At 62.4% G+C, this 56,387-nt stretch carries 50 protein-coding genes (1 of these 50 running past the window's edge); 34 read left to right on the forward strand and 16 right to left on the reverse strand.

Annotated features, from left to right (window positions below):
* Window positions 1-434: 434 nt before the first annotated feature.
* Complete coding sequence (gltA, locus tag M5B99_RS23395) at window positions 435-1,724, reverse strand: citrate synthase (protein WP_191485189.1); 1,290 nt, start codon at window positions 1,722-1,724, stop codon at window positions 435-437.
* A gap of 363 nt (window positions 1,725-2,087) precedes the next feature.
* Here gltA and sdhC point away from each other — a divergent pair, with 363 nt between their 5' ends.
* The 10 genes from sdhC to brnQ all read left to right on the forward strand — a co-directional run bounded on the left by sdhC (window position 2,088) and on the right by brnQ (window position 15,438).
* Entirely contained in the window at window positions 2,088-2,462 is a 375-nt protein-coding gene (gene sdhC, locus M5B99_RS23400; protein ID WP_248806289.1) for a succinate dehydrogenase, cytochrome b556 subunit, read from the forward strand.
* Window positions 2,456-2,824: a succinate dehydrogenase, hydrophobic membrane anchor protein gene (gene sdhD, locus M5B99_RS23405; RefSeq protein WP_248796889.1), complete on the forward strand. Its 369-nt coding sequence runs from the start codon at window positions 2,456-2,458 to the stop codon at window positions 2,822-2,824. Before sdhC ends, sdhD begins: the two co-directional genes overlap by 7 nt.
* Window positions 2,825-2,827: 3 nt before the next feature.
* Entirely contained in the window at window positions 2,828-4,600 is a 1,773-nt protein-coding gene (sdhA, locus tag M5B99_RS23410; protein ID WP_248806290.1) for a succinate dehydrogenase flavoprotein subunit, read from the forward strand.
* A gap of 12 nt (window positions 4,601-4,612) precedes the next feature.
* The gene (locus tag M5B99_RS23415) at window positions 4,613-5,317 is read left to right on the forward strand and encodes a succinate dehydrogenase iron-sulfur subunit (RefSeq protein WP_248806291.1); all 705 of its coding nucleotides are present in this window, start codon (window positions 4,613-4,615) and stop codon (window positions 5,315-5,317) included.
* 293 nt (window positions 5,318-5,610) lie between these two features.
* Window positions 5,611-8,442: a 2-oxoglutarate dehydrogenase E1 component gene (locus tag M5B99_RS23420; RefSeq protein WP_248806292.1), complete on the forward strand. Its 2,832-nt coding sequence runs from the start codon at window positions 5,611-5,613 to the stop codon at window positions 8,440-8,442.
* A gap of 42 nt (window positions 8,443-8,484) precedes the next feature.
* Window positions 8,485-9,711, forward strand: coding sequence for a 2-oxoglutarate dehydrogenase complex dihydrolipoyllysine-residue succinyltransferase (gene odhB / locus M5B99_RS23425; RefSeq protein ID WP_248806293.1), 1,227 nt, complete (start codon window positions 8,485-8,487; stop codon window positions 9,709-9,711).
* A 109-nt stretch (window positions 9,712-9,820) separates the two neighbouring features.
* On the forward strand, window positions 9,821-11,260 hold the full coding sequence (lpdA, locus tag M5B99_RS23430) for a dihydrolipoyl dehydrogenase (RefSeq protein WP_248806294.1): 1,440 nt from the start codon (window positions 9,821-9,823) through the stop codon (window positions 11,258-11,260).
* Between the two features lie 336 nt (window positions 11,261-11,596).
* Window positions 11,597-12,763, forward strand: coding sequence for an ADP-forming succinate--CoA ligase subunit beta (sucC, locus tag M5B99_RS23435; RefSeq protein WP_103498765.1), 1,167 nt, complete (start codon window positions 11,597-11,599; stop codon window positions 12,761-12,763).
* Window positions 12,763-13,644, forward strand: a complete 882-nt coding sequence (gene sucD, locus M5B99_RS23440) for a succinate--CoA ligase subunit alpha (protein ID WP_019692317.1) — start codon at window positions 12,763-12,765, stop codon at window positions 13,642-13,644. The genes sucC and sucD overlap by 1 nt, the downstream gene beginning before the upstream one ends.
* Window positions 13,645-14,124: 480 nt before the next feature.
* On the forward strand, window positions 14,125-15,438 hold the full coding sequence (gene brnQ, locus M5B99_RS23445) for a branched-chain amino acid transport system II carrier protein (protein WP_248806295.1): 1,314 nt from the start codon (window positions 14,125-14,127) through the stop codon (window positions 15,436-15,438).
* 194 nt (window positions 15,439-15,632) lie between these two features.
* On the opposite strand, the gene M5B99_RS23450 is transcribed toward brnQ, so the two are convergent.
* Window positions 15,633-15,878, reverse strand: coding sequence for a hypothetical protein (locus tag M5B99_RS23450; protein ID WP_248806296.1), 246 nt, complete (start codon window positions 15,876-15,878; stop codon window positions 15,633-15,635).
* A 167-nt stretch (window positions 15,879-16,045) separates the two neighbouring features.
* On the opposite strand from M5B99_RS23450, the gene M5B99_RS23455 reads away from it, so the two are divergent.
* The 4 genes from M5B99_RS23455 to M5B99_RS23470 all read left to right on the forward strand — a co-directional run bounded on the left by M5B99_RS23455 (window position 16,046) and on the right by M5B99_RS23470 (window position 19,763).
* Entirely contained in the window at window positions 16,046-16,522 is a 477-nt protein-coding gene (locus M5B99_RS23455) for a PaaI family thioesterase (protein WP_248806297.1), read from the forward strand.
* Window positions 16,519-16,974 (forward strand): PaaI family thioesterase, encoded by a 456-nt coding sequence (locus tag M5B99_RS23460; RefSeq protein ID WP_248806298.1) that lies wholly within the window; start codon window positions 16,519-16,521, stop codon window positions 16,972-16,974. The genes M5B99_RS23455 and M5B99_RS23460 overlap by 4 nt, the downstream gene beginning before the upstream one ends.
* A gap of 89 nt (window positions 16,975-17,063) precedes the next feature.
* Window positions 17,064-18,968 (forward strand): molecular chaperone HtpG, encoded by a 1,905-nt coding sequence (gene htpG / locus M5B99_RS23465; RefSeq protein WP_248806299.1) that lies wholly within the window; start codon window positions 17,064-17,066, stop codon window positions 18,966-18,968.
* Between the two features lie 66 nt (window positions 18,969-19,034).
* Window positions 19,035-19,763, forward strand: a complete 729-nt coding sequence (locus M5B99_RS23470; protein ID WP_248806300.1) for a dienelactone hydrolase family protein — start codon at window positions 19,035-19,037, stop codon at window positions 19,761-19,763.
* 182 nt (window positions 19,764-19,945) lie between these two features.
* Here M5B99_RS23470 and M5B99_RS23475 read toward each other — a convergent pair whose 3' ends face one another.
* The 7 genes from M5B99_RS23475 to M5B99_RS23505 all read right to left on the reverse strand — a co-directional run bounded on the left by M5B99_RS23475 (window position 19,946) and on the right by M5B99_RS23505 (window position 28,463).
* Window positions 19,946-20,809 (reverse strand): pirin family protein, encoded by an 864-nt coding sequence (locus M5B99_RS23475; RefSeq protein WP_248806301.1) that lies wholly within the window; start codon window positions 20,807-20,809, stop codon window positions 19,946-19,948.
* Window positions 20,810-20,869: 60 nt separating this feature from the next.
* On the reverse strand, window positions 20,870-21,286 hold the full coding sequence (locus M5B99_RS23480; protein WP_248806302.1) for an OsmC family protein: 417 nt from the start codon (window positions 21,284-21,286) through the stop codon (window positions 20,870-20,872).
* Between the two features lie 206 nt (window positions 21,287-21,492).
* A complete protein-coding gene (gene fabB / locus M5B99_RS23485) occupies window positions 21,493-22,713 on the reverse strand; it encodes a beta-ketoacyl-ACP synthase I (protein WP_248806303.1) in 1,221 nt (406 codons plus the stop codon).
* A gap of 11 nt (window positions 22,714-22,724) precedes the next feature.
* Window positions 22,725-23,240, reverse strand: coding sequence for a 3-hydroxyacyl-[acyl-carrier-protein] dehydratase FabA (gene fabA / locus M5B99_RS23490; protein ID WP_017127984.1), 516 nt, complete (start codon window positions 23,238-23,240; stop codon window positions 22,725-22,727).
* A gap of 236 nt (window positions 23,241-23,476) precedes the next feature.
* Window positions 23,477-25,372: an ATP-binding protein gene (locus M5B99_RS23495; protein WP_248806304.1), complete on the reverse strand. Its 1,896-nt coding sequence runs from the start codon at window positions 25,370-25,372 to the stop codon at window positions 23,477-23,479.
* Entirely contained in the window at window positions 25,369-26,280 is a 912-nt protein-coding gene (locus M5B99_RS23500; RefSeq protein ID WP_248806305.1) for an ABC transporter substrate-binding protein, read from the reverse strand. The genes M5B99_RS23495 and M5B99_RS23500 overlap by 4 nt, the downstream gene beginning before the upstream one ends.
* A 23-nt stretch (window positions 26,281-26,303) precedes the next feature.
* The gene (locus M5B99_RS23505; protein WP_412548758.1) at window positions 26,304-28,463 is read right to left on the reverse strand and encodes a TonB-dependent receptor plug domain-containing protein; all 2,160 of its coding nucleotides are present in this window, start codon (window positions 28,461-28,463) and stop codon (window positions 26,304-26,306) included.
* A gap of 278 nt (window positions 28,464-28,741) precedes the next feature.
* Here M5B99_RS23505 and M5B99_RS23510 point away from each other — a divergent pair, with 278 nt between their 5' ends.
* From M5B99_RS23510 to sixA, 3 genes are read left to right on the forward strand one after another with little or no spacing between them, the layout of a single operon-like run.
* Complete coding sequence (locus M5B99_RS23510) at window positions 28,742-29,767, forward strand: NAD(P)H-dependent glycerol-3-phosphate dehydrogenase (protein ID WP_248806307.1); 1,026 nt, start codon at window positions 28,742-28,744, stop codon at window positions 29,765-29,767.
* Between the two features lie 24 nt (window positions 29,768-29,791).
* Window positions 29,792-30,127, forward strand: a complete 336-nt coding sequence (locus M5B99_RS23515) for a DUF4389 domain-containing protein (RefSeq protein ID WP_100940855.1) — start codon at window positions 29,792-29,794, stop codon at window positions 30,125-30,127.
* Complete coding sequence (gene sixA / locus M5B99_RS23520) at window positions 30,124-30,573, forward strand: phosphohistidine phosphatase SixA (RefSeq protein WP_248806308.1); 450 nt, start codon at window positions 30,124-30,126, stop codon at window positions 30,571-30,573. The genes M5B99_RS23515 and sixA overlap by 4 nt, the downstream gene beginning before the upstream one ends.
* 3 nt (window positions 30,574-30,576) lie before the next feature.
* Here sixA and M5B99_RS23525 read toward each other — a convergent pair whose 3' ends face one another.
* The gene (locus tag M5B99_RS23525) at window positions 30,577-31,392 is read right to left on the reverse strand and encodes a pentapeptide repeat-containing protein (protein ID WP_248806309.1); all 816 of its coding nucleotides are present in this window, start codon (window positions 31,390-31,392) and stop codon (window positions 30,577-30,579) included.
* Between the two features lie 267 nt (window positions 31,393-31,659).
* Here M5B99_RS23525 and M5B99_RS23530 point away from each other — a divergent pair, with 267 nt between their 5' ends.
* The 5 genes from M5B99_RS23530 to M5B99_RS23550 all read left to right on the forward strand — a co-directional run bounded on the left by M5B99_RS23530 (window position 31,660) and on the right by M5B99_RS23550 (window position 36,020).
* Entirely contained in the window at window positions 31,660-32,103 is a 444-nt protein-coding gene (locus M5B99_RS23530; protein ID WP_248806310.1) for a hotdog fold thioesterase, read from the forward strand.
* Window positions 32,104-32,214: 111 nt separating this feature from the next.
* Window positions 32,215-33,024 (forward strand): alpha/beta fold hydrolase, encoded by an 810-nt coding sequence (locus M5B99_RS23535; protein WP_248806311.1) that lies wholly within the window; start codon window positions 32,215-32,217, stop codon window positions 33,022-33,024.
* Entirely contained in the window at window positions 33,021-33,875 is an 855-nt protein-coding gene (locus tag M5B99_RS23540) for an alpha/beta hydrolase (protein ID WP_248806312.1), read from the forward strand. The genes M5B99_RS23535 and M5B99_RS23540 overlap by 4 nt, the downstream gene beginning before the upstream one ends.
* Before the next feature lie 147 nt (window positions 33,876-34,022).
* A complete protein-coding gene (locus M5B99_RS23545; protein WP_248806332.1) occupies window positions 34,023-34,841 on the forward strand; it encodes a DUF4892 domain-containing protein in 819 nt (272 codons plus the stop codon).
* A 126-nt stretch (window positions 34,842-34,967) separates the two neighbouring features.
* The gene (locus M5B99_RS23550; RefSeq protein WP_248806313.1) at window positions 34,968-36,020 is read left to right on the forward strand and encodes an AI-2E family transporter; all 1,053 of its coding nucleotides are present in this window, start codon (window positions 34,968-34,970) and stop codon (window positions 36,018-36,020) included.
* A gap of 143 nt (window positions 36,021-36,163) precedes the next feature.
* Here the strand turns inward: M5B99_RS23550 and xopAW are convergent, their stop codons facing one another.
* From xopAW to M5B99_RS23565, 3 genes are all read right to left on the reverse strand, one after another.
* Window positions 36,164-36,919 carry a XopAW family type III secretion system calcium-binding effector gene (xopAW, locus tag M5B99_RS23555; protein WP_248806314.1) on the reverse strand — a complete coding sequence of 252 codons (756 nt, stop codon included), beginning with the start codon at window positions 36,917-36,919 and terminating at the stop codon, window positions 36,164-36,166.
* 115 nt (window positions 36,920-37,034) lie between these two features.
* Entirely contained in the window at window positions 37,035-38,075 is a 1,041-nt protein-coding gene (locus M5B99_RS23560; protein ID WP_248806315.1) for an ATP-binding protein, read from the reverse strand.
* Window positions 38,075-38,839, reverse strand: a complete 765-nt coding sequence (locus tag M5B99_RS23565; protein ID WP_218225209.1) for a response regulator — start codon at window positions 38,837-38,839, stop codon at window positions 38,075-38,077. Before M5B99_RS23565 ends, M5B99_RS23560 begins: the two co-directional genes overlap by 1 nt.
* A 353-nt stretch (window positions 38,840-39,192) precedes the next feature.
* On the opposite strand from M5B99_RS23565, the gene kdpF reads away from it, so the two are divergent.
* From kdpF to M5B99_RS23595, 6 genes are all read left to right on the forward strand, one after another.
* Window positions 39,193-39,282 (forward strand): K(+)-transporting ATPase subunit F, encoded by a 90-nt coding sequence (kdpF, locus tag M5B99_RS23570; RefSeq protein WP_017128001.1) that lies wholly within the window; start codon window positions 39,193-39,195, stop codon window positions 39,280-39,282.
* Window positions 39,283-39,293: 11 nt separating this feature from the next.
* Entirely contained in the window at window positions 39,294-40,988 is a 1,695-nt protein-coding gene (gene kdpA, locus M5B99_RS23575) for a potassium-transporting ATPase subunit KdpA (RefSeq protein WP_248806316.1), read from the forward strand.
* A gap of 10 nt (window positions 40,989-40,998) precedes the next feature.
* Complete coding sequence (kdpB, locus tag M5B99_RS23580; RefSeq protein ID WP_248806317.1) at window positions 40,999-43,062, forward strand: potassium-transporting ATPase subunit KdpB; 2,064 nt, start codon at window positions 40,999-41,001, stop codon at window positions 43,060-43,062.
* Window positions 43,063-43,222: 160 nt separating this feature from the next.
* A complete protein-coding gene (gene kdpC, locus M5B99_RS23585) occupies window positions 43,223-43,774 on the forward strand; it encodes a potassium-transporting ATPase subunit KdpC (RefSeq protein WP_248806318.1) in 552 nt (183 codons plus the stop codon).
* Between the two features lie 143 nt (window positions 43,775-43,917).
* Window positions 43,918-46,569, forward strand: coding sequence for a sensor histidine kinase (locus M5B99_RS23590; RefSeq protein WP_248806319.1), 2,652 nt, complete (start codon window positions 43,918-43,920; stop codon window positions 46,567-46,569).
* A gap of 36 nt (window positions 46,570-46,605) precedes the next feature.
* Window positions 46,606-47,301 carry a response regulator gene (locus M5B99_RS23595; protein WP_248806320.1) on the forward strand — a complete coding sequence of 232 codons (696 nt, stop codon included), beginning with the start codon at window positions 46,606-46,608 and terminating at the stop codon, window positions 47,299-47,301.
* A gap of 190 nt (window positions 47,302-47,491) precedes the next feature.
* On the opposite strand, the gene M5B99_RS23600 is transcribed toward M5B99_RS23595, so the two are convergent.
* Window positions 47,492-48,532, reverse strand: coding sequence for a patatin-like phospholipase family protein (locus tag M5B99_RS23600; RefSeq protein WP_248806321.1), 1,041 nt, complete (start codon window positions 48,530-48,532; stop codon window positions 47,492-47,494).
* A gap of 208 nt (window positions 48,533-48,740) precedes the next feature.
* Here M5B99_RS23600 and M5B99_RS23605 point away from each other — a divergent pair, with 208 nt between their 5' ends.
* The 6 genes from M5B99_RS23605 to M5B99_RS23630 all read left to right on the forward strand — a co-directional run bounded on the left by M5B99_RS23605 (window position 48,741) and on the right by M5B99_RS23630 (window position 54,757).
* Window positions 48,741-49,019 (forward strand): hypothetical protein, encoded by a 279-nt coding sequence (locus tag M5B99_RS23605; protein WP_248796929.1) that lies wholly within the window; start codon window positions 48,741-48,743, stop codon window positions 49,017-49,019.
* Between the two features lie 228 nt (window positions 49,020-49,247).
* The gene (locus tag M5B99_RS23610) at window positions 49,248-50,165 is read left to right on the forward strand and encodes an AAA family ATPase (RefSeq protein ID WP_248806322.1); all 918 of its coding nucleotides are present in this window, start codon (window positions 49,248-49,250) and stop codon (window positions 50,163-50,165) included.
* The gene (locus M5B99_RS23615) at window positions 50,135-51,118 is read left to right on the forward strand and encodes a DUF58 domain-containing protein (RefSeq protein ID WP_248806323.1); all 984 of its coding nucleotides are present in this window, start codon (window positions 50,135-50,137) and stop codon (window positions 51,116-51,118) included. Before M5B99_RS23610 ends, M5B99_RS23615 begins: the two co-directional genes overlap by 31 nt.
* Window positions 51,115-53,085: a DUF3488 and DUF4129 domain-containing transglutaminase family protein gene (locus M5B99_RS23620; protein ID WP_248806324.1), complete on the forward strand. Its 1,971-nt coding sequence runs from the start codon at window positions 51,115-51,117 to the stop codon at window positions 53,083-53,085. Before M5B99_RS23615 ends, M5B99_RS23620 begins: the two co-directional genes overlap by 4 nt.
* Window positions 53,086-53,092: 7 nt before the next feature.
* On the forward strand, window positions 53,093-53,857 hold the full coding sequence (locus M5B99_RS23625; protein WP_248806325.1) for a CHAD domain-containing protein: 765 nt from the start codon (window positions 53,093-53,095) through the stop codon (window positions 53,855-53,857).
* Between the two features lie 102 nt (window positions 53,858-53,959).
* Window positions 53,960-54,757, forward strand: a complete 798-nt coding sequence (locus tag M5B99_RS23630) for an acyl-CoA thioesterase (protein WP_248806326.1) — start codon at window positions 53,960-53,962, stop codon at window positions 54,755-54,757.
* A 70-nt stretch (window positions 54,758-54,827) separates the two neighbouring features.
* Here the strand turns inward: M5B99_RS23630 and M5B99_RS23635 are convergent, their stop codons facing one another.
* Both M5B99_RS23635 and M5B99_RS23640 read right to left on the reverse strand, forming a co-directional pair.
* Complete coding sequence (locus M5B99_RS23635; RefSeq protein WP_248806327.1) at window positions 54,828-55,067, reverse strand: terminase; 240 nt, start codon at window positions 55,065-55,067, stop codon at window positions 54,828-54,830.
* Between the two features lie 83 nt (window positions 55,068-55,150).
* On the reverse strand, window positions 55,151-56,387 hold the 3' portion of the coding sequence (locus M5B99_RS23640) for a methyl-accepting chemotaxis protein (RefSeq protein WP_248806328.1). 242 nt of this gene lie beyond the right edge of the window; 1,237 of the gene's 1,479 nt are visible here — the last part of the coding sequence; its start codon lies off the right edge, out of view — the gene reads right to left on this strand; it ends in the stop codon at window positions 55,151-55,153.

A 56,387-nucleotide genomic window follows, 5' to 3' on the forward strand; every position in this document is an offset into this window, starting at 1 on the left:
TTTCGGTCGGGCGCGGAGCATTGTGGGAGTGTCTGGCAGGGCCTCTTCGCGGGCAAGCTCCGCTCCCACAGGGAGTGGCGTGCGGGCCGCAGGCTTTCGGGCGGGCGCGGAGCATTGTGGGAGTGTCTGGCAGGGCCTCTTCGCGGGCAAGCTCCGCTCCCACAGGGAGTGGTGTGCGGGCCGTGGGCTTTCGGGCGGGCGCGGAGCATTGTGGGAGTGTCTGGCAGGGCCTCTTCGCGGGCAAGCTCCGCTCCCACAGGGAGTGGTGTGCGGGCCGTGGGCTTTCGGTCGGGCGCGGAACATTGTGGGAGCGGAGCTTGCCCGCGAAGGCGTCCTGACAGATGCCGCAGGGGCCAGCAGTGCGCCACAAACAGAAACGGCCTCTATCAAGAGGCCGTTTCCGGTGTAGCCAAGACGCTAGTGCAAGGCAGGTGTTACTTGCGGTCTTCCAGCTTGGTAATGTCACGCGACTCGTAGCCGGTGTACAGCTGGCGCGGACGGCCAATCTTGTACGGGCTGGAGAGCATTTCCTTCCAGTGGGAGATCCAGCCCACGGTCCGCGCCAGGGCGAAGATCACGGTGAACATGCTGGTCGGAATGCCGATCGCCTTGAGGATGATCCCCGAGTAGAAGTCGACGTTCGGGTACAGTGAACGCTCGATGAAGTACGGATCGGTCAGGGCGATCTCTTCGAGACGCATGGCCAGTTCCAGCTGCGGATCGTTGTTGATGCCCAGCTCGCGAAGGACTTCATCACAGGTCTGCTTCATCACGGTGGCGCGCGGGTCGCGGTTCTTGTAGACCCGGTGACCGAAGCCCATCAGCTTGAACGGATCGTTCTTGTCCTTGGCCTTGGCGATGAACTTGTCGATGTTCGAAACATCGCCGATTTCATCGAGCATGGTCAGGACCGCTTCGTTCGCGCCGCCGTGGGCAGGGCCCCAGAGCGCGGCGATACCGGCGGCGATACAGGCGAACGGGTTGGCGCCCGAAGAACCCGCAAGGCGCACGGTGGAGGTCGAGGCGTTCTGCTCGTGGTCGGCATGGAGGATGAAGATCCGGTCCATGGCCTTGGCGAGCACCGGGCTGATCGGTTTGATCTCGCACGGGGTGTTGAACATCATATGCAGGAAGTTTTCCGCGTACGACAGGTCGTTGCGCGGGTACATCATGGGTTGGCCCATGGAGTACTTGTACACCATCGCGGCCAGGGTCGGCATCTTGGCGACCAGGCGAATGGCGGAAATCTCGCGGTGCTGGGCGTTATTGATGTCCAGCGAGTCATGGTAGAAAGCCGACAGGGCGCCGACCACGCCGCACATCACGGCCATCGGGTGGGCATCGCGACGGAAACCGTTGAAGAAGGTCTTCAACTGTTCGTGCACCATGGTGTGGTTCTTCACGGTGCTGACGAACTGGGCTTTCTGCTCGACCGTCGGCAGTTCGCCGTTGAGCAGCAGGTAGCAGGTTTCCAGGTAGTCCGATTTCTCGGCGAGTTGCTCGATCGGGTAGCCGCGGTGCAGCAGGATGCCGTTATCGCCATCAATATAGGTGATCTTCGACTCGCAGGAAGCGGTCGACATGAAGCCAGGGTCGAATGTGAACCGGCCCGTGGCCGTCAGGCCCCGCACGTCGATTACATCGGGACCAACGGTGCCGGTTAAAATGGGCAGCTCGACGGGGGCTGCGCCCTCGATGATCAACTGCGCTTTTTTGTCAGCCATGTGGCCTCCTATTTATGCTTGAAATCATCAGACAGGCCCCCCACGCAGGGCCCGCACCACTATAGTGAGATAAATTCGAATGTCAATTTGCCAAAAGTCTTGTCGTAGGCGGCTTTGGGCAGGGCTTTTCCTCGAAATTGACGGCTATTTACGCCTTTTATCCGGCTAGCGCAATGCGCTATTAGGGGTAGTCCTTTGCGTTGTCATTAGTAGCCTAACTGTCTATACTCGGCAGCCGACCGCCAGAGGCTTTTGGGCCTGTTTTACTGGGGGTCGTCACTCCCTGGGTGGTGGGTACCTGACCAGTGCACTTGCCCAACAACTTTGCCCTGATCGTTAGGGCTCATCAGTGAAAAAAAAGCCGTGAAAAGCCAACGACCTGTAAACCTAGACCTAAGGACCATCAAACTCCCAGTCACTGCTTACACGTCCATTCTTCACCGTATTTCCGGTGTCATCCTCTTTGTCAGCCTGGCCATCATGCTTTACGCATTGGACACGTCGCTGAGCTCCGAGGAAGGCTTCGGTCAGGTGAAAGCGTGTCTGACCAGTCCGCTAGCCAAGCTAGTGATTTGGGGCATCCTGTCCGCCTTGCTGTATCACATGGTTGCCGGCGTGCGCCATCTGATCATGGACATGGGCATCGGTGAAACGCTGGAAGGCGGCAAGCTGGGCTCGAAAATCGTCATTGCCATTTCCGTGGTGCTGATCGTTCTGGCAGGAGTCTGGATATGGTAACCAACGTCACAAACCTCTCGCGTTCGGGCCTCTATGACTGGATGGCACAGCGCGTGTCGGCGGTCGTTCTCGCGGCTTATTTCATCTTCCTGATCGGATACGTCATTGCGAACCCGGGCCTGGGCTACGCCCAGTGGCACGGCCTGTTCGCCCACAACGGGATGCGCATCTTCAGTCTGTTGGCCCTGGTGGCCCTGGGCGCTCACGCCTGGGTCGGCATGTGGACCATTGCAACCGACTACCTGACGCAAATGGCGTTGGGCAAGTCCGCGACAGCGGTGCGTTTCCTTTTCCAGGTGGTATGCGGCGTTGCGATGTTCGCGTACTTCGTCTGGGGTGTGCAGATTCTCTGGGGTATCTGATCCATGGCTAACATTCCAACGATTTCTTTCGACGCCATCATCATTGGCGGCGGCGGCGCGGGCATGCGTGCCGCACTGCAACTGGCCCAGGGCGGTCACAAGACGGCCGTGATCACCAAGGTGTTCCCGACCCGTTCGCACACCGTATCCGCCCAGGGTGGCATCACCTGCGCCATCGCTTCGGCCGACCCGAACGATGACTGGCGCTGGCACATGTACGATACCGTCAAGGGTTCCGACTATATCGGTGACCAGGACGCTATCGAATACATGTGTCAGGAAGGCCCGGCTGCTGTTTACGAGCTGGACCACATGGGCATGCCGTTCTCGCGTACCGAGCAGGGTCGTATCTATCAGCGTCCATTCGGCGGTCAGTCGAAGGATTACGGTAAGGGCGGCCAGGCCGCACGTACTTGTGCCGCTTCCGACCGTACCGGTCACGCGTTGCTGCACACCCTTTATCAGGGCAACCTGAAAGCCGGGACCGTGTTTCTGAACGAGTACTACGCGGTCGATCTGGTGAAGAACCAGGACGGCGCGTTCGTCGGTGTGATCGCCATCTGCATCGAAACCGGCGAAACCAGCTACATCCGCGCCAAGGCTACCGTGCTGGCCACCGGCGGTGCCGGTCGTATCTACTCGTCCACCACCAATGCCCTGATCAACACCGGTGACGGCGTCGGCATGGCCCTGCGTGCTGGCGTGCCGGTACAAGACATCGAAATGTGGCAGTTCCACCCGACCGGCATCGCCGGTGCCGGTGTACTGGTCACCGAAGGTTGCCGCGGTGAAGGCGGTTACCTGATCAACAAGCACGGCGAGCGTTTCATGGAGCGTTATGCGCCGAACGCGAAAGACCTGGCCGGTCGCGACGTGGTAGCCCGTTCGATGGTCAAGGAAATCATCGCCGGCAACGGCTGTGGCCCGAATGGCGACCACGTGCTGCTCAAGCTCGATCACCTCGGCGAGGAAGTGCTGCACAGCCGCCTGCCAGGTATCTGCGAACTGTCCAAGACCTTCGCCCACGTCGACCCGGTCGTTGCTCCGGTTCCGGTCGTTCCGACCTGCCACTACATGATGGGCGGCGTTGCCACCAACATCCATGGTCAGGCGATCACCCAGGACGCCAACGGCGCCGACACCATCATTCCGGGCCTGTTCGCGGTCGGTGAAGTGGCGTGCGTATCGGTTCACGGTGCCAACCGCCTGGGCGGCAACTCGCTGCTCGACCTGGTGGTTTTCGGCCGTGCGGCCGGCCTGCACCTGGAAAAAGCCCTGACCGACGGTATCGACTACGACGACGCCACCGACGCCAATATCACGGCGGCACTGGCACGTCTGTCCGCCCTGAACGAGCGTACCGACGGCGAAGACGTGGCAACCCTGCGTCGCGAGCTGCAAAGCTGCATGCAGAACTACTTCGGTGTATTCCGTACCGGCGAATACATGCAGAAGGGTATCGCCCAGTTGGCTGACCTGCGCAAGCGTATTGCCAACGTCAAGATCAACGACAAGTCCCAGGCCTTCAACACCGCGCGTATCGAAGCCCTCGAGCTGCAAAACCTGCTGGAAGTAGCCGAAGCCACGGCGATTGCCGCTGAGCATCGCAAAGAGTCCCGCGGCGCTCACGCCCGTGAAGACTTCGAAGAGCGCGACGACGAAAACTGGCTGTGCCATACCCTGTTCTTCCCGGGTGAGAAGCGTGTGACCAAGCGTGCCGTTAACTTCTCGCCGAAGACCGTTCCGACTTTCGAACCAAAAGTCCGGACTTACTAAAGGGTGATCGATATGTTGCAAGTCGAAGTTTATCGTTACAACCCGGACACCGACTCCGCGCCGAAAACCCAGGTTTTCCAGGTCGACACCGGTGGCAAGGACTTGATGGTGCTGGACGTTCTGGCCCTGATCAAGGAGCAGGACGAAGGTTTCTCCTATCGTCGCTCGTGCCGTGAAGGCGTGTGCGGTTCCGATGGCATGAACATCAACGGCAAGAACGGCCTGGCGTGCATCACGCCACTGTCCGCCGTGGTCAAGGGCAACAAGCTGGTGGTGCGTCCACTGCCTGGTTTGCCGGTGATCCGTGACTTGGTCGTCGATATGAGCATCTTCTACAAGCAATACGAGAAGGTGAAGCCATTCCTGCAGAACGACACGCCGGCTCCGGCCATCGAGCGTCTGCAGACTCCGGAAGAGCGCGAGAAGCTGGACGGTCTGTACGAGTGCATCCTGTGCGCTTGCTGCTCGACTTCCTGCCCGTCCTTCTGGTGGAACCCGGACAAGTTCCTCGGCCCGGCCGCCCTGCTGCAAGCGTACCGCTTCCTGGCAGACAGTCGCGACACCAAGACCAGCGAGCGTCTGGCTTCGCTGGATGACCCGTTCAGCGTATTCCGCTGCCGCGGGATCATGAACTGCGTCAACGTATGTCCGAAAGGCCTGAATCCGACCAAGGCCATCGGTCACATCCGTAACATGCTGCTGCAAAGCGGCGTGTGATTCAGCGGCTGTAACCTGGCTGTTGTAAATCGGTTGTTGTAAAGAGTGGCACCGCTGTAACCGTAGAAAGGCCAGGGCGCGGGCTTCAACCCGCGCCCCGGCTATAACCAGAGCAACGGCTCATAAAGCTGTGGCTCTTATTTTTGAAGAAATGAGACCAGCAGGGGCATCCGGGCTGGTACCCGGACTATCAGCGTGATCCCAAGTGGCTTGTTTTGGTCGCTGCATTCGGACTTTTGCAAGCATGCGTGGTGTTTTCGCCGGTGGTGTCCCCTAACCGAGGGTGACCAAGCATGCAAGAAAGCGTGATGCAGCGCATGTGGAACAGCGGCTATCTTTCAGGTGGTAACGCTGCCTATGTGGAAGAGCTCTACGAGCTCTACCTGCACGACCCTAACGCTGTGCCAGAAGAGTGGCGCACCAAATTTCAGACGTTGCCCGCTGACGGCAACGCTGCCACCGATGTTTCGCACTCGACAATCCGCGACCATTTCGTCTTGCTGGCAAAGAACCAGCGCCGCGCCCAACCGGTTTCCGCCGGCAGCGTGAGCAGTGAGCACGAGAAGAAGCAGGTTGAAGTGCTGCGATTGATCCAGGCCTACAGGATGCGTGGCCACCAAGCAGCCCAGCTCGACCCGCTGGGACTGTGGCAGCGTCCTGCACCCGCAGACCTGTCGATCAATCATTACGGCTTGACCAATGCCGATCTTGATACGACCTTCCGTGCCGGCGACCTGTTCATCGGCAAAGAGGAAGCGAGCCTACGCGAAATTCACGAAGCGTTGCAGCAGACATATTGCCGCACCATCGGCGCTGAATTCACGCATATCGTCGATTCCGAACAACGCCACTGGTTCCAGCAGCGTCTGGAAAGCGTGCGCGGCCGTCCGACCTTCTCCGCGGAAATCAAGAGCCACCTGCTCGAGCGCGTCACCGCCGCCGAAGGCCTGGAAAAGTACCTGGGCACCAAGTACCCGGGCACCAAGCGTTTCGGTCTGGAAGGCGGCGAGAGCCTGATTCCGATGCTCGACGAGCTGATCCAGCGTTCCGGTTCCTATGGCACCAAGGAAATCGTGATCGGCATGGCCCACCGTGGCCGCCTGAACGTACTGGTCAACACCTTCGGCAAGAACCCGCGCGAGCTGTTCGACGAGTTCGAAGGCAAGAAGAAGGTCGAGCTGGGTTCCGGTGACGTGAAATACCACCAGGGCTTCTCGTCCAACGTGATGACCACCGGCGGTGAAGTTCACCTGGCCATGGCGTTCAACCCGTCCCACCTGGAAATCGTTTCCCCGGTGGTCGAAGGTTCGGTTCGCGCCCGTCAGGATCGTCGCAACGATGCGACCGGTGACAAGGTTCTGCCGATCTCCCTCCACGGTGACGCTGCGTTCGCCGGGCAAGGCGTGGTCATGGAAACCTTCCAGATGTCGCAGACCCGCGGTTTCAAGACCGGCGGCACCGTGCACATCGTGATCAACAACCAGGTCGGTTTCACCATCAGCAACCCGCTGGACTCGCGTTCCACCGAGTACGCCACCGACGTTGCGAAGATGATCCAGGCGCCGATCCTCCATGTGAATGGCGATGATCCGGAAGCCGTCCTGTTCGTGACCCAACTGGCCATCGACTACCGCATGCAGTACAAGCGCGACGTGGTGATCGATCTGGTCTGCTACCGTCGTCGTGGTCACAACGAAGCGGATGAGCCTAGCGGCACCCAGCCGTTGATGTATCAGCAGATCACCAAGCAGCGCACCACCCGTGAGCTGTATGCCGAGCGCCTGGTCCAGGCCAAGGTGCTGGACGAAGCGCGTGTCCAGGCGAAGATCGACGAATACCGCAACGCCCTGGACAATGGTTTGCACGTGGTAAAAAGCCTGGTCAAGGAACCGAACAAGGAGTTGTTCGTCGACTGGCGCCCATACCTGGGTCACGCGTGGACTGCACGTCACGACACCCGCTTCGATCTGAAGACCCTGCAGGAACTGTCCGCCAAGCTGCTGGAAATCCCGGAAGGCTTCGTGGTCCAGCGCCAGGTCGCGAAGATCTACGAAGACCGTCAGAAGATGCAAGCCGGCGGCCTGCCGATCAACTGGGGTTACGCCGAAACCATGGCGTACGCAACCCTGGCGTTCGAAGGTCACCCGATCCGCATGACTGGCCAGGACATCGGTCGCGGTACGTTCTCGCACCGTCATGCCGTGTTGCACAACCAGAAAGACGCGGGCACCTACATTCCGCTGCAGCACCTTTACGAAGGTCAGCCACGCTTCGACCTGTACGACTCGTTCCTGTCGGAAGAAGCCGTGCTGGCGTTCGAATACGGTTACTCGACCACCACGCCGGAAGCGCTGGTGATCTGGGAAGCCCAGTTCGGCGACTTCGCCAACGGTGCCCAAGTGGTTGTCGACCAGTTCATCACCAGTGGCGAGCACAAGTGGGGCCGTCTGTGCGGTCTGACCATGCTGTTGCCGCATGGTTATGAAGGTCAGGGGCCGGAGCACTCCTCGGCCCGTCTGGAACGCTACCTGCAGCTGTGCGCCGAGCACAACGTCCAGGTCTGCGTGCCGACCACCCCGGCGCAGATCTACCACCTGCTGCGTCGTCAGGTCATCCGTCCGCTGCGCAAGCCGCTGATCGTGCTGACGCCGAAGTCGCTGTTGCGCCACAAGCTGGCCATCTCCACGCTGGAAGATCTGGCCGAAGGTTCGTTCCAGACCGTTATCCCGGAAATCGACGCCCTGGACCCGAAAAAGGTCGGTCGTCTGATTCTGTGCAGCGGCAAGGTCTACTACGACCTGCTGGAAAAACGTCGTGCCGAAGGCCGTGACGACATCGCCGTCGTGCGTATCGAGCAACTGTATCCGTTCCCGGAAGACGACCTGATCGAAATCCTGGCGCCGTACAAGAACCTCAAGCACATCGTCTGGTGTCAGGAAGAACCGATGAACCAGGGCGCCTGGTACAGCAGCCAGCATCACATGCGTCGCATCGTTGGCGGGCACAACAAGTCGTTGGTACTTGAGTACGCCGGCCGTGACGCCTCTGCTGCACCGGCTTGTGGTTATGCATCGATGCACGCTGAGCAGCAGGAAAAACTGCTGCAAGATGCCTTTACTGTTTAACGCCTTCGCGCACCTGAAACCGAATTTAAGGAACCACAGATAATGGCTATCGAGATCAAAGCCCCCACTTTCCCGGAATCGGTTGCCGATGGCACCGTTGCCACCTGGCACAAGAAACCGGGCGAAGCTGTCAAGCGTGACGACCTGATCGTCGACATCGAAACCGACAAAGTGGTCCTGGAAGTACTGGCTACCGCTGACGGCGTGTTGGGCGCTATCGTCAAGAACGAAGGCGACACCGTTCTGTCCGACGAAGTCCTGGGCTCCATCGTTGAAGGCGGCGCTGCCGCTGCCGCCCCTGCCGCCGCCGCTGCTCCAGCTGCTGCTGCCCAGGCGGCTGCTCCGGCCGCTGCCGGCGAAGACGATCCGGTGGCTGCACCGGCGGCACGCAAGCTGGCTGAAGAAAACGGCATCAATATCGCTTCCGTTGCCGGCACCGGCAAAGGCGGTCGCGTGACCAAGGAAGACGTGGTGGCTGCTGTTGCCGCCAAGAAAGCCGCACCTGCCGCCGCACCGGCCAAGGCTGCTGCTCCAGCTGCCGCCGCCCCCGTGTTCGCTGCCGGCGACCGCGTCGAGAAGCGTGTCCCGATGACCCGCGTTCGCGCCACCGTGGCCAAGCGCCTGGTTGAAGCGCAGTCGAACATGGCGATGCTGACCACGTTCAACGAAGTGAACATGAAGCCGATCATGGACCTGCGTTCGAAGTACAAGGACCTGTTCGAGAAGACCCACAACGGCGTGCGTCTGGGCTTCATGTCGTTCTTCGTGAAAGCGGCCACCGAAGCGCTGAAACGCTTCCCGGCCGTCAACGCTTCCATCGACGGCGGCGACATCGTTTACCACGGCTACTCCGACGTCGGTGTCGCGGTGTCCAGCGATCGTGGCCTGGTGGTCCCGGTCCTGCGCAACGCCGAGCTGATGAGCCTGGCCGAAATCGAGAACGGCATCGCCACCTACGGCAAGAAAGCCCGTGACGGCAAGCTGTCCATCGACGAAATGACCGGTGGTACGTTCACCATCACCAACGGTGGTACATTCGGTTCCCTGCTGTCGACGCCGATCGTCAACCCGCCACAAGCCGCCATCCTGGGCATGCACAACATCAATGAGCGCCCGATGGCGGTCAAGGGTGAAGTGGTGATCCTGCCGATGATGTACCTGGCGCTGTCCTACGATCACCGTCTGATCGACGGCAAGGAAGCGGTGTCTTTCCTGGTGACTATCAAGAACCTGCTGGAAGACCCGGCTCGCCTGCTGCTGGATATCTGATTGCACCCAAGGGGCAGGGCGCTTGTGCCTTGCCCGCTTAAACGATCAGCTTCGTCCCACGACGGTCCCCACGAGGGGCCGTCCGGTTTGATTCGATAAGGAATGACACATGACCCAGAAATTCGACGTGGTAGTGATTGGCGCGGGCCCTGGCGGCTATGTAGCCGCCATCAAGGCAGCGCAACTTGGTCTCAAGACTGCCTGCATCGAGAAGTACCAGGATAAAGAGGGCAAGCTGGCCCTCGGCGGTACTTGCCTGAACGTTGGCTGCATTCCGTCCAAGGCGCTGCTGGACAGCTCCTGGAAGTTCCATGAAGCCACCGAAGGGTTCGCCATCCACGGTATCTCCACCGGCGCGGTGAAAATGGACGTGCCGGCGATGGTGGGTCGCAAGGCCAATATCGTCAAGAACCTGACCAGCGGCGTGGCGACGCTGTTCAAGGCCAATGGCGTGACTTCGATCCAGGGCCACGGCAAGCTGCTGGCTGGCAAGAAAGTTGAAGTAACCAAGCCTGACGGCACGGTTGAAGTGATCGAAGCCGAGAACGTGATCCTGGCTCCAGGCTCGCGTCCGATCGACATTCCACCGGCTCCGGTCGACCAGAACGTCATCGTCGATTCGACCGGCGCCCTGGAGTTCCAGGCCGTACCGAAGCGCCTGGGCGTGATCGGTGCCGGCGTGATCGGCCTGGAACTGGGTTCCGTCTGGTCCCGTCTGGGCGCCAAAGTGACTGTACTGGAAGCGCTGGACACCTTCCTGATGGCTGCCGACACCGCCATCTCCAAGGAAGCGCTGAAAACCCTGACCAAACAAGGTCTGGACATCAAGCTGGGCGCTCGCGTGACCGGTTCCAAGGTCAACAAGGGCAAGGAAGTGGTGGTGACCTACACCGACTCCGCCGGCGAACAGACCATCACCTTCGACAAACTGATCGTGGCCGTCGGTCGTCGCCCAGTGACCACCGACCTGCTGTCGGCTGATTGCGGCGTGACCCTCGACGAGCGCGGTTTCGTCCACGTTGACGATCATTGCGCCACCACCGTGCCGGGCGTCTACGCCATCGGTGACGTGGTTCGTGGCATGATGCTGGCACACAAGGCCTCGGAAGAGGGCATCATGGTTGTAGAACGCATCAAGGGCCACAAAGCCCAGATGAACTACGACCTGATCCCGTCGGTTATCTACACCCACCCGGAAATTGCATGGGTCGGTAAAACCGAACAGGCTTTGAAAGCCGAAGGCGTTGAAGTTAACATCGGCACCTTCCCGTTCGCCGCCAGTGGCCGTGCCATGGCAGCCAACGATACCGGCGGTTTCGTCAAGGTCATCGCCGATGCCAAGACCGACCGTGTCCTGGGCGTCCATGTGATTGGCCCAAGCGCTGCCGAGCTGGTACAGCAAGGCGCGATCGGTATGGAATTCGGCACCAGTGCCGAGGACATCGGCATGATGGTTTTCTCCCATCCGACCCTGTCCGAAGCATTGCACGAAGCGGCACTGGCAGTGAATGGCGGCGCCATCCACATTGCCAACAAGAAAAAACGCTAAAGGACTGCGTGAAAACGTAGCGAGCGAAAAAAAGACAAGGCGAAAACAGCTGAGGAAGCACAGTTGACTTTAGTCAATGAGCATTCCGAACCTGTTTTTAACGCAGTATTTTTGAGCGCAGTAGTTTTCACGCTGTCCGTTGGATAATAAGAAACCACGGCGGTTTGCCCGTCGTGAGCCTTGCGCGCAAGACTCACCGCGGAACGTCCGCCGGACGCAGTCTTGCGTCGTCGGGCCGGGCAACCGGAAGACGGCGCGAGCAGCAGTCACAGGTGGTGCGGCACTGCAATCAGTGCAGCACCGAATGCGCAGTACCTAACGAAGACGGTAAAAAGCATGAATCTTCACGAGTATCAGGGTAAGCAGCTGTTCGCTGAGTACGGCCTGCCAGTATCCCAGGGTTTTGCGGTAGATACCCCGGAAGCAGCAGCAGAAGCTTGCGACAAGATCGGTGGTACCGAATGGGTTGTCAAAGCCCAGGTCCACGCTGGTGGTCGCGGTAAAGCGGGCGGCGTTAAGCTGGTTCGCAGCAAAGAAGACGCAAAAGCCTTCGCACAGCAGTGGCTGGGCAAGCGTCTGGTGACCTATCAGACTGATGCCAATGGCCAGCCTGTCACCAAGATCCTGGTTGAGTCGTGCACTGATATCGCTAAAGAGCTGTACCTGGGCGCTGTCGTTGACCGTTCGAGCCGTCGCATCGTGTTCATGGCTTCCACCGAAGGTGGCGTGGACATCGAGAAAATCGCGCACGACACCCCTGAGAAAATCCTCAAGGCCACCATCGATCCACTGGTTGGCGCTCAGCCATTCCAGGGTCGCGAGTTGGCCTTCCAGCTGGGTCTGGAAGGCAAGCAAGTGACTCAGTTCGCCAAGATCTTCGTCGGTCTGGCCAAGCTGTTCAAGGATCACGACCTGGCCCTGCTGGAAGTGAACCCGCTGGTGATCAAGGCCGACGGCGATCTGCATTGCCTCGATGCCAAGATCAACATCGACGCCAACGCCATGTACCGTCAGCCTAAGCTGAAAACCTTCCACGATCCGTCCCAGGACGATCCGCGCGAAGCGCATGCTGCCAAGTTCGAACTGAACTACGTGGCCCTGGAAGGCAACATCGGTTGCATGGTCAACGGTGCCGGCCTGGCCATGGGTACCATGGACATCGTCAACCTGCATGGCGGCAAACCAGCCAACTTCCTCGACGTGGGCGGTGGTGCAACCAAGGAACGCGTAACTGAAGCGTTCAAGATCATCCTGTCCGACACCAACGTCGCGGCCGTACTGGTCAACATCTTCGGCGGCATCGTTCGCTGCGACATGATTGCCGAAGGCATCATCGGCGCGGTGAAAGAAGTCGGCGTGAAAATCCCGGTTGTTGTTCGCCTTGAAGGCAACAACGCTGAACTGGGCGCTAAAGTACTGGCAGAAAGCGGCTTGAACATCATCGCTGCTACCAGCCTGACCGACGCTGCTCAACAAGTTGTCAAAGCTGCGGAGGGCAAATAATGAGCGTCCTGATCAATAAAGACACCAAGGTTATCTGCCAGGGCATCACCGGTTCGCAGGGTAGCTTCCACACCCAGCAAGCGATCGAATACGGCACCAAGATGGTCGGTGGCGTAACTCCGGGCAAAGGCGGCACCGAGCACCTGGGCCTGCCCGTGTTCAACACCGTGAAAGATGCTGTAGCCGCGACTGGCGCCACCGCCAGCGTGATCTACGTTCCAGCTCCTTTCTGCAAGGACTCGATCCTGGAAGCGGCATTCGGCGGCATCAAGCTGATCGTCTGCATCACCGAAGGCATTCCTACCCTGGACATGCTGGACGCCAAGGTCAAGTGCGACGAACTGGGCGTGATCCTGATCGGCCCTAACTGCCCAGGCGTGATCACTCCAGGCGAATGCAAGATCGGCATCATGCCAGGTCACATTCACTTGCCAGGCAAGGTCGGTATCGTTTCCCGTTCCGGCACCCTGACCTACGAAGCTGTGAAGCAGACCACTGACGCCGGTTTCGGTCAGTCGACTTGCGTCGGCATCGGCGGTGACCCGATCCCGGGCTCGAACTTCATCGACATCCTGAAGCTGTTCCAGGAAGACCCGAAGACCGAAGCGATCGTGATGATCGGCGAGATCGGCGGTTCGGCTGAAGAAGAAGCTGCGGCCTACATCAAGGCACACGTGACCAAGCCGGTTGTTTCCTACATCGCTGGTGTGACTGCCCCTGCGGGCAAGCGCATGGGCCATGCGGGCGCAATCATCTCCGGCGGCAAAGGCACTGCGGACGAGAAGTTCGCGGCCCTGCAAGACGCCGGTGTGAAAACCGTGCGTTCGCTGGCAGACATCGGCAAGGCCCTGGCCGAGCTGACCGGTTGGGCTGTCAAGTAAGCCTCGCGCTTAGCTGACGCTTCACCAGCAAAGGCCACCTTCGGGTGGCCTTTGTGCTTTCTGGGTGTCAGAGAGGTCTGTGGGGTCAGTGCCGACGCCTTCGCGGGCAAGCTCCGCTCCCACAGGATCTGTGTCCGACCGAGAATATGCGGTATGACTCGATCTTAATGTGAGAGTCGGCCCCAAGTTCTGTGTACGACACAAAACCTGTGGGAGCGGAGCTTGCCCGCGAAGAGGCCCGCACAGACAACAACGATTTCATATGAAAACGCGACCCGAAAATGTCGCTCACAGGACATGATTGCCCTCAAATAGTGCGCCTGGCACCTGAGTTTGCTAGGATGGCCGCCTCTTTGCGTCCGCTGCCCACAAGGCCGCCGCGCGCTAAACGGGTCAACCCCATACGGGTCGATAGCATTTCCCTCACCCCACGGGAAATCCCTCTCTAAATTCCGATTCAGCAGTGTGGTATTTCCTGAAATGAAAGTGTTGAAAGGCCAGGACATCCTGGCACTTGGCTTTATGACTTTTGCCCTGTTCGTCGGGGCCGGCAACATCATCTTCCCTCCGATCGTCGGTTTGCAGTCCGGGCCCCATGTCTGGATGGCGGCGTTGGGCTTCCTGATCACCGCGGTCGGCCTGCCGGTCATCACCGTGGTCGCGCTGGCCAAGGTCGGCGGCGCCATGGATGCCCTGAGCAGTCCCATCGGTAAAGTCGCCGGCGGTTTATTGGCCGCGGCCTGCTACCTGGCGGTCGGTCCGCTGTTCGCCACCCCGCGCACGGCCACCGTATCCTTCGAAGTCGGCCTGGCACCGTTGACCGGCGAAAGCCCGCTGGCGCTGCTGCTCTACAGCTCGGTGTACTTCCTGCTGGTGTTCTTCATCTCCCTGTACCCCGGGCGTTTGCTGGACACCGTCGGGCGTTTCCTCGCACCGCTGAAGATCATTGCCCTGGCGGCCCTGGGGATTGCGGCCTTTGCCTTGCCGGCCGGCGATATCGGCACGGCCACCCCCGAGTATGTCGCGGCCCCGTTCTCCCAGGGCTTCATCAATGGCTACCTGACCATGGACACCCTCGGTGCCCTGGTGTTCGGTATCGTCATCGTCAATGCCATCCGCTCCCGTGGCGTCGATTCGCCCCGGCTGATCACCCGCTACGCGATCATCGCCGGGCTGATTGCCGGGGTCGGCCTGGCGCTGGTGTACATCAGCCTGTTCCGCCTGGGTTCGGGCAGCCATGAAATAGCGGCCGGTGCCAGCAACGGCGCGGCGGTGCTGCACGCCTATGTGCAACACACCTTCGGCTCCCTCGGCAGCGGTTTCCTCGCGGTGCTGATCTCCCTGGCGTGCCTGGTGACGGCGGTGGGCCTGACCTGCGCTTGTGCCGAGTACTTCAGCCGTGTCCTGCCGCTGTCCTACAAGAGCCTGGTGATCATCCTGGCGGCGTTTTCGCTGCTGGTGTCGAACCTGGGGCTGACCAAGCTGATTGCCTTCTCGATCCCGGTCCTGACCGCGATCTACCCGCCGTGCATCGCCCTGGTGGCCCTGAGTTTCTGCCAGTCGTTCTGGCATGCCCAGGGGCGTATCGTCGGGCCGGTGATGCTGGTGTCGTTGCTGTTCGGCATGATCGACGCCCTCAAGGGCGCCGGGTTGGCGGACTGGATGCCGGCGCAGCTGTCGCACCTGCCGTTGAGCGAGCAGGGCCTGGCCTGGCTGGTGCCGTCGGTGGTGATGCTGGCGATTGCGGTGGTGATTGATCGCCTGCTTGGCAAGCCTGACGAAGTCCTGGCCTGATTCACCTCCCTTAGGGCCTGTATTGCCCAAACTGGCCTCTTCGCGGCGGTGCGGCGTCCGGTTTGGCAGGGGCCAGTCCAGAAGAGGCCCCAGAGTCTTCTACAGATTCCAGGCAAAATAAAACCCGCACAAGGCGGGTTTTATTTTGCCTGAAGGTTTTTGCCGTTGGGGCTTTGCAAGAACCTCCAGGGCAATCAGGAGCCGGTGGCTTCCTTGGATTGCTCTTGTGCTGCCGCTTTGTTGGATTCAGCCTGAGCTTTGGCAGCATCGGCGTTTTCCTTGGCGGCCTCGTTCACCTTATCCTGAGCCTCGCTCATGCTTTTCTGAGCGTCTTGGGCGTGTTGGTTGGCGTCTTGAGCTTTGTCCTCGGATTTTTTATCGCAGGCGGCGAGACCGAGGGAAGCGGTCAACATCAAGGCAATAGCTAAAGTCTTACGCATGGGGGTGTTGCTCCTGTGTGGATATCACTGACTACTGGCCTTTCAGAACACAGCCCCAAGGGTTAAGTTCCTTGATTTTAAAAGATATATAAGTATCGACCGAGCGGAACTTTTTCTCGATGTTTCGTTTTTATGGACGTTTTTCTCCGGATGAGAGCCATTAGTTCATGATCCAGAACGCGATTTTCGAGCGCGCCACACGCTTTCTCGGTGCCATCCGCCACTGCCAGGTCCTCGGGCTGCGTTTGCACAGTGCCGATGCCACGGGGTTGACCGTGATCCTGCCGTACAGCGCCGAGATCGTCGGCGATCCGAACTCCGGGGTGATCCATGGCGGGGCGCTGACGACCTTGATGGACACCGCCTGTGGCATGTCCACCCTGTGTGTCCTGCCCGAGTTCGAGGTCTGTCCGACCCTGGATCTGCGTATCGACTACATGCACCCGGCTGAGCCGCGCAAGGATGTCTACGGTTTCGCCGAATGCTACCGGGTGACCCGCGACATCATCTTCGCCCGTGGTTTTGCCTATCAGGATGATCCCCGGCAGCCCATCGCCCATGTGGTCGGCACGTTCATGCGCATGGGCAAGGGGGTCAAGGGCGCCCGGAGCTTCAGCGGTTCGCTCAATGGCGGTGCGGCATGAGCAACGACTTCAAGGGCCTGCTGCAGCAGGCCCACCAACAAGGCGACTACGGGCAATTGCTGGAGCTTATCCCCTACGCCAAGCTGATCGGTATCCAGTGTTCACGGCAGGGCGACGAACTGTTGTTCTGTCTGCCGGCGAACAAGGACAATATCGGCAACCCGTTGCTGCCGGCGATTCACGGCGGGGTGATCGCCGGATTCATGGAACTGGCCGCGGCCCTTCACCTGCTGGTGTTGACCGGTTCGCCGGGGGTGCCCAAGGTCATCGACTTTTCCGTCGACTACCTGCGCGCCGGGCAATATCGCGATACTTACGCCCAATGCCAGCTCTGTCGCCAGGGCCGACGGGTGGCGAACGTCGCCGTCACGGCCTGGCAAAGCAGCGCGGCCGAGCCGATTGCCACCGCCCGGGCCCACTTCAAGATCGAGGAAACGCTCCCGGGCACTTGAAATCCTCGCCAGAGCCCCCAACTTTGATGACAACCCGCCGCCAACCCTTTCGGGGGCGGCCACTGCCATCCAATTGGAGTTTGATGACCATGAGTGTGGAAACTCAAAAGGAAACCCTGGGCTTCCAGACCGAGGTGAAGCAACTGCTGCACCTCATGATCCATTCGCTGTATTCCAACAAGGAAATTTTCCTTCGCGAATTGATCTCCAACGCCTCCGACGCTGTCGACAAATTACGTTTCGAAGCCCTGTCCAAGCCTGAGTTGCTGGAAGGTGGCGCGGAACTGAAAATCCGCGTGAGCTTCGACAAGGACGCCAACACCGTCACCCTCGAAGACAACGGTATCGGCATGAGCCGTGACGATGTGATCACCCACCTGGGGACCATCGCCAAATCCGGCACCGCCGATTTCATGAAGAATCTCTCCGGCGACCAGAAGAAGGATTCGCACCTGATCGGTCAGTTCGGCGTGGGCTTCTACTCGGCCTTCATCGTCGCCGACCAGGTTGAAGTGTTCAGCCGTCGCGCCGGCCTTTCCGCCAGCGAAGGCGTGCACTGGTCGTCCAAGGGCGAGGGCGAGTTCGAAGTCGCCACCGTCGAGAAGGCCGACCGCGGCACCCGCATCGTCCTGCACCTGAAGTCCGGTGAGAACGAGTTCGCCGATGGCTGGCGCCTGCGCAACATCATCAAGAAGTACTCCGACCATATCGCCCTGCCGATCGAGCTGCCGAAAGAAGTGGCTGCGGTCGAAGGCGAGGAGAAGCCAGCGCAGGAATGGGAAACCGTCAACCGCGCCAGCGCCCTGTGGACCCGTCCGCGCACCGAGGTGAAGGACGAGGAGTACCAGGAGTTCTACAAGCACATCGCCCATGACTACGAGAATCCGCTGAGCTGGAGCCACAACAAGGTCGAAGGCAAGCTGGAATACAGCTCGTTGCTCTACGTACCGGCCCGCGCGCCGTTCGACCTGTACCAGCGTGAAGCGCCGAAAGGCCTGAAGCTGTACGTGCAGCGCGTGTTCGTGATGGATCAGGCAGAATCGTTCCTGCCGCTGTACCTGCGCTTCATCAAAGGCGTGGTCGACTCCAACGACCTGTCCCTGAACGTGTCGCGGGAAATCCTGCAGAAAGACCCGATCATCGACTCGATGAAGTCGGCGCTGACCAAGCGTGTCCTCGACATGCTGGAAAAACTGGCGAAGAACGAGCCAGAGCAATACAAGGGCTTCTGGAAAAACTTCGGCCAGGTCATGAAAGAAGGCCCGGCTGAAGATTTTGCCAACAAGGAAAAAATCGCCGGCCTGCTGCGTTTCGCTTCCACCCTGGGTGAGGACGGCGAGCAAGTGGTGTCCCTGGCCGAGTACCTGGCCCGCGCCAAGGAAGGTCAGGACAAGATCTACTTCCTGACCGGCGAAACCTACGCCCAGGTCAAGAACAGCCCGCACCTGGAAGTCTTCCGCAAGAAAGGCATCGAAGTGCTGCTGCTGACCGATCGTATCGACGAGTGGCTGATGAGCTACCTCAACGAGTTCGACGGCAAGAGTTTTGTCGACGTGGCGCGCGGTGACCTGGACCTGGGTAACCTGGACTCGGAAGAGGACAAGAAGGCTGCCGAGGAAGTCGCCAAGACCAAGGAAGGCCTGGTTGAGCGGATCAAGACCGCCCTGGGCGACGCTGTCAGCGAAGTGCGGGTTTCCCACCGCCTGACCGACTCCCCGGCGATCCTGGCCATCGGTGAGCAGGACCTGGGCCTGCAGATGCGCCAGATCCTCGAGGCGAGCGGGCAGAAGGTGCCGGACTCCAAGCCGATCTTCGAATTCAACCCGGGGCACCCGCTGATCGAGAAGCTCGACGGCGAGCCGGACGAGGACCGCTTCGGCGATCTGTCGCACATCCTCCTCGACCAGGCGGCCCTGGCGGCCGGTGACAGCCTGAAGGATCCGGCGGCTTATGTGCGCCGTCTGAACAAGTTATTGGTTGAGTTGTCGGTTTAAACTCGTCGTACGAAAACCCGCTTCGGCGGGTTTTTTTATCCTTGGATGTTTTTATCGGAGTCCGAAATGAGCCAAGTTACTGTGAGTTCGGTGGTCTATCAGATCGATGGCCAGTCCTATGAGAGTCGTCTGGCCTTTGATGGCGGCCACAAGGGACCACGTCCGGGCCTGCTGATGGCGCCGAACTGGATGGGCGTCAGCGCCGGTGCCGAAAAGATCGCCGAGGCGGTGGCCGCCAAGGGCTATGTGGTGTTGATCGCCGACCTCTACGGCCAGTCGGTTCGCCCGAGCAATAATGATGAAGCCGGCGCGGCAATGATGCCGTTGAAAAATGACCGTGCCCTGTTGCGCAAGCGCATGCAGGCGGCGCTCGAAGCGCTGCAAAGCCAGGAGTTGGCGGCGGTGGACACGGCGAAGCTGGCGACTTTCGGTTTCTGCTTTGGCGGTTGCTGCTCGCTGGAGCTGGCCCGTACCGGCGCGCCGTTGAAAGCCGCGGTGTCGTTCCACGGCACACTGGACACGCCGAATGTGGCGGATGCGAAGAACATCAAGGGCTCGGTGCTGGTGCTGCACGGCGCCTCCGACCCGCTGGTGGCGAAAGAGCAACTGCCGGCATTTGAAGAGGAAATGAATGCCGCGGGTGTCGATTGGCAGTTGTTGAGCTATGGCGGCGCGGTGCATTCCTTCACTGATCCGCACGCCAATGTGCCGGGCATGATGATGTATGACGCGAAAACGGCTGGCCGTGCGTTTGTGTCGATGCATAACCTGCTGGACGAAGTGTTCAAGGGCTGAGTCTTGTAAGGTCCATGGCTTGATCATGGGCCTTCTGGCGCCCTAGAGGGCCTCTTCGCGGGCAAGCTCCGCTCCCACAGGATCGAGTCACACCGAAAGCTCTCGGTCAGACGCGAACATTGTGGGAACGGAACTTGTCGGATCGCCGCATCGCCGCGAAGAACGATAACGCGGTCTACCGTTTATCGTGGCAACTCGATCCGCTCGCTTTCTCCCGGCACCTTCGGCCAATCCCCAGCCGCCCAACGCTGGCGCGCACTGTCGATCAACGCCGGATCGCTGGCGACGAAGTTCCAGTTCATCCGCCGTGGCCCGTCCAGCGGCGCACCGCCAATCACCACCAGATGACTCTCGCCTTCGGCGAACAGTGTCGGGGTTGCTCCCGCCGGCAGCACTACCAGGCTGCACGGTTCCAGAGCTTGGCCTTCCAACTGCACCTCACCCTCCAGCACATACACCGCACGTTCCGCATACTCATCGGCAATCAGCAGGGTGGTCGCGCTTTCCATGTGGATATCGGCATACAGGGTGGGTGACAGCACCGGCACCGGTGAGGTCAGGCAAAAACCGCTGCCAGCGACCAGGCGGATCTTCACTCCCAGATTGTCGCTGTACGGCAGGCTGGCGGCAGGGTGATGGCTGTAATGGCCGGGGCCCTGCTCCAGCGCCTTGGGCGAGGCCAGCCAGATTTGCAGGCCGTGCAGGCTGGAGCCACTGGCGACGAGTTCGGCCGGGGTCCGTTCGACATGGGCAATGGCGCTGCCGGCGGTCATCCAGCTGACATCGCCGGGCTTGACGCGTTGCTCGGAGCCGAGGCTGTCCTTGTGCACGATCTCGCCGTCGAACAGGTAGGTCAGGGTCGACAGGCCGATATGCGGGTGCTGCCGCACATTCATCCCATGCCCCGGTGGATAGCGGGTTTCCAGCATATGGTCGAAAAACACGAAAGGTCCGACGCTGCGGCACTGGGCCGAGGGCAGGGGACGCAGGATCGGTTGGCCTTCGACATCCTCGGCGCGGGGACGGATCACCAGTGGTGTGTTCATGGGGGCTTCCTGGCTCAGCGGGCGATGCGCAGAGCATAACCCGCTTTTTCGCCGCTGCCCTTACTGGCTGAAGGCACCTTCGGCCAACAGCGTTTCGATGCTGACTTCGGTGGTGGTCATCAACTTGTGGATCGGGCAGCGATCCGCGACTTTATGCAACTGCTCGCGCTGGGCATCGCTGAGCACGCCCTTGAGAGTCAGTTTGACCAGCAGGCCGTACTTGCCTTTCTGTTCCTGGCTGTTGTCGCGCTTGACCTCGACGGTGACCCCGGTCAGCGGGATGCCTTTCTTCTGGGCGTAGAGCTTGAGGGTCAGGGCCTTGCAGGTGCCCAGGGCAGCATCGAAATAGTCGTGGGGTTCCGGTGCGGAGTCTTCGCCACCCGCCGTCTTGGGCAGATCGGCAAACAACTGATGATCATCGATCTGTACGCTGTGACGAAAACCTTCGCTGGATTCGGTGTTGATGGTGATGGTCATGACAAGCCTCATGAAGAGTGACGGGAAAAGACCCTGAACTTTATAGATCACTCAGCGAGAGTGGTGTTCAGCTTTTTTCGCGCTCGCCACAAGTCTGCGCCGGGTTTAAATGTTTATGATTGCTCCTGCAGGAACGATCCACGCAAAAGACGCGCGCAAAAAAACGCCCCGAACCAGTCGGGGCGTTTTTTCATATCAAGCCGGGCTTACTTGCCCTGCCAGCGCTTCAGGACCAGGGTGGCGTTGGTGCCGCCGAAGCCGAAGCTGTTGCTCATCACGTTGTTCAGCTCAACGTTTTCGCGGGTCTTGGTCAGTATCGGCATGTCAGAGACTTCCGGGTCCAGCTCTTCGATGTTGGCGGAGCCGGCAATGAACTTGCCTTCCATCATCAGCAGGCAGTAGATCGCTTCGTGAACGCCGGCGGCGCCCAGGGAGTGACCGGACAGGCTCTTGGTCGAACTGATGGCCGGTGCCTTGTCGCCGAAGACTTCACGCACACCTTTCATTTCCGCGACGTCGCCGACCGGGGTCGAGGTGCCGTGGGTGTTCAGGTAGTCGATCGGGCCGTCGACAGTGGCCATGGCCATCCGCATGCAACGGACCGCGCCTTCGCCGCTTGGCGCGACCATGTCGTAGCCGTCGGAGGTTGCACCGTAGCCGACGATTTCCGCGTAGATCTTCGCGCCACGGGCCAGGGCGTGTTCCAGCTCCTCGACCACGACCATGCCGCCACCGCCGGCGATGACGAAACCGTCACGCTTGGCGTCGTAGGCGCGGGAGGCCTTCTCCGGGGTGTCGTTGTACTGGGTGGACAGCGCGCCCATGGCGTCGAACAGGAACGACTGGCTCCAATGTTCTTCTTCACCGCCACCGGCGAAGACGATGTCCTGCTTGCCCATCTGGATCTGCTCCAGGGCGGTGCCGATGCAGTGAGCACTGGTGGCGCAGGCGGAGGAGATCGAGTAGTTCAGGCCCTTGATCTTGAACGGCGTGGCCAGGCAGGCGGAAACGGTGCTGCCCATGGTGCGGGTCACGCGGTATGGACCGACGCGCTTGACGCCTTTTTCGCGCAGGATATCCAGCGCTTCCATCTGGTTCAGGGTCGAGGCGCCGCCCGAGCCGGCGACCAGGCCGGTACGCGGGTTGGACACCTGCTCTTCGGTCAGGCCGGAGTCAGCGATGGCGTCCTTCATGGCCAGGTAGGCGTAAGCCGCCGCGTGGCCGACGAAGCGATAGATCTTGCGATCGATCAACTCTTCGAGGTTGAGGTCAATGGAGCCGGAAACCTGGCTACGCAGACCCATTTCGGCATATTCCGGGTTGAAGCGGATGCCAGGGCGGCTTGCACGCAGGTTAGCGGAGACGGTCTCTTTGTCATTGCCCAGGCACGAAACGATGCCCAGACCAGTGATAACGACGCGGCGCATGCGAATAACCCTTAGAAGTTGTCAGTGGAGGTGAAGACGCCGACCCGCAGGCCTTCGGCGGTGTAGATCTCGCGACCGTCGACCGTGACCGACCCGTCGGCAATGGCCAGGTTCAGCTTGCCTTTGAGGACGCGCTTGATCTGAATGTTATAGGTGACTTTCTTGGCGGTCGGCAGGACCTGGCCGAAGAATTTCACTTCGCCCGAACCCAGCGCACGGCCACGGCCCGGCAGACCTTGCCAGCCGAGGAAGAAACCGACCAACTGCCACATGGCATCGAGACCCAGGCAGCCTGGCATCACCGGATCGCCTTCGAAGTGGCAAGCGAAGAACCACAGGTCAGGGGTGATATCCAGTTCGGCGACCAATTCACCTTTGCCGTACTTGCCGCCTTCTTCGCTGATATGGGTGATGCGATCCACCATCAGCATGTTGGGGGCGGGCAGTTGCGCGTTACCTGGGCCGAACAGCTCGCCGCGACTGCAGCGCAGCAGATCTTCCCGGGTAAAGGCGTTTTGTTTGGTCATGCGAGCTCCTCAATAGTCCCATGCGGCAGGTGGGGCAAATCTTCCCGGCCGATCGAAGCGTTCATGCCTCGAAGCGACAGCCTACTCATAGACTATTGCGTTGTGGTGAAAGTCACAGCACCAAGGACATGAATGTACACTTGTGCACTGAAATTTTTATTCAAGCCGGTTTTCCAGCTCATTCGGGTGCCTAAGACTGCCGCACTTTCGTCTTTCACGCCAGTCGCACATCGAATTCAAGGCAGCCACTGCTGGAGAATTCGCTGCAGATCCATGCGTTTGAAGGGTTTGGACAGGTAGTCGTTCATGCCTGCCCGCAGACAGCTTTCACGGTCGCCCTGCAAGGCGTTGGCGGTCAAGGCGATGATCGGTACCTGAGCGTACTCCGGCAATTGGCGGATTTGCCGGGTGGCTTCGTAGCCGTCGACGATCGGTAGTCGGCAGTCCATCAGGATCGCCGCGAACAGGCTGTTGCGGGCGTAGTCGATCGCCTGGGCCCCGTCGGTGGCCAGACTGACGTCAAAGCCCAGGCCGCGCAACATGGCATCGATAACGGTCTGGTTGACCGGGTTGTCCTCCACCAGCAGCACCTTGCGCCCTTCGCCATGGCCGCTCGACGCGGGGGCCAGGACGGTGGCTTCGGTCGGGTGGTGCAGGGCCAGGGGGATTTCCAGGGTGAAGACCGAGCCACGCCCCTCTTCGCTGCGGGCGTGCAGGGTGCCGCCCATGCGCTCGGCCAGGGTCCGTGCAATCGGCAGGCCCAGGCCGGTGCCACCGTAACGCCGGGAGATCGAGCTGTCGGCCTGCTGGAAGGCGTCGAACATCAGTTCCAGGCGTTCGCTGGAAATGCCGATGCCGCTGTCGCGCACGGCGCAGGTGAACCACAGCACATCGTTGTCCAGGGCCTGCCAGTGCGGCTCGATGCCGACGCTGCCGTGTTCGGTGAATTTCAGCGCGTTGCCGATCAGGTTGACCAGGATCTGGCGGATCCTTGTCGGGTCGCCCTTGACCTGCAAGGCCTGCATGTCCGCGGGGATCTGCAGGTCCAGGCGCAGGCCGCGCTGGCTCGCGTTGTGCTGGAAGGCTTGGGCGCAACTGCCGATGAGTTCGGCGAGGTTGAACGGAATATGTTCCAGCTCCAGGGCCGAACGTTCGATCCGCGAGAAGTCGAGGATATCGTTGATCACCTTGAGCAGGTGTTCGGTGGACTCCGAGGCGAGGGCCGCGTATTCGCTCTGTTCCTCGGTCATTTCAGTGGTTTCGAGCAGTTGCAGCATACCCAGTACACCGTTCATCGGCGTGCGCAGTTCATGGCTCATCATGGCCAGGAAGTCCGACTTGGCATTGTTCGCCCGTTCCGCTTCCTCACGGGTCTGGATCAACTGGGCAATGGCCTGGTGCTGTTCGCGACTGGCCTGTTCCAGGGCTCCGGCGAGGTTGTTGATATGCCGTGACAGGGCGCCTAGCTCGGCGTCGTCGACTACCGGCAGCTGGGTCTTGTAGTCGCCCTGTTGAATCGCCTTGACCGCCAGGCCCATGGCGCTGATCGGTTGCGCCAGGCTGGCCGCCAGTCGCCGCGCCAGGAGAAAGGTGAAGAGCAGGGCGAACAGCGCGAGGATCCCGGCCTTGAGCAGGATTTCCTGCTGCCGCTGGCTGAAGGCGTCGTTGGACATGCCGACAATCACCCGCCCCAGATAGTCCTCGCCCTGTGTCACGCCGGGGGGGTGACCTTCTTGCAGGAAGTCGTTGTCCAGCTGAATCCGTTGCAGGCGTACCGGTGCCTGGAACAGCTTCACCGACTGCGTTCGGGCCTGTTCCTGGGCGGGCTGCTCGACATACACCAGAATATTGTTGCTGCGGTCCTGGACTTCGAGGAAGCGCACATGGGGCGTGGCCAGGGTCGCCCGCATCAGGCTTTCGAGGACTTCGCTGTTGCCGGAAATCACTCCGTATTCGGTGGCCGGCGCCAACTGGTTGGCGATCAGTTGACCGGTGTGGTCGAGTTCCTGGCGCAGATCCTGGATCCGCACGAAGGTGAAGAAACTGATCAGCAGCAACGTCAGCAACAGCGCGGGGCCGAGGCTGATCATCTGGGTCCGGGCGCTGATGCCCCAATACCGTCGCAGGGTCATGGGCGGGTCTCTCTTTCGGCCAGCCGGGTGGCGAGCGAGGCTTCGTCAATCGGTTCGATACCCAGGGAGCGGGCGACTTGTGGGTTGCTCAGGACCTTGAAGCGCGACGGGTACAGGCTGCCCGGCCAACTGGACGGAGCACGGTCGAGCAGCTCGTCGAGGATCGCCAGCCAGTCGCTCTGGTCGCTGTAGGTGCTGGCCAGGCTGCCGGCCTTGACGAAGCCGGCGTTGGGGCCGATCAGCGCCAGTTGCCGGGCATAGCTGCTGAGCAGCAGGTTCTTCGCGGTCCTGGGGTTATACACGCTCGGATCGTCCAGCCCGAGCAACACATCGCTGCTTTTGAGCAGATTTTGCAGGGGCCGGCTGTCGCTGGTGTCGTCCCAGCGCTGGGGAACGATCTCCAGTCCCAGGGGCCGGGCCGCCTGGTTCAGTTCGCGCAGCAGGAATTCGCTGTCGTGGCTATAGAGCACGCCGATCCGTCGCGCCTGGGGCATCACTTCACGGATCAGGCGCAGCTGGCGCGCCAGCGGCGGGTCGCTCCAGAGCAGGCTGAGGTTGGCGCTCGGCCCGCTTCCCAGGCGCTGCGTCGCTTGCAGGCGGCTGATACGCAGGACCAGGGTCGCCGGCCCCTGTTTATCCTTCAGCCGCCAGTCAAGGCTGGCCGGGTCCAGCAGGATCAGGCGGGTAGCAGGGGGCAGGCGACCGGGATCGGGCATCTGCGCCAGCGGCACGAAGCGTATCTGGTCGCTCGGGCGCTGGTGTGCCAGGGCGGCGGTAAAGGCCTGGACCCCGGGGCTGTCCTCGAGGCCGGTCAGCAGCACCTCGGCCGACCGCGCCGGGACGCCCGGCAACAGCACGAGCAGGGCCAGGCCCAGTTGCCTCAGGCGACGGCCCCATGCCGATGTCATCCTTGACCCCTGGCGGCTCATGCTCAGAACTCCAGTTCTGCGCTGAAGTAAACGGCCCGGCGCTGGTTGTAGTTGTTGTCGATCCAGGTGATGGGCTGGTCGTCGAGACGTTGCTGCAGCATCCCGGCCAGTTCCAGGCTGGCCCTGCGAAAGGGAATCCGCTTGGCCAGGCGCAGGTCAACCCGCTCGAAACGATACTGGTTGATGGCATCGTCACCATAGTAGAAGACTGAACTCGACCAGCCGCCGCCCCAGTCGCGCATCCAGCCGGCCGAGCCGCTGTTGCGGGCGGTGAACTGCTCGTCGACCGGGTTGCTGGCCTGGACATCGACATAGGCATAGGTCAGGCGCAGGCGGTCGGCGCTGCCCAGGCGCCAGTCGAACTGGGCCTCGCTGCCGGTGAAGCGCGAGCTGTTGGCATTGCTGGCGATAAACTGGTTATTGCGCAACGGCGTGCTGATCATGTCGCTGATTTCGTCATAGAACAGCTTCACGTCCAGGCTCAGGCCGATCTCGGCGAAGAAGCCGTTATAACCCAGTTCCCGCGAGCGCATGCGTTCCTTGTCCAGGTTTCCCGGGCCACGGGTCTGGACGAAATACTGGCCGCTGTTCTGGCCGTAGGTGGGCGAGCTCAGGTTGGTGACCTTGTAGCTCCAGTTGACGTTGTTCTCGAACATGTCCGGCGAGCGGATCGCTTCGGAATAGACCGCGCGCAAGCCGTGCCGGGGATTGATCAGGTAGTTGAGCGCAAAACGCGGGGTCAGGGAGGCACCGGTCAGTTGCGCGTCTTCGTACATGGCGCCGCCCTGCACCAGCCAGTGCTCGCTGGCGCGCCACTCGAGCTGGCCGAACAGGCGCCAGGTGCTGTCGTCGAGGGTGCCGTTGAAGTAGGTCTCGGAGTCGGCCTTGTCATAACGATAGTTCATGCCGCTGACCAGGCGCAGGCTGTCCGACAGGCTCAGGGTGTCCTGCAGTTCGAGGTCGTAGCGGGTCTCGCGGGTGCTCTGGTCGATATTGCCGCAGACGGTCTGGCTGGCACCCTGATTGAACCATTGGTCCAGAACCTGATTGGCCAGTGTCTGCTCCTGGACGCCACCCGGAGGGGGGCTGCCGACGGTGTAATGGGTCATGTTACGGGCCAGGTTCTCGGCATAGTTGGGATTCAACTGCCACAACCGGGTCAGTTGCGGACTGAACGAGACCTTGGCATCGCAGGCTTGCCAGACCTGCTGGCGATCCCAGTGCTGGGCCGAACCCTGGATATACAGGCTATGCTGGGGATTGATATCGAGGTTCCAGCGCAGAGAACCGGCGTAGTCCTTGGCCAGTACGTCGGAGTTGTCGCCGGCCGCGGTGATCCCGGGAAACACCGCCCGGTAGGTATAGGGCCGCTGGTTGGTGCCGTCCTTGACGTTCAATTGCCAGTCGATGCTCTGTTGTTCATTGAGCATCTGGCTGACCGAGAGACTGGCGCGGGTGACACGCCGGCCGTCACGGTAGTCATTGCCCAGATGGTCGCTCTGGAACCCCTCGTCCTCCTCGCCGGACATCGACAGTCGCAGGTCGCCGGTACCCCAGCCGCTGCCCTGGCTGGCATACCAGTCATTGATGCCGCGCTCGCCGCGAGTGATCTTCAGGGTTGAACCGTGAGTGCTGCCCGGTGATTTGGTGAGGATATTGACCACTGCCATCAGCGCGTTGGCGCCGTAGCTGACGGTGTTGGGGCCGCGAAACACCTCGATGCGCTCGATATCCTCGAGGGCCACCGGGATATCGCTCCAGTCCACGGTTGCCAGGCCCGCGCGATAGACCGAGCGGCCGTCGATCAGTACCTGCATGCGCCGGGCGTTGCTGGCATCGGTGCCGTGGTAGTTGATGCTGGGCTGGTTGCCGTTGGTGTAGCCGACCATCATGCCCGGCACCAGGCGCAACAGTTCGCTGATATCCCGGGCACCGCTGGCCTTGATCAGTTCGTTGTCGATGACCGTCATGCTGCCGGGTACGGCGGCCGGCGATTGTTTCAGACGGGTGGCCGTCAACACCTCGGGCAGGGGCTGGTTTTCCATGAACAGGTCGTCAGCCAGCAACGGGCCGCTGAAGATCAGGGCCAGGACGACGGTGGAACGCGCGGTGGGAGGGCCAAAAGACACGGCACAGCCTTGAAAAAAATAATAGCCGTGCATGTTAACCGAGCTTGGCCGGTTTGCCATGGCGTATGGCCGTCATTGTATAGGTTGAATCGGTCAAGCTGTCGCAGCCGTGACCTCGCCGCAAACCTGTGGGAGCCGGCTTGCCGGCGATGGCGTCCGTAAGGAGGCTGCAAGGCTCAAGGGCCCCATCGCCGGCAAGCCGGCTCCCACAAGGATTGCATCCGTTTAGAGGATTTGTATTGGGGCTGGCTGCCGGTGGCATGCTCCGTATAATGCAGCCATCGCCATTGGTAGGGATAGACGGGTTACATATGACTGAACAGTACCCAATCGCGGTTCTGGGTGGCGGAAGTTTCGGCACTGCCATCGCCAATCTGCTGGCCGAGAACGGTCATCGGGTGCGCCAATGGATGCGTGATCCCGAGCAGGCCGAATCGATTCGCGTCAATCGCGAGAATCCGCGTTACCTCAAGGGTATCAAGGTACATCCGGCGGTCGAGCCGGTCACTGACCTGGTCGCGACCCTCGACGACTGCGAACTGTTTTTTGTCGCCTTGCCCTCCAGCGCGCTGCGCAGCGTGCTGGCGCCCCATGCCGAGCGCCTGGGCGGCAAGCTGCTGGTGAGCCTGACCAAAGGCATCGAGGCGCACACTTTCAAACTGATGAGCGAGATCCTTGAAGATATCGCGCCGCAAGCTCGGATCGGCGTGTTGTCCGGGCCGAACCTGGCTCGCGAAGTGGCCGAGCACGCCCTGACCGCCACGGTGGTCGCCAGCGAGGACGAGGAACTCTGCGGTCGCGTCCAGGCCGCGCTGCACGGGCGGACCTTTCGTGTCTATGCCAGCGCCGACCGCTTTGGCGTCGAACTGGGCGGGGCGTTGAAGAACGTCTACGCGATCATTGCCGGCATGGCGGTGGCGCTGGGCATGGGCGAGAACACCAAGAGCATGCTGATCACCCGGGCCCTGGCGGAAATGACCCGCTTTGCCGTCAGCCAGGGCGCCAACCCCATGACCTTCCTCGGCCTGGCCGGGGTCGGCGACCTGATCGTCACCTGTTCTTCACCCAAGAGCCGCAACTATCAGGTCGGTTTTGCCCTCGGCCAGGGCCTGAGCCTGGAAGAGGCGGTCACCCGCCTGGGCGAGGTCGCCGAAGGGGTCAATACCCTCAAGGTGCTGAAGGTCAAGGCGCAGGAACTTGGGGTCTATATGCCTCTGGTGGCCGGTTTGCATGCCATTCTGTTTGAAGGGCGGACCTTGAACCAGGTCATCGAGCTGCTGATGCGCGGCGAGCCGAAAACCGATGTCGATTTTATTTCCACCAGCGGTTTCAACTGAAAGTCAGCGCCACGGGAGCGAGTCATGAACGAGTCCAAGTACGAATCCATTGTGTTGCGCATTGTCTGGATGCTGGTGTTCCTGCTGGTCTGGCAGGTCGCCCAGTTCATCCTCGGCGGGGTCGTGCTGGTGCAGTTGGGTTACAGGTTGTTCTACGGCGCGCCAAGCGCCAACCTGATGAACTTCGGCGACAGCCTGAGCCAGTTCCTCGCCCAGATCGGTCGCTTCGGCAGTTTCCATACCGAACAGAAGCCTTGGCCGTTCGCCGATTGGCCGACCCCGCGGGCACCAGAGGGCGAAGCCCCGCATGTGGTGCCGCCGGCGCCGCATCCGGCCCGCGACGAGGAACCCAAGCTATGAAAGTCTGGGTTCTGCGTCATGGCGAAGCCGAACCCCAGGCCCGCAGCGACGCCGAACGGGCGTTGACCGCCCATGGCCGCGAGCAGGTCCTGCGCAGCGCCGCCCAGCTGATCGGCCAGCCGTTGCAGGCGATCTACGCCAGTCCCTACCTGAGGGCGCAACAAACCGCGCAGCTTGTGCTTGAGGTGCTGGGCTTCGAAGGCGAGATCATCACCGTGCCCTGGCTGACCCCCGAGAGCAATCCGCGGGATGTCAGCTCGCGGCTCGACACGGGCGAGAACCTGTTGCTGGTCAGTCATCAGCCGCTGGTGGGCAATCTGCTCAGCTTGTTGCAGCACGGTCATGTGCACCAGCCCGAGCCCATGGGCACGGCGAGCCTGGCCGAGCTGGAAGGGGAGTTGCCGCTGGAGGGGGCGATGACGTTGTTGAGCGTCAGGCACCCCTGAGGTTCAGTGGCTCAACACCGCACCGAGCAGATCGGTGCGGGTGTTTTTCAAGGTCGTGGCGTTGACCTTGGCGCCTTTGAACCGACAGGCTTCGAAGTGGCCTGAGAGTATGGTGTTCCTCAGGTCGCAATGACTGAAGTCGTTGCTTTTGAAACCGCTCGAGAGCAGCGCGCCGTTGAGATTGGCCGCCCTGAAGTCGGCCTCCTGGTATTGCCCGAAAAATCTCACCCCACGTAAATCGCCACCGCTCAGGTCAACACCGATCATATTGACGTTGGTCACCTGCAAGGTCCTTAGCGCCTCGCAGATGGTGGCTTTGTTCCAGTACCTGAAGGCGCGGCGGGTTTCGTCGTCCTGGAAGGGCAGGCACGCGACGGCCTGCTGATCCTGGGCGACGATATTCAGGGCACAGCGCTTCAGCGCATTGGTCAGTTGCGGTGACAGCGAGGGCGGCACTCGCAGGTCGAAGAGTTTCTTCTGCACATGCAGGGACACACGGCCGCCACCGTCCAGATGCACGCCGTCCCAACTGTGCAGGATGCCGGTAAAACGGGCGGCAGCGTCGGCCATCAGTTCCAGCAGGTCGGCCAACGGGTACTGGCGCAGGCACGGTGCGCTGCCGAGGAACATCCGTGCCTGGGCCAGCGAGTCCTTCAAGCCCAGCAGGGTCAGGTCCCGTTCGATCTGCGAGAAATCGTCTGGCATCAGCTCGCGGACCGTGTGGTTGTGCGGCTCGCTCGGGCTGGCGGTTGAGCGCGCGGGGACCTGGGCGTTACCCGAGGGCATGAAGCGACGAAGAAGACGGCCTATCGTTGCCATGGAGATCTCTTGCAAGGGCTGGAAGGCGGAAATTCGACGCGATATGCCCCTCGGCGACTATCAGATTCCGCCCGGCTTTCTTGGCGCAGGCTGTTGTCTCCTGCGCTGCATGGGGCCTTTTTCAGCTTGCGGGCTTCTGTTCTTCCGTGAAATAGTCGACCGAGCGTCTGCTCGGTTGGTCGGGCCTTGCCGTGTGACGCCTGGCGCAAACACGGCTCCAGCCTATGGCCGCGGGCATGAAAAATAACCACAATGAGGACATCGACAATGGCTTTGTGGCGCACCGTACCGGATCTCGAACAACTCAATGCCTTGCAGAAAAACACCATCGGCGAAGTCCTGGATATTCGCTTCGAGGCCATCGACGACGAATCGCTGAGCGCCAGCATGGTCATCGATCATCGTACCCATCAACCCTACGGGCTGCTGCACGGCGGCGCTTCGGTGGTACTGGCCGAAACCGTCGGCTCCATGGCCAGCTACCTGTGCATCGACGCGAGCAAGTTCTATTGCGTGGGCCTGGAAATCAACGCCAACCACCTGCGCGGCCTGCGCAGCGGGCGAGTCACCGCCGTGGCCAAGGCCATCCATATCGGCCGTACCACCCATGTCTGGGATATCCGCCTGAGCAGTGACGAGGGCAAGGCCAGCTGTGTGTCGCGCCTGACCATGGCCGTGGTGCCGCTGGGGCAAACACCGCCGGCGCGCTGAGCCCCGTCATAGCCATGGCCGGACTGTCATCATTCCTGGCAGTTACGGTCATTGCTGTCGGACCCGCGCGTGCCGACAATGGACGCCTGTCTTTTTCGAGATGCTCCCGGTATGTCGCAGCCCGTGTTTTTCGCCCACGCCAACGGTTTTCCTTCGGGGACCTACGGCAAGTTGTTTGCCGCACTGGCCCCGGAGTATCAGGTGGCGCATCTGCAGCAGCATGCCCATGATCCGCGTTTTCCGGCGGACGATAACTGGCACAACCTGGTCGACGAACTGATCCACCACCTGGAGCAACAGCCCGAACCGGTCTGGGGCGTCGGTCATTCCCTGGGCGGCGTCCTGCATCTGCACGCGGCCCTGCGTCGTCCGCAGCTCTACAAGGGCGTGGTGATGCTCGATTCGCCGGTGCTGACCCGCACCGACCAGTGGGTGATCCGCGCGGCCAAGCGCCTGGGCTTTATCGATCGGCTGACGCCGGCCGGGCGGACCCTCGGGCGGCGGGAGGAGTTCGCCGATCTCGATGCCGCGCGCAATTACTTTGCGGGTAAGACCCTGTTCCGTGGTTTCGATCCGGAGTGCTTCGATGCGTACCTGCAACACGGTCTGCGCCAGGACGGCGGGCGCCTGCGCCTGAGCTTCGATCCGGCCACGGAAATCAGCATCTATCGTGGCGTCCCGCATACCAGCCCGGGGCTGGCCCGGCATTTGAAGGTGCCGCTGGCGGTGGTTCGCGGGCAGCAGAGCCGGGTGGTCATGCCGCATCACACCCGCAGTGTCGACCGCTTGCCCCATGGCGAATCCCTGAGCATGCCCGGCGGCCACATGTTTCCCCTGGAGCGTCCGCAGGACACCGCGCGCCTGCTCAAGGATATTTTCACCCGTTGGGAACGCCAGGCCGGGCAGGGGCATTGTGCATGAGCCATCCGGTCGAAGAAGTGCGCCTGAGCCTGCCGCATATCGAGTTGGCGGCCCATCTGTTCGGTCCCGAGGATGGCCAGCCGGTGATTGCCCTGCACGGCTGGCTGGACAACGCCAACAGCTTCGCGCGCCTGGCGCCGAAGCTGCACGGCCTGCGTATCGTCGCCCTGGACATGGCCGGGCACGGGCATTCCGGGCATCGACCGGTGGGCGCCGGGTACGCGTTGTGGGACTACGTCTACGATGTCTTGCAGGTGGCCGAGCAGTTGGGCTGGAAGCGCTTCAGCCTGTTGGGGCATTCGTTGGGCGCGATTGTCTCGATCGTGTTGGCCGGAGCCTTGCCGGAACGGGTGACGCGTCTGGCCCTGATCGATGGCGTGATTCCCCCCACCGGCAGTGGTGAAAACGCCGCCGAGCGCCTGGGCATGGCCTTGCAGGCGCAGCTGGAGTTGCGGGACAAGCGCAAATCGGTGCACCCGACCCTGGACCGGGCCATCGAGGCACGAATGAAGGGCCTGGTGGCGGTCAGCCGCGAAGCTGCTGAATTGCTGGCCCAGCGCGGGCTGATGCCGGTACCCGGCGGCTACACCTGGCGTAGCGACAACCGCCTGACCCTGCCGTCGCCGCTGCGCCTGACTGAGGAGCAGGCCATGGCCTTTATCCGCCGTATCGCCTGCCCGACGCAATTGGTGGTGGCCGAGCAAGGCATGCTGGCCCAGCACAAGGACTTGCTTGATCGTCTACCCTTTAGCCTGGAGCGCCTGCCGGGCGGGCACCATCTGCACCTGAACGACGAGGCCGGCGCCATCCTTGTCGCAGACTGTTTCAATCGCTTTTTCTCCACGCCTTGACTTGTCGCCTGCAACTGTCGAGGCTTGGAGGGTTGAAAGGGAGACAACCATGCCAGACCTCGACCTCCACACGACCTTGAGTCGTCCTGTTCCGGCACGTCCTGTTCCGGCTATCGCGTTTACCGTTCAGGCCCTGTCTATCCGATGATGAAGTTATCCACAGCCCTGGCCTGCGCCATTGGGATGGCCTGTTGCAGTTCGGCGCTTGTCGCCGCCGATCTACCGGGCAGCCACGACCTGGCACTGGTGCCGCGTCTGGCCGATGCACAGATTGTCGACTATCGGGCGCCGGCCGAGCTGGAGCGGATTTATCCACAGAGCGCGATCCGCAAGATCAGCAACCGCTTGCGCACGGATGCCCAGGTCAGTGCCCGTGGGCAGATGACCTCGGTGACCTACGAGTTGCCGCCCGAGCACGGTGCCGACGAAGCCTTTACCGCGGCGCGCGAAGCCTTGCAGAAGGAGGGCGCGCAGCTGCTGTTCTGGTGCCAGGCCCGCGACTGCGGGGAAAACAGCCTGTGGGCCAATGAAGTGTTCGGTAACTCCGCGTTGTCCGGTGCCGACGATCAGCAGGCCTACCTGCTGTTGCGCCTGGCGGCCCCGGCGGACAATTCGCTGGTGGCCTTGTACAGCATCACCCGGGGCAACCGCCGTGCCTACCTGCATGTGGAGCAGTTCGCCTCCGCTTCGCCGCTGGGTGAGTTGCTGCCCACTTCCGCGACCTTGCTGCGGGAACTGCGCGACACCGGCAAGCTCGATTTTCCGAAATTGACCGGCGCCCCCCAGGACACCTGGGTCACCCTGATTTCCCGCGGCCTGAACCTGGACTCTACCTCGCGGGTCAGCCTTTCGGGAGCCACCGCCGAGGCCTGGCGCCAAGCGCTGATGGCCCAGGGTGTGAGGGCCGCACGCCTGGAGGTGGGCGACGCCGTCTCCCGTGGTTTGCATATCGAATTGCTGCGCTAGAGGCTGTACGAAAGACCACCGAGAGACGATCATGCGCGTTTGTGGTTGAACCCGGATCGTCTGTCGGTAAACGCCTGACCTTGGCTTCGCCTACGCTTTCATTGCCGTCTCTTGTCTGGAAAGACCATGCCCAATAATGATCGTCTGCTGGTGCAGATACTGCTCCTGGTGCTGTTCGGTGCCACCTTGTGGGTGCTGGCACCGTTCTGGTCGGCGCTGTTCTGGGGCGCCGTGCTGGCGTTTGCCAGTTGGCCGCTGATGCGCCTGTTGACCCGGGTCCTTGGTCACCGCGAATCCCTGGCGGCCGGGTTGCTGACCCTGGGCTGGATGTTGCTGGTGGCCGTGCCCCTGGTCTGGCTGGGGCTGAACCTGGCCGACCATGTGCGCGATGCGGTGACCTTCATCAAGGACGCTCAGGTCGACGGGTTGCCGGCGGCACCGGCCTGGCTGGGCACCGTGCCCATCGTCGGCGAACGCCTGGTGGGCCTCTGGAACACCATCGACCAGCAGGGCGCGGCCTTGCTGATGACAATCAAACCTTATCTGGGGCAGGTCGGCAACTGGCTGCTGGCGCGCAGTGCGCAGATCGGCGGCGGGATCCTCGAGCTGACCTTGAGTATTGTCTTCGTGTTCTTTTTCTATCGCGACGGTCCGCGACTGGCGGCCTTTATCCATAGACTGCTGGAGCGGCTGATCGGCGAGCGTGCCGATTACTACCAGGAGCTGGTGGCGGGCACGGTGCAGCGGGTGGTCAATGGCGTGATCGGCACGGCGGCGGCCCAGGCCCTGCTGGCGCTGATCGGTTTCCTGATCGCCGGTATTCCCGGTGCCCTGGTGCTGGGTATAGCGACCTTCCTGCTCAGCCTGATTCCCATGGGGCCACCGCTGGTCTGGATTCCCGCCACGGCCTGGCTGGCCTGGAAAGGCGAGTACGGGATGGCGGTGTTTCTCGGGATCTGGGGCACCTTTATCATCAGCGGCGTGGACAACGTGCTCAAGCCGTACCTGATCAGCCGTGGTGGCAACCTGCCGTTGGTGATTGTGTTGCTGGGAGTGTTCGGCGGCTTGATCGCCTTCGGCTTTATCGGCCTGTTTATCGGCCCGACCTTGCTGGCGGTGGCCTACAGCTTGTTGATCGATTGGAGTGCGAGTCAGTCGCGGCGCGAAGAGAAACAGTGATTTTCGTTCGATCTTGAAAACGCTAGCGGACCTGTAGGCGCCGGCTTGCTGGCGATGGGGTCCTTGAGCCTTGTGTCGTCTGTCCGGACGTCATCGCCAGCAAGCCGGCTCCTACAGGGGGTGGTGCACCAATCAGGAGTGGATCAAGCCGCGGCGGCAACGCTGCTGCCGCTCTGTGCCACGGTCTGGCTCTTGAGGTTGACCATCAACCGACTCAACGCCTCGGCGATGTTTTCCTGGGCGGTCTGGCTGTTGGTGCCCGACCCCGTACCCGAGCCGCTACCGGTATTGCTGCTACCGCTGGCACTGGCCAGGGCCTGGAGCAGCAACGTGGTGGCGTTGAGGCTGGCGCTGGTGCTGGTGCTGCTGGTCGTGCCAGTGGTCGAACTGCTGGACGAGTTGCCTTGCAAGGCGCTGGTCAATTCGGCCTGGCTGATGCTGCCGTCGCCATTGCTGTCCAGTTCGCTGAACATCGAGGCGCTGTCGGCGCTGCTGCCGGCATTGCTCAGCCCGGCGGCCAGTTCGCTGCTGCTGACGGAACCGTCACCATTGCTGTCCAGGGCCTTGAGCAAGGCGTCGGCCAGTTGGGTATCGGGTTTGCCGTCGCCACCGCCGTGACCGTGCGGTTTCATCGCCGACAGTTCAGTGGCGCTGATGGTGCCGCTGCCGTCGGTGTCCAGCGTGCTGAAATTCTGACTCAGGTCATTGAGCACTTTGCTGCCGCTGTTCTGCGACAGGGCGGCGTTCAGTTCGTCCTTGCTGATGGAGCCGTCACCATTGGTGTCGAGCTTGGCGAGCAGTTGCTTCTGGAACTGTTGCTGGCGTTGCGTCGCCGTGGTGCTGCTGGTGTTGTAACCGGTATAGCCCGAGTAGTTGCTGACGCTACTGATCGTGCTCATAAGTGCACACTCCCTAAGTGTTGGCAAAGCCGATGACGGTGCATCGGCCTGTGCAGCCTCCAAGGCTCAGGTGTCGAGGGTGTGTGGGTTTTGTACCGGTTGTCACACAGAGCGCTCAGGCCCGGGGCAGACGGACCACGGCGGTCAGGCCGCCGCCCGGGGTTTCTTCCAGGGTCAGTTCGCCGCCCAGGCGCTGGGCCGCTTCCCGGGCAATGGTCATGCCCAGGCCGACGCCGCCGGAATTGCGGTTGCGTGAACCTTCCAGGCGATAGAAAGGTTCGAACACAGCCTCGCGTTTCTCCGCGGCAATCCCAGGACCATGGTCGATGACCCGGATCAGCAGTTGCCGGCGGCTGTCTTCCAGGGTGATCAGCGCATCGCCAGCGTAACGCAGGGCATTGTCCAGCAGGTTGTTCAGGCACGAACGCAATGCCATGGGCTGCACCAGCAACGGTGCGCAATGGCCGCTGGCCTGGACTCGCGAGCCCTGGTCCTGGGCGTTTTCGCACAGCGATTCGACCAGGGCCTGGACGTCCATCCATTGCATGGCTTCGCTGGTGCGCTGCTCATGCAGGTAGCTGAGGGTGGCATCGAGCATGCCGATCATGTCGTCCAGGTCCTGGCGCATCTGGCCCTGGAGTTTCATGTTGTCGACCTGTTCGAGGCGCAGCTTGAGGCGTGACAGCGGTGTACGCAGGTCGTGGGACACGGCGCCGAGCATGCGTCCGCGTTGCTGCACCTGTTCGCGGATGCGCTGCTGCATCAGGTTGAAGGTGTTGGCCGCCAGCCGTGCTTCACGCGGGCCGGTTTCATCCAGCGGCGGGCTGTTGAGGTCTTCGCTCAGGCGTTCGGCGGCGTCACTCAGGCGCTGGATCGGTCGCGACAGCAGCTTGGCGCCATACCAGGCGACAATCACCAGGGAAATGATCTGGAGTGTCAGCGGCACCAGCGGTCCGCCAAACCAGGGGCGAGGTGGACGGCGATGAGGGGGCGGATGGTTGGGGTCGAAATTTTCCCTCATACCGGGAGGCGGTGGCGGTGGCGGTGGGCCGCCATAATGATGGAACCAGAGAAAACCCAGCATGTGGGCGAGGATGATCGCCACCAGTGACACGCCGAACAGGCGACCGAACAGCGTGTCGAGGCGTGCGCGCATCAGCCGATTTCTCTCGCGTCGAACAGGTAGCCCTCACCGCGCACGGTCTTGATCAGTTGTGGCGATTTCGGGTCGTCGCCGAGCTTCTGCCGCAGGCGCGAGACCAGCAGGTCGATGCTGCGGTCGAAAGCCTCGATCGAGCGACCTCGGGCGGCGTCGAGCAACTGTTCGCGGCTGAGGACCCGGCGCGGGCGTTCGATGAAGACCCAGAGCAGGCGGAACTCGGCGTTGGACAGTGGCACCACCAGCCCGTCGTCGGCGATCAATTGGCGCAGCACACTGTTCAGACGCCAGTTGTCGAAGCGGATATTGGCCCGCTGTTCGGTGCGATCGTCGCGCACCCGGCGCAGGATGGTCTGGATTCGGGCCACCAGTTCACGGGGCTCGAAGGGCTTGGCCATATAGTCGTCGGCACCCAGTTCCAGGCCGATGATCCGGTCGGTGGGTTCGCAGCGGGCGGTGAGCATCAGGATCGGAATGTCCGATTCGGTGCGCAGCCAGCGACACAACGACAGGCCGTCTTCACCCGGAAGCATCAGGTCGAGAACCACCACGTCGAAGGTTTCAAGCTGCAAGGCCTGGCGCATGCCGGCGCCGTCGGTGACACCGGTGGCCTGGATGCTGAAGCGCGCCAGGTAGTCGATCAACAGTTCGCGGATGGGAATATCGTCATCGACGATCAGCGCGCGGACATTCCAGCGCTTGTCATCGCCCGTTGGAAGCGATTTGTTGACATCAGCCAGAGGAGCGGGAGTGTTCTGCATGCGGGCGATTATCTACCGGTAAGCGGCCAACCCGGAAAAGAGGGGCCGCGAATTGTTGCAGGATAGGTACCCGGATCGAAGGCCGGGATCCCTTTCAAGTGTAGCTATGCGCGAAGCTACAGGGGGTGGGTGTTGGCCGCTTGTCGGTTTTGTATCGAGACTGATACACGCAGTCTCCGTCAAACCGCTCATCTCCCTGGAACCCGTGCGGATTCTAGGGTGTAACTCCTACGTAAAGGCACTCTTTACGCCTTCTTTACGCATCGCCCCCGGCGTCGCTCTCGTTCCTTTACGGCCTTCCTCATGACAATGAACGCCACACACGGCTGTTGCCGTACCAAGGGGAAAATTCCATGAGCATTCTGGACGGGGTGTCACTGCTGTTGGCTGTGGCGCTGTTCATTTATCTACTGGTCGCGCTGTTGCGCGCGGATCGGAACTAGGAGCGGCAGGTATGCACAGTTATGACTATTTGCTGATCCTGGCGTTTCTCGTGTTGGTGCTTGCGCCAGCACCGGCACTGGGGCGGTTCTATTACAATGTGATGGAAGGTCGGCGCACCTGGCTGACGCCGGTGCTCGGGCCGTTGGAGAGGGCCTGTTATCGCCTGTCCGGGGTCGACGCCGGCAGCGAACAGAGCTGGCAGAAATACGCTTTGGCCTTGCTCGCCTTCAACTTTGCGGGCTTCCTGCTGTTGTTCGCGATCTTGCTGTTCCAGCAGTACCTGCCGCTCAACCCGCAGAATCTGCCGGGGCTGGAGTGGACCCTGTCGTTCAACACCGCCGTCAGTTTCATGACCAACACCAACTGGCAGAACTACAGCGGTGAAGCCTCGCTCAGCTACCTGAGCCAGATGGCCGGCCTGACCGTGCAGAACTTCGTCAGCGCCGCCACCGGCCTGGCCGTGCTGGTCGCCCTGTGTCGTGGCATCAGTCGCCGCTCGGCGGCGACCCTGGGCAACTTCTGGGTCGACATGACCCGTGCCACCCTCTATGGCCTGCTGCCGATGTGCCTGGTGCTGGCGCTGTTCCTGGTCTGGCAGGGCGTACCGCAGACCTTTGCGCACTACGTCAATGCCGTGACGATGCAGGGCGTCGACCAGGTCATTCCCCTGGGTCCGGCGGCCAGCCAGATCGCGATCAAGCAACTGGGCACCAACGGCGGCGGTTTCTTCGGTGTCAACTCGGCCCACCCCTTCGAAAACCCCACCGCCCTGAGCGACCTGATCGAACTGGTGTCGATCATCCTGATTCCGGCGGCACTGGTCTTCACCTTCGGGCATTACGTCAAGGACCTGCGCCAGAGCCGGGCAATCATGGGCTGTATGTTGGCCCTGCTGCTGATCGGCGGCGCGGTCTCGCTGTACGCCGAATATCAACCGAACCCGGCGCTGCACAATCCGCTGGTAGAGCAGACCGCTCCGCTGGAAGGCAAGGAAGCCCGCTTCGGTACCACCGCCAGCGTGCTCTGGGCGGTGACCACCACGGCCGCGTCGAACGGTTCGGTCAATGCCATGCATGACAGCCTCAACCCGTTGAGCGGGATGGTCGCGCTGGTCAACATGATGGTCGGCGAGGTGATCTTCGGCGGCGTCGGCGCGGGCCTCTACGGTATGTTGCTGAACGTGCTGATCGCGGTGTTCCTCGCCGGCCTGATGATCGGTCGTACCCCGGAATACCTGGGCAAGAAGCTCCAGGCCAAGGAAGTGCAACTGCTGGTGGTGACCTTGCTGGTGATGCCGGTGGGCACCCTGGTGCTCGGCGCGCTGGCGGCCAGCCTGCCAGGACCGGCCGCCGCGATCAGCAACCCGGGGCCCCATGGTTTCAGCCAGTTGCTTTATGCCTACACCTCGGCTTCGGCCAACAACGGGTCGGCATTTGGCGGTTTCAGCGCCAACACCACGTTCCATAACCTGATGATGAGCTTGAGCATGCTGCTCGGCCGCTTCGGCTACATCCTCCCGGTACTGGCCCTGGCCGGCAGCCTGGCGATGAAGAAAACCGCACCGATTGGCCAAAACAGCTTTCCGACCCATGGCCTGCTGTTCGTCACGCTGTTGACCGTGACCATCTTGCTGGTGGGTGGCCTGACCTTCCTGCCGACGCTGGCGTTGGGACCGATTGCCGAACACTTGAGCATGGGTTTCTGAGGAAATAATGATGAATATGCCTCTTCCCGCAGGAAAAACGGCGCAAGCCAAAGTGGCCGAGCCGGCCAAGACCGCGATCTCTGCCCTATGGCGTCCGGCTCTGGTCCAAGCCTTCGTCAAGCTCGACCCGCGCCAGTTGCAACGGGCGCCGGTGATGTTCGTGGTCGAACTGACGGCGATTCTGACCACTGTCTTGTGCTTTGTGCCGGACAGCACTGTTTCGATCTTTATCTCCGCCCAGATCGCCCTCTGGCTGTGGTTCACCGTGTTGTTCGCCAACTTTGCCGAGGCCCTGGCCGAAGGCCGCGGCAAGGCCCGCGCCGACAGCCTGAAGGCTGGCAGCGAAGGCCTGGTGGCCCATCGTCGCAAGGCCGATGGCAGCTTTGAGTCGGTTCCGGCCGCCAATCTGCGCAAGGGGGATGTGGTACGGGTGGTCGCCGGGGAAATGATTCCCGGCGATGGCGAGGTGATCGAAGGGATCGCCGCCGTCAACGAAGCGGCGATTACCGGCGAATCCGCACCGGTGATCCGCGAGTCCGGCGGTGACCGTTCGGCGGTCACCGGCAACACCCGCCTGGTGTCTGACTGGCTGGTCGTGCGCATTACCGCCAACCCTGGCGAGTCGACCCTGGATCGCATGATCGCCCTGGTGGAGGGCGCCAAGCGCCAGAAGACCCCCAACGAAGTGGCGCTGGACATCCTGCTGATCGGTCTGACCCTGATTTTCCTGCTGGTGGTGGTGACCCTGCAGCCGTTTGCCCACTTCTCCGGCGGCAGCCTGCCGTTGGTGTTTCTGGTGGCGCTGTTGGTGACCCTGATTCCGACCACCATCGGCGGCCTGCTCTCGGCCATCGGTATCGCCGGGATGGACCGCCTGGTGCGCCTGAACGTGATTGCCAAGTCCGGTCGCGCGGTGGAAGCGGCGGGTGACGTACATGTGCTGTTGCTGGACAAGACCGGCACCATCACCTTCGGTAACCGTCGCTGTACGGCGGTCTATGCCACCCCTGGCGTCAGCGCCAAGGAACTGGCCGAAGGCGCCTTGCTGGCCTCGCTGGCGGATGACACCGCCGAAGGCAAGTCGATTGTCGAGTACCTGCGCGAACTGCACCCACAGCAAGAACCGCCGGCGAGCGCACTGACCGCCGTACCGTTCAGTGCTGAAACGCGCCTGTCGGGTGTCGACTACCAGGGCCGGGTGTACCGCAAGGGCGCGGTGGATTCGTTGCTGGCCTTTGTCGGCCAGAAGCGCGGCGACCTGTCGCCAGTGTTGTCCCGCGAAGTCGACCGGATCGCCCAGAGCGGCGGTACGCCCTTGCTGGTCTGCGCCGATGGTCGCCTGCTCGGGGTTATTCATCTGAAGGACGTGGTCAAGCCGGGCATCCGTGATCGTTTCGCCGAGTTGCGCAAGCTGGGTATCCGCACCGTGATGGTGACCGGCGACAACCCGCTGACCGCCGCGGCGATCGCCGCGGAAGCGGGGGTTGACGATGTGCTGGCCGAGGCCACCCCGGAGAAGAAGTTGGCGCGGATTCGCCTGGAACAGAACGACGGTCGGCTGGTGGCGATGTGCGGTGACGGTGCCAACGACGCCCCGGCACTGGCCCAGGCCGACGTCGGCATGGCGATGAACGATGGCACCCAGGCGGCGCGCGAGGCGGCGAACATGGTCGACCTCGACAGCGACCCGACCAAGTTGCTGGACGTGGTGCAGATCGGCAAGGAATTGCTGGTGACGCGGGGGGCGTTGACCACCTTCTCGATCGCCAATGACGTGGCCAAGTACTTCGCCATCCTGCCGGCGCTGTTCGCCTCGATTTATCCACAGCTGGGCGTGCTCAACGTCATGCACCTGACCAGCCCGCAGAGCGCGATCCTCTCGGCGATCGTGTTCAACGCCCTGATCATCGTCGTGCTGATCCCGCTGGCCCTGCGTGGCGTGCGGGTGCAGGCGGCGAGTGCCGCGCACCTGTTGCGGCGCAACCTGCTGATCTACGGGCTGGGCGGCATCGTGGTGCCGTTCGTGGGGATCAAGGCCATCGACATGCTGCTGACGGCGCTGCACCTGGTGTGACGTAGCGAGCTTGCCGGCGATGCCGCTGGCAAGCGCATGAAAACTGTAGGAGCCGGCTTGCCGGCGATGGCGGCCGATCAGGCGATGCAAGGCTCACTGGCCCCATCGCCAGCACGCCGGCTCCCACAGGTTGTGTACCCCTGAATTTGAGGAATTGAACATGTCCAGCGTAGTACGTCCGGCCTTGAGCCTGTTGGTCCTGATGACCCTGATTACCGGTGTCGCCTATCCCCTGGTGGTCACCGGCGTGGCCCAGGTGGCCTTCCCGGAACAGGCCAATGGCAGCCTGGTGCGCGATGCCGATGGCAAGGTCCGTGGCTCGTCCCTGATTGCCCAGGATTTCACCGGTGACACCTGGTTTCACCCGCGGCCTTCGGCGGGGGCCTTCGCCACTGTGTCGAGTTCGTCCAGTAACCTGAGCCCGAGCAACCCGGCCCTGGCCACGCGGATCTTCGACGATGCGACCAAGCAGGCGGTGCCCGGCCAGGGTCCGGTGCCTCTGTCGATGCTGACCACCTCGGCCAGTGGCCTCGATCCGCACTTGCCACCTGAGGCGATTCGCTATCAACTGGCGCGGGTGGCGCAGGCGCGCAACCTGCCGGCGGCCGATGTCGAGCGATTGGTTGAAATGCATATCGAGCAACCGTTGATTGGCCCTCCGGTGATCAATGTGCTTGCCTTGAATGCGGCCCTGGCCGAAGTTTCGAAATAAACACCATTACCTTGTAGGAGCAGAGCTTGCTCGCGAAGGGGCCCTCAAGGACGCCAAAAGCTTCGCGGGCAAGCTCCGCTCCCACACAAGCTCCGCTCCGACAAGGGGCGGTGGTGTCAGCTTCATAAGTGAGAACCGATGACATGAGTGATTCCGGTCGCGCCGACGCGCTCCTAGCAGAACTGCCCCGCGACGGTCGTGGCCGGCTCAAGGTCTTCCTCGGCGCCTCGCCCGGTGTCGGCAAGACCTACGCCATGTTGCAGGCCGCCCACACGCAACTGCGTCAGGGTGTAAAGCTCCTTGCCGGGGTGGTGGAGACCCACGGCCGCGCGGAGACCGAGGCGCTGCTCAGCGGTTTGCCGCAGCAGCCGCTGGTGCGCTCGGAGTATCGCGGCGTGCTACTCGAGGAAATGGACCTCGACGGCCTGCTCAAGGCCAAGCCCAAGCTGGTGCTGGTCGATGAACTGGCCCACAGCAATGCCCCCAACAGTCGTCACGTCAAACGCTGGCAGGATGTCCAGGAATTGCTGGCCGCCGGTATCGACGTGTTCACCACGGTCAACGTCCAGCATCTGGAAAGTCTCAATGACCAGGTGCGCGGTATTACTGGTGTGCAGGTTCGTGAAACCTTGCCGGACTGGGTCCTGCAGGAGGCCGATGAGCTGCTGCTGATCGACTTGCCGCCCCGCGAACTGCTGGAGCGCCTGCGCGACGGCAAGGTCTATGTGCCGGAGCAGGCTCGCGCCGCCATCGATGCGTTTTTTACCCAGACCAACCTCACCGCCCTGCGCGAACTGGCCATGCAGACGGCCGCGGCCCAGGTCGACAACGACCTGGCCCTCGGCTACCGGACCCTCGGCCAGTCGGCGCCGGCCCTGCGGGGGCGCTTGCTGGTGGGGGTCGACGGTGACGCCCAGGCCGAGCGGCTGGTGCGCCATGCCAGTCGGGTCGCCCAGCGCCGGCATCTGCCCTGGAGCCTGGTGCATGTGGACAACGGCAGCGTGCGCGACGAACCGTCGCGTCTGCGCCTGCAAGGCGCCCAACAACTGGCCGAGCGCCTCGGCGGCGAAGTGGTACTGCTGCGTGCCGGGGAGGTGGCCAAGACCCTGATCCAGCATGCCGCCGAACGCCGCGCCAGCCTGGTGCTGGTCGGGCAGTCGCGGCAGGACTGGCGTCGCCGGGTGTTTGGTGGCGGCCTCGCGGCGCGTTTGTTGCGCAGTGCCCATGGTCTGGAAATCAACGTGCTGGACCGTGACGAAGAGCAACAGGTCACGCGTACCCGCGCCCCGCAAGCGGTGGTCTGGTTCGACTATGCGATGGCACTGGTGGCGACGATCCTGGCCACGGCCCTGGCCTGGGGCGTGGCCAGTATTCTGCCGTTGCCGAATATCTCCCTGGTGTTCCTCGCCGCCGTCTTGCTGGTGGCGGTGCGCAGTAGCCTGGGGCCGTCGCTGGCCTGTGCGGTGCTGTCGTTCCTGAGTTACGACTTTCTGTTCATCCCGCCGAAATTCTCCTTCGCCATCCAGCGTGAGGAGGATGTGCTGACATTGCTGTTTTTCCTCTTGATGTCGGCGCTCACCGGTAACCTCGCGGCGCGTCAGCGGCGGCAACTGGAGGCCCTGCGTGATACCCAGGAAGAAACCAGCGAACTGCTCGACTTGTCACGCAAATTGACGGCAGCCACCGATCGCCAGGCGGTGATCAGCGCCGCGTCCCAACACCTCAGCGGTTGGGAAGAACTGCAGGTGTGCCTGCTCAACCGCGACGGCGAGGGCGGCTGGAAAGTCGAGACCGGCGGCCCGCAGACCTTCTCCGAGTCCGAGCGGGCCGCCGCCGACTGGGCCTGGCAACACGACCAGCCAGCGGGCATGGGCACCGGGACGCTGCCGTTCGGGCGTTGGTGGTGGTGGCCGTTGTCGGTGGAAGAAGGACCAATGGCCCTGCTGGGGGTGCGTCCCAAAGATGGCCAGACTCTGAGCGGGCAGCGTCGACGCCTGTTGACCGCCCTCAGCCAGCCGCTGGCCCAGGCGCTGGCCCGGGCGCAGTTGGCCGACGACCTCGAGGCCGCACGCCTGCACGGTGAAACCGAACAACTGCGCAGTGCCTTGCTCGCCTCGGTGTCCCATGATCTGCGCACGCCGCTGACGTCCATGCGCGGCAGCATCGACAGCCTGCTGGCCTTGGGCGAGGCGATTCCCCTGGAAGATCGCCGGGAACTGCTCGAAGGCACCCGCGACGAAGCCGAGCGCCTGGACCGCTATATCCAGAACCTGCTGGACATGACCCGGCTCGGGCACGGCGCGCTGAAGCTGGCGCGCGACTGGGTCGCGCCGGCGGATATCATCGGCAGCGCGCTGAACCGGCTGCGGGCGGTGTTGGCGCCGTTGCAGGTCAGTACCGAGTTGCCGGCGGATTTGCCGCTACTCTATGTGCACGCGGCGCTGATCGAACAGGCGCTGATCAATGTCATGGAAAACGCCGCGCGCTTTTCACCGCCCCAGGGGCGCCTGCAACTGCGCGTCGGGACCACCGACAAGGAGCTGTTCTTTTCCGTCAGCGACGAAGGACCGGGGATTCCGCAAGATGAGCGGCACAAGATTTTCGACATGTTCTACACCGCCGCCCGTGGTGATCGCGGCGGGCAGGGCACGGGCCTGGGCCTGGCGATCTGCCAGGGCATGGTCGGCGCACACGGCGGGCATATCGCCGTGGATGATGGCATTGACGGCCACGGCACCTGTATCACCCTGTTCCTCCCTTTGCAGGAGCAACCGGGCATTGAAAGTGAAGCCTGATATGCTTTGGCCACCGATTGTCACGATGTTAAGACCATGACTCAAACTGCGACCATCCTGGTCATCGACGACGAACCGCAGATTCGCAAGTTCCTGCGCATCAGCCTGGTGTCCCAGGGCTACAAGGTGCTGGAAGCGGGCACCGGCGCCGAGGGTCTGGCCCACGCCGCCTTGAACAAACCCGACCTGCTGGTGCTCGACCTCGGTCTACCGGACATGGACGGTCAGCAGGTGTTGCGGGAGTTTCGCGAGTGGTCCACTGCCCCGGTGCTGGTGCTCTCGGTGCGGGCCGGCGAGGGGCAGAAGGTCGAGGCGCTGGACGGCGGGGCCAACGACTATGTGACCAAACCGTTCGGTATCCAGGAGTTCCTTGCGCGGATTCGCGCCCTGTTGCGCCAGGCGCCCAGCGGCGAGGCCCAGGAGGCGGCGTTGACCTTCGGTCCGCTGACCATCGACCTGGCCTACCGGCGGGTGTTGCTCGATGGCTCGGAAGTGTCGTTGACTCGCAAGGAGTATGCGGTGTTGGCGCAACTGGCGCGGCATCCCGGGCGGGTGATCACCCAGCAGCAGTTGCTCAAGGATATCTGGGGACCGACCCATACCGAAGACAGTCACTACCTGCGGATCGTGGTCGGGCATTTGCGCCAGAAGCTGGCGGATGACCCGACCGCGCCGCGGTTTATCGTGACCGAGGCGGGTGTGGGTTATCGGTTGCTCGATAGCCAGGGCTGATGCCGGTCGGTCAAGGGCGCTGGCAAGCCAGTTTTCACAAAGACCGGGTACGACGAGACCTTGATGAAGTGTGGGAGCGGAGCTTGCCCGCGAAGCCTTTGGCGCTCTCACGGGCCTCTTCGCGGGCAAGCTCCGCTCCCACAAGACCGCGTTCTGTCTTGGTTCAGTGGCAAACCCCGCCTGTGAGCATCTAGCGGCCTTCTTCCTCGTAGCGATCCAGCGTATCGCTGGCAATCTCCCGCCCCAGGGCGATCAGTTCCGGCGCCTTGTAGAATTCGAAGAAGCGGCACACCCGCTTCGGCACGTTGATCAGAATATCCGGCGGGTAGCCGGCGATCTTGTATTGCGCCAGCGAGGTCTGCATCACCTCGAAACTCTGGTTGATCAGGTCCAGCAGCGAGGCTGGCCCCACATTGTCGATGATGAACGAACCGGTGGCGGACTTCGGCGCGCCGTCGCCTTGCGGTGCGGCGGCGGCTTGTCGGTCCTGCGGCTCCGGGCCGTCGAGCCAGGGATTGCCGACCCGGGCGGCTTCGCTGGCGAGGGTCTGTTGTTCCAGGCGCAACAGCTCTTCGGCCTGTTTACGCCGGAACGGCAGGCGTGAGCCCATGGAGCTGAGCAGGCTGTTGAAGCGGCTCTTGAACGCCGGCGGCCGTTGGATCACCGGTAGCTGGTACTGCTTCTGGTTGGTGGCGTTGAGGTTGACGGCGATGATCAGGTCGCAGTGGCTGGAGACCACCGGCACGATCGGCAGGGGATTGAGAATACCGCCGTCCACCAGCATGCGGTTGCCCTGCATGACCGGGGTGAACAGGCTGGGAATCGCCGCCGAGGCGCGCATCGCCTGGTGCAGGCAGCCTTCCTGGAACCAGATTTCCTGCTGGTTGGTCAGGTCGGTGGCGACGGCGGTGTAGGGAATGCGCAGGTCCTCGATATTGATCTCGCCGACGATCTTGCGGATCTGTCCGAAAACCTTTTCACCACGAATCGCGCCCAGGCGGAAGCTCACGTCCACCAGGCGCAGTACGTCGAGGTAGTCCAGGCTCTCGATCCAGCGGCGATACTCGTCGAGTTTGCCGGCGGCATAGATGCCGCCGACTACCGCGCCCATGGAGCAACCGGCGATGCAGGCGATGTCGTAACCGCGTCTTTCGATTTCCTCAATCACCCCGATATGGGCATAACCGCGGGCCCCTCCCGAGCCAAGCACCAGCGCGACACGTTTTTTCATGAGTCAGTCCTTGAACAAGCTGTTGCTAACAATGCACCTACGGCGAGACGGGTACAATCATGGCATCGGCCGTTCTTTGCCGTCGAATCGGATTGACGCCAGCTATCGTCATCTTGATTGACTAAGCTGAGTGAAAGGCCAAGGCACTTTTTGCCCGGCGCGCCGTCTTAACCTGCACAAGTGTTTATTTTCTCCTGAGGGGTCATTGATGAAAGCCTGGATCTGTGTGCCATTGATTGCGTTGGCGTTGGCCGGTTGTGCGGGCAAGACCGCCTACCGGGACAGTTGTGGTACCCAGCTGGATGCCGCCTGGCACGAGTTGGACCTGGCCAAGGCCGAAGGCTTTGCCGGGACCGTGAGCTACTCCAAGGCGCTGTCGTTGCTGACCGGAGCGAAGACCCAGCAGCAGTTCGAAGCCTACGAGGGCTGCACCAACAAGGCTGAGAAGGCGCGCTTCTACATCCGAGAATCCCGCGCCGGGCGTTGAGCCTGTGAACGCGCCCTCTTGGTAGGAGGCTTGCTGGCGATGAACGATGACGGGGTGTAATTGATCACTGCGTTGCCCCCATCGCCAGCAAGCCGGCTCCCACGGGGTTGGTGTCGTTGCAGAAAGCAGGTTCAGTGCCGTTGTAGAAAATGGCACTATTTCACTCACCTGCATAACACCAGAAACACGGTAGTATCCTAGGCATCTCCCAAGTTCGGATGTCTGCCTATGCGCAGTAAACTGGAAGTCTGCCTGCAGGCCGTGAACCAGGTGGTGTTGGGCAAGGATGCGCAGGTTCGCCTGGCCCTGACCTGCCTGCTGGCCAACGGTCATCTGCTGATCGAAGACCTGCCCGGCATGGGCAAGACCACCCTCAGCCACACCCTGGCCAAGGTCCTTGGCCTGAGCTTCCAGCGTATCCAGTTCACCTCCGACCTGCTACCCAGCGATATCCTCGGCACCTCGGTGTTCGACAAGGACAGCGGGTTGTTCGTGTTCCACCCGGGACCGATCTTCGCCGAACTGGTGCTGGCCGACGAAATCAACCGAGCCACGCCCAAGAGCCAGAGTGCCTTGCTCGAGGCCATGGAAGAAGGCCAGGTGACCATCGAAGGCGCCACCCGGCCCTTGCCGTCGCCGTTCTTCGTGATCGCCACGCAAAACCCCAGCAGCCAGGGCGGTACCTTCGCCTTGCCGGAGTCGCAGCTCGATCGTTTCCTGATGCGGGTGTCCCTCGGCTATCCGGCCCGGGCCGCGGAAAAGGCCCTGCTGCAAGGCGTGTCGCGCCGCGACCTGCTGCCGAAGTTGCAGCCGGTTCTCAACCATGCCGAACTGTCGGCGTTGCAACAGCAGGTCAAGCAGGTGCGCACCAGCGACCCGTTGGTGGACTACGTGCTGCGCCTGGTCGGGGCGACCCGCGATCAGCCGCAATTTGCCTGGGGGCTGTCACCCCGCGCCAGCCTGGCGATCCTCGCCGCCGCCCGGGCCTGGGCGCTGTTGGCCGGACGCGACTATGTGGTGCCGGAAGACGTCCAGGCGGTCTTGCCCTCGGTGGTCAGCCATCGCCTGCGCGAGCGTGCCGATCCGGCCGGGCAGGGCGGTGGTGCCCTGGTGCAGTGGCTGCTGCGCGAGGTGCCGGCGCTTTGATCCGGCGCCTGCGCGGGGCCTGGCAGGCCTGGCTGGCGCGGCGCCTGCCGCCCTCGACGCGGATTCAGCTGACCCAGCGGCAGATCTTCATCATGCCCAATCGCGCCGGCGGAGTCTTTGCCGCGCTGTTGGCGCTGATCCTGATGGTCGCCATCAACTACCAGAACAGCCTGGCCTACGCCCTGTGCTTCCTGTTGTTGTCGGTGTTCGTGGTGGCGATCCTGCATACCTGGCGCAACCTGCAGGGGCTGGTGCTCAGTGCCGGGACGGTGCCTGCGGTGTTCGTCGGCGAGCAGGCGCGGTTTCTCGTGCGCCTGGAAAGTGCCGGCAAAGCCCATCAGGCCATCGGCCTGGGCTGGTCGAAGCAGTCTTTGCATCGCGTCGATGTGCCGCCTGCGGGATTCTGCGAACTGGAGTTGAACCGGCCGACCCTGGTGCGCGGCTGGTTGCACGCGCCGCGCATCGGTGTCGAGAGCAGTTTTCCGTTGGGGATCCTGCGGACCTGGAGCCGGCTCGACCTGGGCCAGAAGGTGCTGGTTTATCCGCAGCCCCTGGAAGGCGAGCTACCGACCCTGGCCAGTGTGCTCAGCGATGATCGCGAAGAGGGGATGCGTGCCCATGGCCAGGGTGTCGACGATTACCAGGGATTGAAGGTCTACCAGCCCGGCGACTCCTGGCGGCGCCTGCACTGGAAAGCCTACTCTCGCGGGCAGGGCCTGTTGATCAAGGAATTCGCCCGGCTCGACGGCCGTGAGTTGTGCCTGGACTTCCTGGCCCTGGGCGGGGATGTCGAGCAGCGCTTGTCACGTCTGTGTTACTGGGTGTTGGAGCTGTCCCGCCGCGAGACGATGTTCTCCTTGCGTCTGCCTGGCCAGGTGTTGGACCGCGACACGGGCGCGGCCCATTGCGCGGCCTGCCTGCGCGCCCTCGCCCTGTTCGGGAAGGCCCCATGAGCGCCGCACCGCTGATCTCCCGCGCCAGCCTGGTCTGGCTGCTGGTGGCCCAGACGTTGGTGATGGTGCCGTTCTGGTTCCATGTACCGCCGTGGATGGTCGCGCTGTGGCTCGGCTGCACGGTCTGGCGGATCCAGGTCTACCGCATGCGCGCGCGTTTTCCCGGACGGCTGATGGAGCTGCTTCTGTTGCTGGTCAGCATCGGCGGTATCTGGCTCTCGCGCAGCAGTCTGATCGGCCTGGACGCCGGGGCGGTGCTGCTGGTGGCGATGTTCATCCTCAAGCTGGTGGAGACCCGCACCCGTCGCGATGCCCTGGTGCTGATTTTCCTCGGGCTGTTCTGTGTCGCGGTGGCCTATCTGTTCGAGGACAGCCTGCCCTGGGCGTTCTACAGCTTGCTGCCGGTGGGGGCGTTGTTGGCGGCCCTGGTCGGTTTGCAGCAAGGCTCGACCACCCGGCCTCTGGAGACCTTGCGACTGTCCACGACCCTGTTGTTGCAAGCCTTGCCGCTGATGCTCCTGCTGTTCCTGTTTTTCCCCCGTATCGCGCCGCTCTGGTCATTGCCGTTGGCCATCGACAAGGCGCAGAGCGGGTTGTCCGAGAGCATGTCGCCGGGGGATGTGGCCGAGCTTGGCCGTTCTGCGGAGCTGGTCTTTCGCGCCAGCTTCGACGGCTCGATGCCGGCGCGTCGCGAGCTGTACTGGCGGGCGCTGACCCTCGAGCAATTTGACGGTCGGCGCTGGAGCCAGGCGCCATCGGTCAACTACAGTCAGGCGCCGAAATGGCAGGCCGGTGGTGAGTCCTGGCGCTACAGCATCATCCTCCAGGCCAGCGGCAAACCCTGGTTGCCGGCGCTGGATGTGGCCCGTACCGATCAGGCCGATGTGCATCAACTGGCGGACTATCGGGTGCAGCGCCAGCGGCCGGTGCAGCAGGTCTTGCTCTATCGGGCCGAGTCCTGGCCGCAGGTGGTGCGCGATCCGCAGCTCAGTGAGCGGGCCCGGCGCCAGGCCCTGCAGTTGCCGGCCCAGGGCGATCCGCGCAGCCGGCAGTGGGCGGCGCAGTTGCGGCAAGCTTATCCACAGGCCCAGGCGCTGGTGGCGGCGCTGCTCAAGCATTTTCACGACGAGCCGTATTACTACACCCTCAAGCCGCCGATCCTGGGCGCCGACAGTATCGACGCTTTCCTGTTCGACAGCCGCCAGGGCTTTTGTGCGCATTACGCCGGGGCCATGGTCTACGTGTTGCGGGCGGCGGGAGTTCCGGCGCGGATGGTGGCCGGCTATCAGGGTGGCGAACTGAATCCGGCGGGGCATTTTCTCACGGTGCGCCAGTTCGATGCCCACGCCTGGGTCGAATACTGGCAGGACGGGCAGGGCTGGCGTAGCGTCGATCCGACCTATGCGGTGGCCCCGCAACGCATCGATCAAGGATTGGAGCAGGCCCTGGCGGCTGACGAGGATATGCTCGGCGCCTCATCACTTTCGCTGCTGCGCTACCAGCGCCTGACCTGGCTCAATGATCTGCGTCAGAGCTGGGATAATCTCAATTATGCTTGGCAACGCCGGGTCCTGGGTTATCAGGGGGACCAGCAACTGCAACTGCTGGGGCGCTGGTTCGGCGATCTGACCGCCTGGGCCCTGCCGGTCGGGTTGGTAGTGATCCTGGGGCTGCTCTCGCTGTTGCTGCTGCGCCCCTGGCGCAACACCGGCGATCCGTCGTTGCGTGTGTTCGCGGCCTTTGAAAAGCTGTTGTGTCGACGCGGTCTGGTACGTGAGCCGGGCGAAGGCCCGCAGGCGTTTGGCGAGCGGGCGGCACGGCAGTTGCCGCGCCAGGCGGAAAATATCAATGCATTTGTCCAGAGCTTCGTGGCCCAGCGCTATGCTGGACAGACCCCGTCGATGGATGCATTGCAACAGCGGTTGCGATCATTGCGTCGTAGTCTTGGAAGTTCGATTTGGGAGTGAGTGTCGAATGTCTGCCCTGGTGGATGAGTTGGTGGTTGAGGTACTGAGCCTGGAAGTGCGCTTGTTGGCCTGTCATGCGCGGGTGGATGCGCTGACCGACGAGGAGGGCCTGCATGACTTGCGTACCACGGTGCGGCGCCTGCGCAGTCTGTTGCGACCGTTGCGTGGCTTGCCGGGTGTCGAACAGGTCGAGGCGGCCGCGCAGCAGGTCGGCAGCCTGACCACGCCGATTCGCGACCGTGAAGTGCTGGCCGCCTACCTGCATCGGCAGGGACATCATGTGGCGGCGGCGCGGCGCACCGAACAGTTGTCCGACGATTACTGGGCGGTGGCGCGCAGTGCCGAGCTGAAACAGCTGTTCGACGTGCTCGATGTCTTTCCGCGTTTTCTCCGGGCTTCGCAGCATCAGGGCCTGTTGAAGAAGCTGCATAGGCGCATCGACAAGCGCCTGGAAAAACAATGGGCGGCGCTGGATGAGGCATTGCATGATCCGTTGCATGACCGCCATCGGCTGCGGCTGTTGATCAAGCGCGTGCGTTACGCCGCTGAAGCCTATCCGCAATTGAACCGGCTGCCGGCCCCGGCCTTGAAATCCCTGAAGGCGGCGCAGGAAGCGCTGGGGGACTGGCACGATTGCTGGCAATGGCTGCTGCGGGCGGAACAGGAACCGGACTTGCAATCCTGTGTCACGGGCTGGCGCAGGACCATGGCCCAGGCCGAGAGCAAGGCCGACCGGGTGCTGGACCGGTTGAGCGAGACTTGTTTCAGCTGAGTGCCGGCGGCCTGTTTGACCGCTGCTTTGGCCGGTATGAGCGCTGTGTGCCGCCGATGGGCTGGTTACTATTCTGCAGGACTTTTTCCAGCTGAGGTCAGCATGCGCTTTTCAGATTTGCTCGATGCGGTTCGTCGCGAGCCCAAGGGGCTTTCCATTCCCGCCGACTGGGGGCAGGGACGGGCCAGTTTCGGCGGCCTGGTGGTGGCGCTGCAATACGAAGCGATGCGCGCCCGGGTGCCGGCCGAGCGAGTGTTGCGTTCGCTGGCGGTGACCTTTGTCGGGCCGGCCGAGCCTGGGTTGCCCATCGATTTTGATGTCGAGGTGTTGCGCGAGGGCAAGGCGGTCAGCCAGGTGCTGGGTCGGGTGGTACAGAATGGTCAGGTGGTGACGCTGGTGCAGGGCAGCTTCGGCGCGTCCCGGGAGTCGGTGGTGGAGGTGGCGTCTGAGCCGGCGCCAGCGTTCAAGCACTGGGATGAATGCCCGGAAGCGCCGTATATCCAGGGGGTGATGCCGGAGTTCATGCGTCATCTGTCGATGCGTTGGGGCCTGGGTGGCATGCCTTTTAGCGGCAACACGTCACGGCAGATGGGCGGATGGGTGCGGTTGCGTGGAGATGTGCGGCAAGAGCCGTTGACCGAGGCGCATCTGCTGGCATTGGTGGATGCCTGGCCGCCGGCGGTGTTGCCGCACCTGAGCAAGCCGGCGGCCGGTAGCACCCTGACCTGGACCGTGGAGTTCGTCCAGCCGTTGCTGGCGCTCGATACGCTGGACTGGTGCCAATACCGCGCGGTGATCGAACATGCCCGCGACGGCTATGGCCATGTGGCCGCGGCGTTGTGGAGCGCGGATGGGCGGCTGATTGCATTGAGCCGGCAGACGGTTACAGTGTTTGGCTGACAGCCGGTGGTGACTGTCACATCGCTATCGCCCGCAAGCCGGCTCCCACAGGTAGGAAAGCCATGGTGGCTCAGGCCTCCAGCGCCAGGCTCTGGCTTTTGCCGCGCAGGCTGAACGCGGCCACCAGACCCAGTACGCCGACGGCGAAGTTGGTCGGGTTCTGGGCGAACACCCCGGAACTCAAGAGCAGGAAGGACACCGCGAACAAGATCAGCGCCAGCAGATGCATGCCTGCGCGGGTGCCATCGTTCGACGCTTGGGGTGCTACTCGCCATTGCCAGGCGGGGAAGTTGGGGTGACGTTGGCCCATGATCTTTTCCTCTGTTCGTGTAGTCGGTGAACAGAGATTAAGCCGGTCCAACATCCAGCGCGAATCAACTCTTCCTATCGATCCTATAGTTTGAGCTGGCCAATCGCTTTGTTCAGCTCTCCCGCCAGCTTCGCCAGGTCATGGCTGGTGGTGGCCGAGTCCACAGTCTGTTGCACGGTGTTCTCGGTCACGTCGCGGATGCTCACCACCGCCCGGTTCATCTCCTCGGCTACCTGGCTCTGCTGCTCGGCGGCCACGGCGATCTGGGTGTTGCTTTCACGCATCTGGGCCACCGCGCTGGTGATCTGCGCCAGCGCCTCTCCGGCTTCCTGGGCCTGCTGCACGCAGTCGTCGGCCTTGAATGAGCTTTCCTGCATAAAGTCCACGGCGTCGCGGGTGCCGGCCTGCAAGGCCGAGACCATGCCGGTGATTTCGTCGGTGGAGGTCTGCACCCGTTTGGCCAGGTTGCGAACTTCATCGGCGACCACGGCGAAACCGCGGCCCATTTCCCCGGCCCGGGCGGCTTCGATGGCGGCGTTGAGCGCCAGCAGGTTGGTCTGTTCGGCGATGCTATGGATCACGCTGACCACGCTGTTGATCTTCTGGCTGTCTTCAGCCAGTTGCTGGATCATCGTCGCGGTCTGTTGCACGCCGCTGGACAAACCGGTGATCGACTGCTGGACCCGGCTGACCACCGCCTGCCCGCTGCCGGCCAGGTCATCGGCGGTTTTCGACAGGTCACGGGTGGCGCCAGCGTGCTGGGCGATGTGATAGACCGTGGCCGACATCTCATTGATGGCCGTGGCGGCCTGGTCGGTTTCGCTTTGCTGGCCAAGCATGCCGTGGCGCACGTCATTCATGCTCGAGGCCAGGCGCGCGGCGCCGACATCCAGTTGCGCCGCCGTGCGGGCCACTGTGCCGACCACTCGCTGATAGCCGGCCTGCATGGCATTGAAGGCGCTGGCCATCTGTCCGACCTCGTCCTTGCCGGCCAGGGGAACACGGGCCGAGAGGTCGCCGCTCTTCTCCACATGGAGCATCACGTCCTTGAGGGTATTGAGCTGGCTGAGCAGGAAGCGGATCAGTAGCTGTGAGGCGCCGAGCATCGCCAGCATCAGGATGAACACGGCCACCGCATAGTTGGCGAAACGCTCGCTGAACACCTGGGCCAGGCTCGGCGCATAGGCAAGTACGGCGACCTGTTGCTCGCCACGGCCGAGCACTTGCGCGCCGAGTAGCGGGTTGTCGCCGAACAGCGGCATATAGTCGTAGGCGACCCAGCCGTTGGCGTCCTTGAGGCGCGGCAACATCTGCCCCTTG

The sequence above is a fragment of the Pseudomonas sp. MWU13-2100 genome, assembly GCF_023242365.1.
GTDB lineage: Bacteria > Pseudomonadota > Gammaproteobacteria > Pseudomonadales > Pseudomonadaceae > Aquipseudomonas.

Excerpts from the sequence above, each read along its gene's own strand:
- M5B99_RS23525 (WP_248806309.1), bottom strand. The coding sequence starts at position 31,392 with ATGGCAACGATAGGCCGTCTTCTTCGTCGCTTCATGCCCTCGGGTAAC.
- M5B99_RS23540 (WP_248806312.1), top strand. The coding sequence starts at position 33,021 with ATGAGCCATCCGGTCGAAGAAGTGCGCCTGAGCCTGCCGCATATCGAG.
- xopAW (WP_248806314.1), bottom strand. The coding sequence starts at position 36,919 with ATGAGCACGATCAGTAGCGTCAGCAACTACTCGGGCTATACCGGTTAC.
- fabB (WP_248806303.1), bottom strand. The coding sequence starts at position 22,713 with ATGCGCCGCGTCGTTATCACTGGTCTGGGCATCGTTTCGTGCCTGGGC.
- odhB (WP_248806293.1), top strand. The coding sequence starts at position 8,485 with ATGGCTATCGAGATCAAAGCCCCCACTTTCCCGGAATCGGTTGCCGAT.
- M5B99_RS23545 (WP_248806332.1), top strand. The coding sequence starts at position 34,023 with ATGAAGTTATCCACAGCCCTGGCCTGCGCCATTGGGATGGCCTGTTGC.
- M5B99_RS23505 (WP_412548758.1), bottom strand. The coding sequence starts at position 28,463 with ATGCACGGCTATTATTTTTTTCAAGGCTGTGCCGTGTCTTTTGGCCCT.
- M5B99_RS23630 (WP_248806326.1), top strand. The coding sequence starts at position 53,960 with ATGCGCTTTTCAGATTTGCTCGATGCGGTTCGTCGCGAGCCCAAGGGG.
- lpdA (WP_248806294.1), top strand. The coding sequence starts at position 9,821 with ATGACCCAGAAATTCGACGTGGTAGTGATTGGCGCGGGCCCTGGCGGC.
- M5B99_RS23455 (WP_248806297.1), top strand. The coding sequence starts at position 16,046 with ATGATCCAGAACGCGATTTTCGAGCGCGCCACACGCTTTCTCGGTGCC.
- kdpA (WP_248806316.1), top strand. The coding sequence starts at position 39,294 with ATGCACAGTTATGACTATTTGCTGATCCTGGCGTTTCTCGTGTTGGTG.
- kdpC (WP_248806318.1), top strand. The coding sequence starts at position 43,223 with ATGTCCAGCGTAGTACGTCCGGCCTTGAGCCTGTTGGTCCTGATGACC.
- M5B99_RS23420 (WP_248806292.1), top strand. The coding sequence starts at position 5,611 with ATGCAAGAAAGCGTGATGCAGCGCATGTGGAACAGCGGCTATCTTTCA.
- M5B99_RS23560 (WP_248806315.1), bottom strand. The coding sequence starts at position 38,075 with ATGCGCGCACGCCTCGACACGCTGTTCGGTCGCCTGTTCGGCGTGTCA.
- sdhA (WP_248806290.1), top strand. The coding sequence starts at position 2,828 with ATGGCTAACATTCCAACGATTTCTTTCGACGCCATCATCATTGGCGGC.
- sucC (WP_103498765.1), top strand. The coding sequence starts at position 11,597 with ATGAATCTTCACGAGTATCAGGGTAAGCAGCTGTTCGCTGAGTACGGC.
- M5B99_RS23595 (WP_248806320.1), top strand. The coding sequence starts at position 46,606 with ATGACTCAAACTGCGACCATCCTGGTCATCGACGACGAACCGCAGATT.
- kdpF (WP_017128001.1), top strand. The coding sequence starts at position 39,193 with ATGAGCATTCTGGACGGGGTGTCACTGCTGTTGGCTGTGGCGCTGTTC.
- htpG (WP_248806299.1), top strand. The coding sequence starts at position 17,064 with ATGAGTGTGGAAACTCAAAAGGAAACCCTGGGCTTCCAGACCGAGGTG.
- gltA (WP_191485189.1), bottom strand. The coding sequence starts at position 1,724 with ATGGCTGACAAAAAAGCGCAGTTGATCATCGAGGGCGCAGCCCCCGTC.
- M5B99_RS23460 (WP_248806298.1), top strand. The coding sequence starts at position 16,519 with ATGAGCAACGACTTCAAGGGCCTGCTGCAGCAGGCCCACCAACAAGGC.
- sucD (WP_019692317.1), top strand. The coding sequence starts at position 12,763 with ATGAGCGTCCTGATCAATAAAGACACCAAGGTTATCTGCCAGGGCATC.
- M5B99_RS23480 (WP_248806302.1), bottom strand. The coding sequence starts at position 21,286 with ATGACCATCACCATCAACACCGAATCCAGCGAAGGTTTTCGTCACAGC.
- M5B99_RS23635 (WP_248806327.1), bottom strand. The coding sequence starts at position 55,067 with ATGGGCCAACGTCACCCCAACTTCCCCGCCTGGCAATGGCGAGTAGCA.
- sixA (WP_248806308.1), top strand. The coding sequence starts at position 30,124 with ATGAAAGTCTGGGTTCTGCGTCATGGCGAAGCCGAACCCCAGGCCCGC.
- M5B99_RS23470 (WP_248806300.1), top strand. The coding sequence starts at position 19,035 with ATGAGCCAAGTTACTGTGAGTTCGGTGGTCTATCAGATCGATGGCCAG.
- M5B99_RS23620 (WP_248806324.1), top strand. The coding sequence starts at position 51,115 with ATGAGCGCCGCACCGCTGATCTCCCGCGCCAGCCTGGTCTGGCTGCTG.
- M5B99_RS23515 (WP_100940855.1), top strand. The coding sequence starts at position 29,792 with ATGAACGAGTCCAAGTACGAATCCATTGTGTTGCGCATTGTCTGGATG.
- fabA (WP_017127984.1), bottom strand. The coding sequence starts at position 23,240 with ATGACCAAACAAAACGCCTTTACCCGGGAAGATCTGCTGCGCTGCAGT.
- M5B99_RS23495 (WP_248806304.1), bottom strand. The coding sequence starts at position 25,372 with ATGACCCTGCGACGGTATTGGGGCATCAGCGCCCGGACCCAGATGATC.
- M5B99_RS23605 (WP_248796929.1), top strand. The coding sequence starts at position 48,741 with ATGAAAGCCTGGATCTGTGTGCCATTGATTGCGTTGGCGTTGGCCGGT.
- M5B99_RS23530 (WP_248806310.1), top strand. The coding sequence starts at position 31,660 with ATGGCTTTGTGGCGCACCGTACCGGATCTCGAACAACTCAATGCCTTG.
- M5B99_RS23550 (WP_248806313.1), top strand. The coding sequence starts at position 34,968 with ATGCCCAATAATGATCGTCTGCTGGTGCAGATACTGCTCCTGGTGCTG.
- M5B99_RS23565 (WP_218225209.1), bottom strand. The coding sequence starts at position 38,839 with ATGCAGAACACTCCCGCTCCTCTGGCTGATGTCAACAAATCGCTTCCA.
- M5B99_RS23510 (WP_248806307.1), top strand. The coding sequence starts at position 28,742 with ATGACTGAACAGTACCCAATCGCGGTTCTGGGTGGCGGAAGTTTCGGC.
- M5B99_RS23535 (WP_248806311.1), top strand. The coding sequence starts at position 32,215 with ATGTCGCAGCCCGTGTTTTTCGCCCACGCCAACGGTTTTCCTTCGGGG.
- M5B99_RS23600 (WP_248806321.1), bottom strand. The coding sequence starts at position 48,532 with ATGAAAAAACGTGTCGCGCTGGTGCTTGGCTCGGGAGGGGCCCGCGGT.
- M5B99_RS23610 (WP_248806322.1), top strand. The coding sequence starts at position 49,248 with ATGCGCAGTAAACTGGAAGTCTGCCTGCAGGCCGTGAACCAGGTGGTG.
- sdhD (WP_248796889.1), top strand. The coding sequence starts at position 2,456 with ATGGTAACCAACGTCACAAACCTCTCGCGTTCGGGCCTCTATGACTGG.
- M5B99_RS23450 (WP_248806296.1), bottom strand. The coding sequence starts at position 15,878 with ATGCGTAAGACTTTAGCTATTGCCTTGATGTTGACCGCTTCCCTCGGT.
- M5B99_RS23415 (WP_248806291.1), top strand. The coding sequence starts at position 4,613 with ATGTTGCAAGTCGAAGTTTATCGTTACAACCCGGACACCGACTCCGCG.
- M5B99_RS23625 (WP_248806325.1), top strand. The coding sequence starts at position 53,093 with ATGTCTGCCCTGGTGGATGAGTTGGTGGTTGAGGTACTGAGCCTGGAA.
- M5B99_RS23590 (WP_248806319.1), top strand. The coding sequence starts at position 43,918 with ATGAGTGATTCCGGTCGCGCCGACGCGCTCCTAGCAGAACTGCCCCGC.
- kdpB (WP_248806317.1), top strand. The coding sequence starts at position 40,999 with ATGAATATGCCTCTTCCCGCAGGAAAAACGGCGCAAGCCAAAGTGGCC.
- M5B99_RS23475 (WP_248806301.1), bottom strand. The coding sequence starts at position 20,809 with ATGAACACACCACTGGTGATCCGTCCCCGCGCCGAGGATGTCGAAGGC.
- M5B99_RS23500 (WP_248806305.1), bottom strand. The coding sequence starts at position 26,280 with ATGACATCGGCATGGGGCCGTCGCCTGAGGCAACTGGGCCTGGCCCTG.
- brnQ (WP_248806295.1), top strand. The coding sequence starts at position 14,125 with ATGAAAGTGTTGAAAGGCCAGGACATCCTGGCACTTGGCTTTATGACT.